Annotated in this window: 43 protein-coding genes and 7 pseudogenes (2 of these 50 running past the window's edge); 25 read left to right on the top strand and 25 right to left on the bottom strand. The window is 46.7% G+C overall.

The window, feature by feature from the left end:
- From ACNFVB_RS06130 to ACNFVB_RS06150, 5 genes are all read right to left on the bottom strand, one after another.
- A protein-coding gene (locus ACNFVB_RS06130) for a tRNA nucleotidyltransferase (protein ID WP_334222479.1) crosses the window boundary here: on the bottom strand, positions 1-537 show its 5' end (the start). The gene continues 651 nt to the left of window position 1, outside the view; 537 of the gene's 1,188 nt are visible here — the first part of the coding sequence; the start codon lies at positions 535-537; the stop codon falls past the left edge of the window.
- A gap of 212 nt (positions 538-749) precedes the next feature.
- Complete coding sequence (locus ACNFVB_RS06135; RefSeq protein WP_430738432.1) at positions 750-3,071, bottom strand: NADP-dependent malic enzyme; 2,322 nt, start codon at positions 3,069-3,071, stop codon at positions 750-752.
- A gap of 381 nt (positions 3,072-3,452) precedes the next feature.
- The gene (locus tag ACNFVB_RS06140) at positions 3,453-4,919 is read right to left on the bottom strand and encodes a protein adenylyltransferase SelO (RefSeq protein WP_430738433.1); all 1,467 of its coding nucleotides are present in this window, start codon (positions 4,917-4,919) and stop codon (positions 3,453-3,455) included.
- Between the two features lie 120 nt (positions 4,920-5,039).
- Positions 5,040-6,437 (bottom strand): fatty acid desaturase, encoded by a 1,398-nt coding sequence (locus ACNFVB_RS06145; RefSeq protein WP_430738434.1) that lies wholly within the window; start codon positions 6,435-6,437, stop codon positions 5,040-5,042.
- Positions 6,438-6,696: 259 nt separating this feature from the next.
- Positions 6,697-7,431 (bottom strand): glycerophosphodiester phosphodiesterase, encoded by a 735-nt coding sequence (locus tag ACNFVB_RS06150; protein ID WP_430738435.1) that lies wholly within the window; start codon positions 7,429-7,431, stop codon positions 6,697-6,699.
- Between the two features lie 374 nt (positions 7,432-7,805).
- Here ACNFVB_RS06150 and ACNFVB_RS06155 point away from each other — a divergent pair, with 374 nt between their 5' ends.
- Positions 7,806-8,771: a hypothetical protein gene (locus ACNFVB_RS06155; RefSeq protein WP_430738436.1), complete on the top strand. Its 966-nt coding sequence runs from the start codon at positions 7,806-7,808 to the stop codon at positions 8,769-8,771.
- A 106-nt stretch (positions 8,772-8,877) separates the two neighbouring features.
- On the opposite strand, the gene ACNFVB_RS06160 is transcribed toward ACNFVB_RS06155, so the two are convergent.
- On the bottom strand, positions 8,878-9,489 hold the full coding sequence (locus ACNFVB_RS06160; protein ID WP_430738437.1) for a cob(I)yrinic acid a,c-diamide adenosyltransferase: 612 nt from the start codon (positions 9,487-9,489) through the stop codon (positions 8,878-8,880).
- A 197-nt stretch (positions 9,490-9,686) separates the two neighbouring features.
- Between ACNFVB_RS06160 and cysS the strand changes: the two genes are divergently transcribed.
- The 7 genes from cysS (at position 9,687) to ACNFVB_RS06195 (ending at position 20,662) form a co-directional block, all read left to right on the top strand.
- On the top strand, positions 9,687-11,147 hold the full coding sequence (gene cysS / locus ACNFVB_RS06165) for a cysteine--tRNA ligase (protein ID WP_430738438.1): 1,461 nt from the start codon (positions 9,687-9,689) through the stop codon (positions 11,145-11,147).
- A gap of 319 nt (positions 11,148-11,466) precedes the next feature.
- Entirely contained in the window at positions 11,467-13,428 is a 1,962-nt protein-coding gene (locus tag ACNFVB_RS06170; RefSeq protein WP_430738439.1) for a mechanosensitive ion channel family protein, read from the top strand.
- 438 nt (positions 13,429-13,866) lie between these two features.
- Complete coding sequence (gene guaB, locus ACNFVB_RS06175; RefSeq protein ID WP_430738440.1) at positions 13,867-15,339, top strand: IMP dehydrogenase; 1,473 nt, start codon at positions 13,867-13,869, stop codon at positions 15,337-15,339.
- 238 nt (positions 15,340-15,577) lie between these two features.
- Complete coding sequence (gene glmM / locus ACNFVB_RS06180) at positions 15,578-16,948, top strand: phosphoglucosamine mutase (protein WP_430738441.1); 1,371 nt, start codon at positions 15,578-15,580, stop codon at positions 16,946-16,948.
- 79 nt (positions 16,949-17,027) lie between these two features.
- Entirely contained in the window at positions 17,028-17,672 is a 645-nt protein-coding gene (pdxH, locus tag ACNFVB_RS06185) for a pyridoxamine 5'-phosphate oxidase (protein WP_199774522.1), read from the top strand.
- Between the two features lie 414 nt (positions 17,673-18,086).
- Complete coding sequence (locus ACNFVB_RS06190; protein WP_430738442.1) at positions 18,087-19,334, top strand: alanine racemase; 1,248 nt, start codon at positions 18,087-18,089, stop codon at positions 19,332-19,334.
- Positions 19,322-20,662: a D-arabinono-1,4-lactone oxidase gene (locus tag ACNFVB_RS06195; RefSeq protein ID WP_430738443.1), complete on the top strand. Its 1,341-nt coding sequence runs from the start codon at positions 19,322-19,324 to the stop codon at positions 20,660-20,662. Before ACNFVB_RS06190 ends, ACNFVB_RS06195 begins: the two co-directional genes overlap by 13 nt.
- Before the next feature lie 131 nt (positions 20,663-20,793).
- Here the strand turns inward: ACNFVB_RS06195 and ACNFVB_RS06200 are convergent, their stop codons facing one another.
- From ACNFVB_RS06200 to ACNFVB_RS06230, 7 genes and pseudogenes are all read right to left on the bottom strand, one after another.
- Entirely contained in the window at positions 20,794-21,426 is a 633-nt protein-coding gene (locus tag ACNFVB_RS06200; protein ID WP_430738444.1) for a glutathione S-transferase family protein, read from the bottom strand.
- A gap of 71 nt (positions 21,427-21,497) precedes the next feature.
- Positions 21,498-22,175, bottom strand: a complete 678-nt coding sequence (locus ACNFVB_RS06205; protein ID WP_430736895.1) for a type 1 glutamine amidotransferase domain-containing protein — start codon at positions 22,173-22,175, stop codon at positions 21,498-21,500.
- A gap of 163 nt (positions 22,176-22,338) precedes the next feature.
- Positions 22,339-23,387 (bottom strand): annotated as a pseudogene (locus ACNFVB_RS06210) (NADP-dependent oxidoreductase).
- Positions 23,388-23,683: 296 nt separating this feature from the next.
- The gene (locus ACNFVB_RS06215; RefSeq protein WP_430736896.1) at positions 23,684-23,980 is read right to left on the bottom strand and encodes a hypothetical protein; all 297 of its coding nucleotides are present in this window, start codon (positions 23,978-23,980) and stop codon (positions 23,684-23,686) included.
- A gap of 289 nt (positions 23,981-24,269) precedes the next feature.
- Complete coding sequence (locus ACNFVB_RS06220) at positions 24,270-24,422, bottom strand: hypothetical protein (RefSeq protein WP_430736897.1); 153 nt, start codon at positions 24,420-24,422, stop codon at positions 24,270-24,272.
- 120 nt (positions 24,423-24,542) lie between these two features.
- Positions 24,543-24,689, bottom strand: coding sequence for a hypothetical protein (locus tag ACNFVB_RS06225; RefSeq protein ID WP_430736898.1), 147 nt, complete (start codon positions 24,687-24,689; stop codon positions 24,543-24,545).
- A gap of 367 nt (positions 24,690-25,056) precedes the next feature.
- Positions 25,057-25,698, bottom strand: a complete 642-nt coding sequence (locus ACNFVB_RS06230; protein WP_430736899.1) for a TetR/AcrR family transcriptional regulator — start codon at positions 25,696-25,698, stop codon at positions 25,057-25,059.
- A gap of 686 nt (positions 25,699-26,384) precedes the next feature.
- Between ACNFVB_RS06230 and ACNFVB_RS06235 the strand changes: the two are divergent.
- Positions 26,385-27,869 (top strand): annotated as a pseudogene (locus ACNFVB_RS06235) (aldehyde dehydrogenase family protein).
- A 124-nt stretch (positions 27,870-27,993) separates the two neighbouring features.
- On the opposite strand, the gene ACNFVB_RS06240 reads toward ACNFVB_RS06235, so the two are convergent.
- Together ACNFVB_RS06240 and tnpA are read right to left on the bottom strand one after the other, a co-directional pair.
- Positions 27,994-28,224 carry a hypothetical protein gene (locus ACNFVB_RS06240; RefSeq protein ID WP_025645627.1) on the bottom strand — a complete coding sequence of 77 codons (231 nt, stop codon included), beginning with the start codon at positions 28,222-28,224 and terminating at the stop codon, positions 27,994-27,996.
- Positions 28,225-28,389: 165 nt separating this feature from the next.
- A pseudogene (gene tnpA, locus ACNFVB_RS06245) lies at positions 28,390-28,617 on the bottom strand (IS200/IS605 family transposase); the annotation flags it as partial.
- Between the two features lie 95 nt (positions 28,618-28,712).
- On the opposite strand from tnpA, the pseudogene ACNFVB_RS06250 reads away from it, so the two are divergent.
- The 6 genes and pseudogenes from ACNFVB_RS06250 (at position 28,713) to ACNFVB_RS06275 (ending at position 33,191) form a co-directional block, all read left to right on the top strand.
- Positions 28,713-29,818 (top strand): annotated as a pseudogene (locus tag ACNFVB_RS06250) (RNA-guided endonuclease InsQ/TnpB family protein).
- Positions 29,754-30,209, top strand: a complete 456-nt coding sequence (locus ACNFVB_RS06255) for an FAD-binding domain-containing protein (protein ID WP_430736900.1) — start codon at positions 29,754-29,756, stop codon at positions 30,207-30,209. The pseudogene ACNFVB_RS06250 and the gene ACNFVB_RS06255 overlap by 65 nt, the downstream one beginning before the upstream one ends.
- Positions 30,210-30,867: 658 nt before the next feature.
- Complete coding sequence (locus tag ACNFVB_RS06260) at positions 30,868-31,563, top strand: NnrS family protein (RefSeq protein WP_430736901.1); 696 nt, start codon at positions 30,868-30,870, stop codon at positions 31,561-31,563.
- Positions 31,547-32,095 (top strand): NnrS family protein, encoded by a 549-nt coding sequence (locus ACNFVB_RS06265; protein WP_430736902.1) that lies wholly within the window; start codon positions 31,547-31,549, stop codon positions 32,093-32,095. Before ACNFVB_RS06260 ends, ACNFVB_RS06265 begins: the two co-directional genes overlap by 17 nt.
- 27 nt (positions 32,096-32,122) lie before the next feature.
- Complete coding sequence (locus tag ACNFVB_RS06270) at positions 32,123-32,653, top strand: Rrf2 family transcriptional regulator (RefSeq protein WP_430736903.1); 531 nt, start codon at positions 32,123-32,125, stop codon at positions 32,651-32,653.
- A 178-nt stretch (positions 32,654-32,831) separates the two neighbouring features.
- The gene (locus ACNFVB_RS06275; RefSeq protein WP_430736904.1) at positions 32,832-33,191 is read left to right on the top strand and encodes an SRPBCC family protein; all 360 of its coding nucleotides are present in this window, start codon (positions 32,832-32,834) and stop codon (positions 33,189-33,191) included.
- Positions 33,192-33,320: 129 nt separating this feature from the next.
- Here ACNFVB_RS06275 and ACNFVB_RS06280 read toward each other — a convergent pair whose 3' ends face one another.
- The 4 genes and pseudogenes from ACNFVB_RS06280 to ACNFVB_RS06295 all read right to left on the bottom strand — a co-directional run bounded on the left by ACNFVB_RS06280 (position 33,321) and on the right by ACNFVB_RS06295 (position 36,089).
- Complete coding sequence (locus tag ACNFVB_RS06280) at positions 33,321-33,632, bottom strand: DUF1244 domain-containing protein (protein ID WP_025646541.1); 312 nt, start codon at positions 33,630-33,632, stop codon at positions 33,321-33,323.
- Positions 33,633-33,693: 61 nt separating this feature from the next.
- Positions 33,694-34,436: pseudogene (locus tag ACNFVB_RS06285) on the bottom strand (hypothetical protein).
- Positions 34,437-34,615: 179 nt separating this feature from the next.
- Positions 34,616-35,389 (bottom strand): hypothetical protein, encoded by a 774-nt coding sequence (locus tag ACNFVB_RS06290; protein ID WP_430736905.1) that lies wholly within the window; start codon positions 35,387-35,389, stop codon positions 34,616-34,618.
- Positions 35,390-35,561: 172 nt separating this feature from the next.
- On the bottom strand, positions 35,562-36,089 hold the full coding sequence (locus ACNFVB_RS06295; protein ID WP_430736906.1) for a hypothetical protein: 528 nt from the start codon (positions 36,087-36,089) through the stop codon (positions 35,562-35,564).
- Positions 36,090-36,893: 804 nt separating this feature from the next.
- Here ACNFVB_RS06295 and ACNFVB_RS06300 point away from each other — a divergent pair.
- From ACNFVB_RS06300 to mmsB, 8 genes and pseudogenes are all read left to right on the top strand, one after another.
- The gene (locus tag ACNFVB_RS06300) at positions 36,894-38,111 is read left to right on the top strand and encodes an MFS transporter (protein WP_299038035.1); all 1,218 of its coding nucleotides are present in this window, start codon (positions 36,894-36,896) and stop codon (positions 38,109-38,111) included.
- A gap of 192 nt (positions 38,112-38,303) precedes the next feature.
- A pseudogene (locus tag ACNFVB_RS06305) lies at positions 38,304-39,973 on the top strand (fatty acid--CoA ligase).
- A 230-nt stretch (positions 39,974-40,203) separates the two neighbouring features.
- The gene (locus tag ACNFVB_RS06310; protein WP_201586119.1) at positions 40,204-42,243 is read left to right on the top strand and encodes a propionate--CoA ligase; all 2,040 of its coding nucleotides are present in this window, start codon (positions 40,204-40,206) and stop codon (positions 42,241-42,243) included.
- A 313-nt stretch (positions 42,244-42,556) separates the two neighbouring features.
- On the top strand, positions 42,557-44,041 hold the full coding sequence (locus ACNFVB_RS06315; protein WP_430736907.1) for a CoA-acylating methylmalonate-semialdehyde dehydrogenase: 1,485 nt from the start codon (positions 42,557-42,559) through the stop codon (positions 44,039-44,041).
- 384 nt (positions 44,042-44,425) lie between these two features.
- Positions 44,426-45,586 (top strand): acyl-CoA dehydrogenase family protein, encoded by a 1,161-nt coding sequence (locus tag ACNFVB_RS06320; protein WP_198336889.1) that lies wholly within the window; start codon positions 44,426-44,428, stop codon positions 45,584-45,586.
- Positions 45,587-45,652: 66 nt separating this feature from the next.
- A complete protein-coding gene (locus tag ACNFVB_RS06325; protein WP_274632703.1) occupies positions 45,653-46,435 on the top strand; it encodes an enoyl-CoA hydratase in 783 nt (260 codons plus the stop codon).
- Positions 46,436-46,495: 60 nt separating this feature from the next.
- Positions 46,496-47,754 (top strand): annotated as a pseudogene (locus ACNFVB_RS06330) (enoyl-CoA hydratase/isomerase family protein).
- 92 nt (positions 47,755-47,846) lie between these two features.
- Positions 47,847-48,809, top strand: coding sequence for a 3-hydroxyisobutyrate dehydrogenase (gene mmsB / locus ACNFVB_RS06335; RefSeq protein WP_430736908.1), 963 nt, complete (start codon positions 47,847-47,849; stop codon positions 48,807-48,809).
- Between the two features lie 152 nt (positions 48,810-48,961).
- Here the strand turns inward: mmsB and ACNFVB_RS06340 are convergent, their stop codons facing one another.
- The gene (locus tag ACNFVB_RS06340; protein ID WP_288998863.1) at positions 48,962-49,720 is read right to left on the bottom strand and encodes an IclR family transcriptional regulator; all 759 of its coding nucleotides are present in this window, start codon (positions 49,718-49,720) and stop codon (positions 48,962-48,964) included.
- Positions 49,721-50,315: 595 nt separating this feature from the next.
- On the opposite strand from ACNFVB_RS06340, the gene ACNFVB_RS06345 reads away from it, so the two are divergent.
- Complete coding sequence (locus ACNFVB_RS06345) at positions 50,316-51,221, top strand: hypothetical protein (protein ID WP_430736909.1); 906 nt, start codon at positions 50,316-50,318, stop codon at positions 51,219-51,221.
- 164 nt (positions 51,222-51,385) lie between these two features.
- Here ACNFVB_RS06345 and ACNFVB_RS06350 read toward each other — a convergent pair whose 3' ends face one another.
- From ACNFVB_RS06350 to ACNFVB_RS06365, 4 genes are all read right to left on the bottom strand, one after another.
- Positions 51,386-52,141: a 4'-phosphopantetheinyl transferase family protein gene (locus tag ACNFVB_RS06350; RefSeq protein WP_430736910.1), complete on the bottom strand. Its 756-nt coding sequence runs from the start codon at positions 52,139-52,141 to the stop codon at positions 51,386-51,388.
- Between the two features lie 127 nt (positions 52,142-52,268).
- Positions 52,269-52,787, bottom strand: coding sequence for a peptidoglycan-associated lipoprotein Pal (gene pal / locus ACNFVB_RS06355; RefSeq protein WP_201586134.1), 519 nt, complete (start codon positions 52,785-52,787; stop codon positions 52,269-52,271).
- 205 nt (positions 52,788-52,992) lie between these two features.
- Complete coding sequence (locus ACNFVB_RS06360; protein WP_430736911.1) at positions 52,993-53,496, bottom strand: DUF6231 family protein; 504 nt, start codon at positions 53,494-53,496, stop codon at positions 52,993-52,995.
- The gene (locus ACNFVB_RS06365) at positions 53,469-53,672 is read right to left on the bottom strand and encodes a hypothetical protein (protein ID WP_430736912.1); all 204 of its coding nucleotides are present in this window, start codon (positions 53,670-53,672) and stop codon (positions 53,469-53,471) included. Before ACNFVB_RS06365 ends, ACNFVB_RS06360 begins: the two co-directional genes overlap by 28 nt.
- Before the next feature lie 515 nt (positions 53,673-54,187).
- Here ACNFVB_RS06365 and pepN point away from each other — a divergent pair.
- Entirely contained in the window at positions 54,188-56,830 is a 2,643-nt protein-coding gene (gene pepN, locus ACNFVB_RS06370) for an aminopeptidase N (RefSeq protein WP_430736913.1), read from the top strand.
- 174 nt (positions 56,831-57,004) lie between these two features.
- Here the strand turns inward: pepN and ACNFVB_RS06375 are convergent, their stop codons facing one another.
- Positions 57,005-57,671, bottom strand: partial view of a 3-deoxy-7-phosphoheptulonate synthase gene (locus ACNFVB_RS06375; RefSeq protein WP_430736914.1) — the 3' portion only. The gene runs 416 nt beyond the window's last position; 667 of the gene's 1,083 nt are visible here — the last part of the coding sequence; its start codon lies beyond the right edge, outside the window; its stop codon occupies positions 57,005-57,007.

Raw genomic sequence — 57,671 nt, forward strand, 5'->3', positions numbered from 1 at the left:
AGCAAGCTCTCCTGAGTGGACCAGTTGGCGCATCAATGCCAGTGTCTCCTCAGCGATGGTAAAGCCCAAGTCATAATAACGCCCATAAAATCGTGCGGTGCGCAGTACCCGTAAAGGGTCTTCACTAAACGCAGGTGAGACATGACGCAAGGTCTTATTCGCAAGATCATCCAATCCGCCGTAGTAGTCGAGCACCTCGCCTGTCAGCGGCGTGTCATCGGTTAGGCTAGTGACTTCTATCGCCATTGCATTGATGGTCAGATCACGGCGCTGCAAGTCTTCTTGCAAAGTAACATCGATGCTGGCATGGATACTAAAGCCTTGATAGCCGACGCCTTGTTTGCGCTCAGTACGCGCTAGCGCATACTCTTCATGCGTTTTTGGATGCAAAAACACCGGAAAGTCTGCGCCTACTTGTACAAACCCAGCACTGAGCATCTGTGCTACTGTCGCGCCCACGACGACGTAGTCTTTGTCCTTGATAGGTCGTCCTAGTAGCTGGTCGCGGACGGCTCCGCCAACAAGATAAATCTGCATGATAGCCTCGTATTATCGCGCAAGTTAGGACTGATATGTGCCATCAGTCAATGACAATAAAAAACCAGCCATCGCACTGAAATGGCGATGGCTGGCTTTAGTATAACAGAGGAGCGCTATCCATAGAGGTTAGCGTCCTTTACGTTGGTACAATATTTGAAATTTGAAGTAACGAGTGAAGGGATGTCGATGCGACAAACATCATCAGCCCGTTATTGGTTTTCGCTTTCCAAATCCTGAGCTTCCGTCACGGCAAGTGCTGTCATGTTGACCACACGGCGCGCGGTTGCTGATGGTGTTAGGATATGGATAGGCTTACTGCTACCCAACAAGATAGGGCCGATAGACGCGCTATTTGTCGCGGTTTTTAGTAAGTTGAAGGCGATGTTTGCGGCATCTAGCGTTGGCAATATCAGCAGGTTCGCCGCGCCTTTTAGTGGGCTTGATGGCATGTCTTCTAGGCGAATGTTTTCGTTCAACGCCGCATCACCTTGCATCTCACCTTCAAATTCAAAATCGACGTTCATGTCGGTCAAGATTTGATAGACTTTGCGCATTTTCACCGCGCTGTCACGGTTTGAGGTACCGAAGTTTGAGTGTGATACGAGGGCGACACGAGGCGTAATACCGAAGCGACGTAGCTGCTCAACGGCCAAGATGGTCATCTCAGCCAATTGCTCTGCTGTTGGGTCTTCGTGGATATAAGTATCCGCGATAAAGATGTTGCGATTTTGCATCAGTACCGCATTCATCGCATAAAAGTCGCTAACACCTTCTTTTTTGTCAATGACACTTTGGACATAGTCTAAGTGCAATTGATAATGACTAAACGTACCACAAATCATGCCATCTGCATCGCCATTGTCTACCAGTAGCGAGCCAATTAGCGTGGTCTTGCGACGCACATCACGGCGGGCAAGCTCGATACTGACGCCGCGGCGTTTGTTTTTCTCGTAGTATCCTTGCCAGTAGTCTTTGTAGCGTGGATCGTCGTCTTGATTGACGATAGTGATGTTTTCACCATCTTTTAAGCGCAGACCGAGTCTTTTGATATGATCTTCGATGACAGCTGGGCGACCGACCAAGATAGGGTGGGCAAGCGCTTCGTCGACCACAACTTGCACTGCCAGTAGGACGTTGTTGTCTTCACCCTCACAGTAGACGATACGCTTTGGTGCTGCTTTGGCACGCGCAAAGACAGGCTTCATCACAAACGCTGAGTTATAGACAAACTCAGATAGGCTCTGACGATAGGCGTTCATGTCAGCGATAGGCAAGGTGGCAACGCCTGAGTCCATGGCGGCTTTGGCAACGGCAGAGGCAATCTCGATGATGAGGTTTGGCTCTAGTGGGCCTGGAATTAAGTAATCACGGCCAAAGCTCTTCATCTGCTCGATGTTTTTAACGTTGCTGGTTGGGGTGGCTTCGACATGTGCCATAGCAGCGATTGCTTTTACACAAGCGATTTTCATCTCTTCGTTGACTGCGGTTGCGCCTACATCTAGAGCGCCGCGGAAGATGTACGGGAAGCAAAGGGCGTTGTTTACTTGGTTTGGATAGTCTGAGCGACCAGTCGCCATGATGACGTCAGGGCGGACAGCATGCGCAAGCTCAGGCATGATTTCAGGGGTTGGGTTGGCAAGGGCAAAGACGATTGGGTCTTTTGCCATACGGCGAACCATATCTTCGGTCAAGGTGCCGGGCATTGATAAGCCCAAGAACATATCGACATCGTCCATGACTTCTTCGATAGACGTCGCGGTGATGTCACGAGCATAGCGCTGTTTGGTTTCGTCTAGATTTTCACGGCTGGTGCTGATGATACCGCGAGAGTCGGATACGATGATGTTGTTTTTATCGACGCCAAGCGCGCAGATGATATCTAGACAAGAGATGGCAGCGGCACCTGCGCCTGAGCACACCACTTTGATTTCTTCGATTTTTTTGCCAGTAAGTAATAAAGCATTGAGCATGGCGGCCGCGACGATGATAGACGTGCCGTGCTGATCGTCATGGAACACCGGAATGTTCATACGCTCGCGCAATTCGCGCTCGATTTTGAAGCATTCTGGGGCTTTGATGTCTTCTAGGTTGATACCACCAAAGGTTGGCTCAAGAGAGGCAACCGCTTCGATAAATTTGTCTGGATCGTTTTGGGCAATCTCGATATCAAAAACATCAATGCCAGCAAACTTTTTGAATAGTACCCCTTTACCTTCCATCACAGGCTTAGACGCCAAAGGCCCGATGTTACCCAGACCTAGGACGGCAGTACCGTTGGTGATGACGCCGACTAAGTTGTTGCGAGCTGTATATTTGGCAGCAAGCTTTGGATCTTTTTCGATTTCAAGACAAGGTACTGCTACCCCTGGCGAATAAGCCAAGGCCAAGTCACGCTGGTTTGCCAGCTGTTTGATAGGGGTGACTGAGATTTTACCTGGGCGCGGAAACTCATGATAGTGCAAGGCAGCTTGTTCAAACTGCTCTTTTTCTGAACTGTGGGTATCCGTATTCAAAGTGGTATCGTCATTCATAATAATTGCCATGGTTGGAATAAATTGGAATAAAGTAAATGGAGATAAAAAAATAACGCCGCCGTCTCAACGCTTATTGAATGATAATAATCAAAGAGAACATCGGCATTAAAAGGGTTATGATCGGCAGTTTAATATCAGGCCAAAAAAGCAATCGAGCGAAAACCGTTATTCTAGCACTATTGGCAATTCACTGCCTAGTCAACTCGGCCCGATTGTGCGAATAATATAATAAAATGATATTCGTTATTTCGCTGGTTGATAATGCCAAAAAACCCCATGACATATCAACCTTAATTTCATAATGTCTCAAAATATTACAGTCTATAAAGGCCAAAGACACTGTTTTGTGTGGCCTGAGGTGTTAAATGGCTAAACCAATTATGAAGAACAGCTAATCGGCATTTGCGGCGCATGAGGATCGGGTGGCAGGGTATCGAGCTCTGTTGCGATATCCTGTACCTGATAGGGATGCGCAAGCAAGGTGAAGACGCGATCCACTTCCTCAAACTGACCTTGTTCTGCAGCCGTAATGGCTCTTTGTGCCATGCTATTACGCAGCACATAGACAGGGTTGTGCGCTTGCATGGTCGCCTGTACCTCTGCGAGTTTTAAAGACTCGATGAGGCTAATATAACGCGCTGACCAATCTTGCCACACTTGCTGCGCCTCAGGGCTTAACTCAGCAGTCATGGTGGTCAATAATTGATGCTCATATGGATAATCCTCTGGCGCCAGCAGGCCAAGCAGCGCCCGAAAGCTGTTGGTGTAGTCGAGTAAGTTGTCTTCTAATAGAGTCAACCACTCAAAAGCCACACTGAGGCTCTCGCTTCGATGCGGCAGTCCAAGCTTTTGACACAGTCCTTGCTGATAGTGCTGCATAAACGTCGCTTCATAAGGCGCTAAGCAATCAGAAAGCGTCTCACGAGTCACGCCGTCCAAACGCATAAAGTGAGGCAACCAAACGTTTAGGTTCCAATAACCAATAGCGGGCTGGTTCTGATAAGCGTAACGTCCTGTATGATCAGAGTGGTTATTAATCCAAGCCGGATTAAAGCGCTCCATAAAGCCAAAAGGCCCAAAGTCTAAGGTGCTGCCTGTAATCGATAGATTGTCAGTATTCATTACCCCATGAGCAAAGCCGATCAACTGCCAATCGGCAATCATACGTGCCGTCCGCGCAACGACGGCTTGCAAAAATGCGAGCACAGGTATCTCGCTCTCGCGGCACTCTGGATAATAAGTATCAATCATATAGTCGGTAAACTCACCGAGCAAATCAGGGGCAAAGCTTGCAATCCACTCGACATGGCCGAGGCGAATATGGCTGTCTGCCACCCGCATCAGTGCAGCGCCAGCCTCCATGCGTTCGCGGCGCACACGTGTATCAGAAACGACAAAGCCCAAAGCATTTGAGGAAGGGATGCCAAGCTGGGTAAGTGCGTGACCGCATAAATACTCGCGAATGGTACTACGAAGGACCGCGCGCCCATCTCCCATACGCGAGTAGGGCGTCAGACCGATACCTTTGAGATGTAAGTCTTGTCGCTGCTCATTATGATCAATGACTTGCGCCATAAGCAACCCGCGCCCATCGCCCAGTTGTCCCGCCCATTGCCCAAACTGATGACCGGCATAAGCCATCGCCAGCGGCTCAAAACCCTCAGGCACATATTCTCCGCCGATGATTTCGACCCAGCGCTCCATTAACTCTTGATCAGTTGACCAGCCTAATTGCTCAGCGACTTGTGAGTTGAAGTGGCCGGCACGCGGGTTGTTAAGAGCGCTTGGTGGCTGCTTATGATATAGACGCGGATCTAATTGGGCATAGCTATTTTGGTAGCGCATAACGGCTTCCTATTTTTTATCGATAAATTGAGCAAAAAAATCCCCCTAACTATAACAGTTAGAGGGTAGGAGAAAAGTAGCAATTTTTAAATACTAGTTTTAATACTAACTTAGTAAAAACTAAGCGGCTTTTTTGCTAAGACCGATTGAGCGAAAAGCAGTTTTTAGGTTGCTATTGTGCTCAAGGATTTTTTGTTCAATCTTTGCATAATCGTGTTTTAGCTTCTCATCTACTTCATGCAAACGATCAGCACATTCAATCTTTTTTAGTTCAATGGCTTTGGCTTTTAGCGCTTGCCACTCTTCAACGGTCTTCATAAAGGCATCGTATTCAGACTTGATGCGATCTTGAAAGTTTTTCATCGCATGAGGAATGTCGATGCCACCTGCCGTCGCCGTCTCGATCTGCTGCTGGGCTTTTTTAAACTGCATTTGCACTTCAGCATGCTTGATGGTCGTGTCATCGACCGTACGCAGCTCACTGGTCAGACCGATCTTTGATAGCCCTGCGATCAGCCATTTGGTTGGGTCATACTGCCACCATTTGACACCATTACGATAGTCGTATTGGAAGAAGTGATGGTAGTTATGATAGCCTTCACCCCATGTAAATATCGCCAAAAAGAAGTTATCACGGGCACTGTTGGTATCGGTATACGGGCGCGTACCAAACATATGACACAAGGAGTTGATAAAGAAGGTAAAGTGATGCGTCAGCACTAGACGTAGCAGGCCTGCTAACACCAGCGTACCCCAAACGTCACCGATCAACCAACCAACTGCAGCAACCATAGCCACGTTAGTCGCGAGCACCCAAAGACCATAGTATTTATGCTGAATTTGTAACACTTTATCTTTAGTCAAATCAGGGATATTTTTGTAATCAAAACGGCCGCTAGGGTAGTTACGTAGCATCCAACCAATGTGACTAAAGAAAAACCCACGCTGCGCTGAATACGGGTCTTCCATACGATCATCGACATGACGATGATGGCTACGGTGCCCAGATACCCAGTCAAATGCTGATCCTTGTACCGCTAGGGTTGCGCCAAGCAATAAAAAGTTTTTGACAATAGGATGGGCTTTATACGCACGGTGCGACAGCAGACGGTGATAGCCTGCGGTAATACTAAGGCCAGTCCAGACCATAAAGGCGCCAAACACACCCCAGACTGGCGCACTGACTTCATGAGTCAATAAATACCAAGGGGTAATAACTGCCGCTGCAATAGGCGTTGCTATCAAAAAGATAGCAGGTACTAAATTAATGGGCGACTTTTGGAATTCAAGCTCAAGAGGGTCAACACCTTCATAGTTGGCTACAGAGTTTGCATTCTTGTAGACGCTTGTAGCCGCAGATTGAGTTTCTGCTGCTGTATTGGTGTTGCTCTTGTTATTATCAAACCATGTCTTAACACGTAGCGCTTGAGTGCCAGCGTTTTGTATAAGCGTATCACCAGACTTCATAGCGAGACGTAAGCCTTTAAGTGGTAAACCTATGACTTTTTTAGCAATCATGTAATATCCCTAACGGTATTAATTTCAGCGTCCATATTACCCTAAAAAAACAATAAAGTGAACATTTATACACTATAAAAATATTGCTAAATAACAATAACTTGTATGGATTATAGAATGGATAGGTCAAAATAGCGATAGACTTATCAGACATGAGGGAGAAGTGTAAGTGTTACAGCAGATATGTACAAAAACCCATGTCTCAGAATTGAGGGAGAGTCAGAAACTATAAATAAGAAGTTAACAGCGCAACCGTAACCTATTGTCGGCCCAATACCTGACTGGGGAAGTCGGTGATGATGACATCAACCTGCCAGTCGACCAGCTGCTGTATGGCGTCGATATCATTGACCGTCCACGCACTCATAGGCAAGTCGTAACGGTGGCTATGAGCGATGATGGCTCGACTCAGCAGCGGATAATGCACGCCCAGCTGTACACAGCCCAACTGCAAAGCAGTATTGGTCGCGGTAGCCAGTGCTTCGGCGGTGCGAATGAGTAAACCTCGCGGTAGGCGTTTTAGCTGCTGATGCCGCTGCAGACGCACATGCAACTCGGTGTCAAAGCTGGTTAGTACAAGCGGTAAATGAATCAGCGGCGTGTCAATCAGATCGCGCGCCAGCGCTTGGATAAGGGCGGTATAATCGGTGCGCTCATGGGTCTTGATCTCAAGCTCAATGACAGAAAATTCGTGCAACGTCTGGGCGATACTCGCTAGGGTGATAATAGGATGACCAAGCTGTAGGTGTCGTCTGATCTCCGCTAGAGTCAGCTGAGCAATACGCGATTGCTGGCCACACATCCGTGCCAAATCCTCATCGTGAAAAATCACTAAATGACCATCAGCGCTTAGCTGGACATCGAGCTCTACACCAGCCAAACCATGATTTTTTAGACGCCCGATATGCTGAAATCCAAGTAAGGTGTTTTCTAAGGCTTCACCGCGCGCGCCGCGATGACCGAGTAACAGCGTGTTTTTAAAGTTTATCATCATATACAGTAATGAGTGTTTTAGGCTCATCATATCGCCTGAGATAGGCGAGGTCTAACAACATTTACGACTGCTATCTGAGCAAATGCCGAACCAAAATGAATCAAAATGGTGGGCGCTCAATTTGACCTTTGATGAATCAAAATGTTCGACACGCCCTATATAAATATGTCATTGTTATGTTTTTGCAACCAAACGCAGGTTTTGTGGCGAATGAAGGACGTTATTTGTATATCCATGGCAGACACTAATGACCATTTCATCTAAACACCGTATAATAATCTGGTTTTAACCGCTGGCAGCTAGGGTTTTGGTTTGAACATCAATCACTGTCCGTCAGTGACGGTACGAATTAGTAAATTGGGAGCAAAATACATATGAGCGTAGCAAATAAGAGTGTGAGCAAGTGGCAAAAAGTGGCTGGTATTGGCATGGTATGTGGTTTAGCGCTTGTCGGCTGTGATCGCTCAGAAAAAGAAGGGACGACAGAGACCGCTGAGCTGACAGAGCAAGAGGCTGCCGCAGAAAACGCTGCTGCTACTGCGGTCAGCTGTGATGATCCCATGGTGCAAGATCGCCTCAAAACGACACTAAAAAATACGCTCAATCAACAAGCACAGACGCTCGCTGCCAATTATGCAAATGACGCCGAGATCAGCCTTGCAGGCGCTAGCATTGCTGATAAGACCAATGGTGTTGTGATTGATGTACAAAACGCAGCAGTACTACAAGCAGCCAACAGCAATGGCATGACGACGTGTCAGGCGAGCGTCAGTATGACGCTCCCAAGTGAGGATTTGTATCAAGCCAGTCAAGTGCAAGCGGCCAACAATCAGCCAAGCCTGCAATCTCGTCTTGCGCAAAATAACATTCGTATCAATAACAACATGCTCGTGGATGACGCTTTTACCTATGTTGTTGGCGCTCAAGGCGGGCAAGTAAGTACGCGAATCGCAGGTCGGCCCGCGCTTCTCACTGTCGTGGCTGATGTCATGGCAGGCTCTGTGTTTAAGTCGGCGATGGATGCCGCCCGCGCCGAGCGTGAAGCAGAACGCCGCGCTACTGCACAAGATAATGAGCGTCAGTCAGCACCTGTGCGTCAGCCGCGCGCTGCCACACCAGTCGAGCCGATTCGTCCGATCCAGCCTACTACGCCGCCGACCATCGAGGTGCCAAGTACCAATAACCAAAATGAAAGCGCTGGTACTAGCTCGCCAAGCAGTACAGCAGCCAACAGTGCTGCGACTCCCAGTGAGCCTGCCGCACCTGCGACGCCAAAAGCAGTGCCAGAAGATGACAGCATCGATATGGTCATTATCGAAGATGAAAGCGCTACTTATTAATCCATAAAAATCAGTAATGATAGTGGTTTTTAGAAGAAAAGAACCCGTAACGTCTTTACGTTACGGGTTCTTTTTTTGCTTGTATATATCAGATGTCTCGGGCCCGCTACTTATCACTGGCGAAGTTCTGTAACACCTGACTGTCCCAAAGTACCTCAGAGACCTGCTCAGGGTCTGTGCAAAAACGTGCCGCGACAAACAACCAATCAGACAAACGGTTGATTAAGCTGATGGCCGTTGCACGGATTGCTTGCGGGCGCGCTTGCTGTAATAGGACCGCTTGGCGCTCAGCACGGCGACACACACTACGTGCGACATGCAGCTGACTAACCAGCAACGACCCAGTGGGTAAGATAAAGTCTTTTAGTGGCGCTAAGGTGGCGTTCATTGCATCGATTTGCTGCTCTAGCCATTCAATGTGCGTGCTGTTCACGCCTTCATATTCTGGCATGGCAAGCTCACCACCGATATTAAACAAAAGATGCTGAATAATCGCCAACGCCTCAGAAAGCTCGGACTCGTCCGTCTGCGTCTTAAATGCTGATAGAGCGCCTTGCTGCAAGTACGCGCGTACCATACCGAGGTGTGAGTTTAGCTCATCAATATCACCCATCACGCCAAACAAGATATCAGCTTTGCTCACGCGGCTACCATCTGCCATGCCGGTGCTACCATCATCGCCGGTACGTGTATATATTTTACTCAAACGGTTGCCCATCTTGATATCCTTAGCGGTTTTTATCGTTCAGTGGTGTTAGTTATGTGCTCATTGTAGTATTTTATGGCGGTTTTCGCTAAGATAATGGGTTAAGTTTTATCGCGCTGCAGAGTTTATGAGTGTCCATGGATCGCTGCGCGTGATTTTTTGTCTGTTTTGTTTGTATTCCACTTATTTATATCAAAGGCTTTTTAACTATGACCACACCACTTGCCGATGCGATGTCTCAGCTGGCCATTTATGATTCACTGACAGGTAGCAAGCGTCAGTTTGTACCACTCAAAGCAGGACAGGTCGGCATGTATGTGTGCGGGATGACCGTTTATGATTATTGTCATATTGGTCATGCGCGTGTGATGGTGGCCTTTGATATGGCGGTGCGCTGGCTTGCGCAGCTAGGTTATGATGTCAATTATGTCCGTAATATCACCGATATCGATGACAAAATCATCGCTCGCGCGAGTGAAAATGGCGAAGAGATTGGTGCATTGACCCAGCGTTTTATCGATGCAATGCACGAAGATGCGAGCGCTCTAGGCTGCCAGATGCCAAATGCTGAGCCACGCGCGACCGATCATATCGACGAGATGCAGCAGATGATTGGCAACTTGGTCAACAATGACTATGCGTATGCAGGGGATCATGGTGACGTCTATTATGCGGTCGATAGCTTTGCTGATTATGGCAAATTATCTAAGCGTAACTTGGATGATATGCAGGCAGGTTCTCGTGTTGAGGTCGAGACTGACAAGCGCAATCCATTCGACTTTGTCTTATGGAAAGCGGCCAAACCCGGTGAGCCGCAGTGGGCGTCGCCTTGGGGACAGGGGCGTCCTGGCTGGCATATAGAATGCTCAGCGATGTCGACCAAATGCCTAGGTGATACCTTTGATATTCATGGCGGTGGTCACGACCTACAGTTCCCGCATCACGAAAACGAAATCGCCCAGTCAGAAGCCGCGACAGGCTGCGAGTACGCGCGTAATTGGATGCATGTTGGCTTTATCAATGTCGATGGCGAAAAGATGTCGAAGTCACTGGGCAACTTCTTTACCATTCGTGATGTGATCGCGAAATACTTACCTGAGACGGTGCGTTTTTTCTTATTATCGAGCCATTATCGTAGTCAAGTAAATTTCTCAGACAGCGCTTTGGATGAAGCGCATAATAGCCTAAGCAGATTATACAACGCGCTAAAATTGGCTGAGCAACAAAAAGGTCAGTCAATCGTAGTCAATGCAGAGCTAGTGGCTAAAGCTTACGATAGTGCTGCTGGACAAGACTTTATCAAAGCCATGAATGATGATTTTAATAGCTCAACGGCGGTAAGTGTGTTGTTTGGCTTGGCTCGAGATATCAATAAAGCCGTTAAAGCTGAAGATGTGACGGCGGCATGGCAGTCAGCCCAGCAGCTCAAGGCCTTGGCACAAGTCCTAAATCTCTTGCAGCAGCCTGTACAGCAGTTTTTGCAAGCGGTGACCGGAGAGCAGGCGGATAATGGGCTAGATGATGCTGCTATCGATGCACTTATCACTGAGCGTCATGATGCCAAAGCCAGCAAAAACTTTGCCCGCGCCGATGAGATACGCGAGCAGTTAAAACAGGCAGGTATCGAGCTTGAAGACAGCCGCGCTGGTACCACATGGCGCCGCGCGTAAGCGGATTTGAGCGGACTTATACGATCATACTTGTTTTTTTACATATAAAGTCAGCTTGATGCTGGCTTTTTTTGTACTCAAAATAAATTTAGTCGAGCCTAAATAAAGTTGGCATGCAAGATACTATGTGCCACGTGCTAAAGGTGTTTATTGTGCGCGGCGTTGGGACAGCACGCAAGGTATTAAATAAAATATCTATACGCCTTGTACCAAGACCAAACGGTTTTGATATCGCATTTACGGTATTCTTACGCTTGTAAGATACGCTTATTTTTTATACAAATTCATACAACTTACGCAACTTACTGGCCGTCGATATATGAATACTTCTCACACGGATGCTGCTGAACATCATCAGACTGACACGGATAGAGTCATACCCTTTATTTGCCATCGCACTATTGGCCATCGGCTGATCAATGACAAGTCGACGAAGAGCCGGCGCGCTATGATATGGCAAATACTGGTGATGTTTTTTGTACTGACGTTCGGCGCGGCGATAGAGGCTGTTGCCCAGCCAGATAGTTTTGGCGAATACGCCGAGCAGCAGCTAGACTCGATGAGTGATGGCAGCGTCAGTGTTTCTGCGATTGCAGAAGAGGTATTTGACCCCACTGAGCGTAGCGCGGTAGAGCAGGCAGGTGAGTTGCAGGGTGATGCGGGTCTAACGGGCGAATATCATGAAAGCTATTATCTTTTGGATAGACTCAATACCGGCTTGCCGCCGTTATCTCAGCCGCCAAACCTGACCACGCCGCTTGCCACGTTAGAGTTTTTTCAGTCGGCAGTGATGAAACAGCAGTATGACTTGGCCGCTTACGCGCTGAATATGAACCTGATCGACCAAAGCATGCAGCGCAGCCGCGCGCTTGAGCTCTCTAAGCGTTTGGATTTTTTATTGTCCGAAAGAGAGCTGTATGTGTTTGATGATTTGCCAGATCGTCCGGATGGGCTTATTGAGCCGCCGCTGGGTAACAACAGCAGCGTGATGGGCATCGCCAGACGCTCCATTCAGCTTGGCTATATCGACTACCGCGAGCGCCGCGTACCTATCTATTTGCAGCGCGTGAGAGTTGGGGAGGAGGCACCTGTTTGGGTATTTTCCGCACAAACAGTAGGCAACATCGATAACCTATACGCGCAGTACCATCCGGCAGAGTTTGAGCGCTATCTGCCTGCCTGGTTGAAAATACAGTTTTTTAGTATTGCTTTGTGGGAGTTTTTAGCACTCGTTTTGTTTTTTTTGTTGACCATGGGGGCGGGCTGGCTACTGAGTAAGGGCACTGAAAAGCTCATCAGTCGCTACATCGATGATGAAAAGTACAGCAACTACGTCGGCAGTAGTCATGGTGTGGCAGACCTTGTCAGCAAATTGACGGTACCTTTGACCTTTACCATCAGTTTTTCATTGGTGTTTACCTTAGTGTCAGGGGGCTTTCCTTATCTAGATGCGGTGGCCTCATCGACCCGCCCGCTGATTTGGATTGGACTGGTATTTAGCACTTCATGGCTTGGTATTCGGATTATTAACTTTTTTGCCAATCGCTATCAAAACATGCAGATCGAAAATCTGGCCGAAGAGCATTTTGATAAAGAGCGTCGTCGCCGCACCTATGTATCGATATTTCGCCGCGTCTTTATTTTTGTCATGATTTTGGGCAGTATCTGGATTGGGCTTAGCGAATTTACCAATATGGAGGGTCTGGGCAAGACACTATTGACCTCAGCTGGTATCGCGGGGGTGGTCATCGGTATTGCTGCGCAGCCTATCTTGGGCAATATCATCGCAGGGGTGCAGGTGGCGGTGACTCAGCCTGTGCGTATTGGCGATACGGTGATGATGGAGGGGGATTGGACGACGATTGAAGATTTGCGTTATACCTATGCGGTGCTAAAGACGTGGGATGAGCGCCGATTGATCGTGCCGATGCGCCGCCTGATTACCGAGGTTGTAGAAAACTGGTCTCATACCGAGGTGCATCAGACTTGTGTGGTCTATCTTTACGTGGATTATGGTGCTGATATCGAGGCCATTCGCGAAAAATTTATCTCACTGGTCAAAGATAACGACTTATGGGATGGTGAGACTGAGCCTGAGATGGTCACGGTATCGCTGAGCGAAAACACCATCAAATTAAGAGGGAGCCTAGCCTCTGACGGCCCGATGAATGCCTTTTATCTTGAGTGTCAAGTACGTGAACAGATGCTACATTATCTCTATCGTGAGCAAAAATCATATCTACCCGCTGAGCGTTTTATCATGAAGCAACACGAAGCGTGAGGTGCGCCATCTGTGCTCGATACGCCGGTTAATCCTGTGCCGCTATCTGAGTGATAGAGCAAATGCGCGCCTGTTTGTATGATATTGATCAATTCTACAAAATAAGCTGATAAATAAGCATGCGAGGTGCCTGCGTATTTGTTATAATATGGCGTTATTTTTACGGGATAAATGAGCGATTAAGAGATGAGTCTGCACTGTATTTTTGCAAATTTATCACTCATAAATCAATGGCAATTTTCAAGTACTGGTGTTTGTTTAGTGATAGAGGGTTTTTAGACAAACAACAACTGGCTCATTGTCTATTATCGAAAGCTCTATGATAAAAAGCCTGAAATACATAAGGCTTTGACTATCGTAAAGTCATACTGGTGATCTTGGTTGATTGTCTTATCGCGAAAATCCCACCCATCAAAATAACCACCACTAGGGGTCTGTATGTTGCGAATTGTCGATGAAGCCTTAACCTTTGATGACGTTTTATTATTGCCAGCCTATTCTGAAGTCCTACCAAAAACTGCTGATCTGACCACCCGTTTGACCAAAAACATCACGTTGAATTTACCGTTGGTTTCTGCCGCTATGGATACGGTGACTGAGTCTGAAATGGCCATCACTATGGCGCAACTAGGTGGAATGGGTATCTTGCATAAGAGTATGGATATCGCCAAACAAGCCACGCAAGTACGCCGTGTGAAAAAGTTTGAAGCAGGGACAGTGGTTGACCCTATCACGGTACATCCAGAGATGACCATTGGTGAGCTGTTGCAGTTGACCGAAGACAACAACATCTCAGGCGTGCCTGTCGTCGAAAAAGGCACAGATAGTGTGGTCGGTATCGTCACTCACAGAGACTGGCGCTTTGAAACCAACTTATCACTGCCTGTCAGCAAAATCATGACACCGAAAGACCAGTTGGTCACCGTAAACGAAGGCGAGAGCAACGAAAACATCAAGCGTTTACTCCATGAGCATCGCATCGAAAAAGTCATCGTTATCGATGATAACTATCGCCTAAAAGGTCTGATCACAGTCAATGACTTTGCCAAGGCCGAAAACAACCCAAATGCGTGTAAAGATGAGCAAGGTCGTCTACGGGTTGGTGCCGCTGTCGGCACCGGCGCAGATACGCAAGCACGTGTCGAAGCTTTGATCGCAGCAGACGTCGATGTTATCGTGGTAGATACTGCGCACGGCCACTCAAAAGGCGTGATCGAAAAAGTCTCATGGATCAAAAAGCACTATCCTGATGTTCAAGTGATTGGCGGTAATATCGCCACCGGTGACGCAGCCCTTGCATTACGTGATGCAGGTGCAGACGCAGTAAAAGTCGGCATCGGCCCTGGCTCTATCTGTACCACGCGTATCATCGCTGGTATCGGTGTGCCTCAAATCTCAGCAATCGACAATGTCGCAAGCGCCCTACAAGACAGCATTCCTTTGATTGCTGATGGGGGTATCCGCTACTCAGGTGATATGGCAAAAGCCATCGCTGCTGGTGCATCGTGCATCATGGTCGGCTCGCTTATGGCAGGTACCGAGGAGGCACCAGGTGAGGTTGAGTTGTTCCAAGGTCGCTACTACAAAGCCTATCGCGGCATGGGTAGCTTGGGTGCAATGTCAGGCTCAAATGGTTCATCAGACCGTTATTTCCAAGATGCCAAAGACGGCGTAGAAAAACTGGTGCCAGAGGGTATCGAAGGCCGCGTTCCTTATAAAGGCCCAGTAGCTGGCATCGTCAATCAGTTGGTCGGCGGCTTGCGCTCATCAATGGGTTACACAGGCTCTGCGACTATCGAAGATATGCGTAGCAAACCACAGTTTATCAAGGTGACGTCTGCTGGTATGAAAGAGTCGCACGTCCACGATGTGCAAATTACCAAAGAAGCACCAAACTACCGTGTGAACTAATTTGTTGTCCTACCTACTGTAGGTGCTGCGTTTTTGCTAGATTGCACGACTACAGAGACGTTAAGATACAAACAGCCAACAATGCCTCGTTATTGTTGGCTGTTTTTTTTGTAAAATACCAAAATGGATTATAGCCATCGTAATTACAACAACAGTGATTATAATGACAGTAACAATAATAACAGTAGTGCCGATCCCTGAAACGGCCTTTTACTTTTATATGTGAGGAAGATAGATAATGAGCTACTTTGGCACCGATGGTATTCGTGGAAAGTTTGGTGAATCCCCAATCACACCGGATTTTATTTTAAAATTGGGTTATGTGACAGGCAGGGTGCTAATAGAGAATAATACCAATCCATCGCGCAAGCCCAGTGTGGTCATCGGTAAAGACACTCGCCTGTCAGGTTATGTGATAGAAGGGGCGCTACAGTCGGGTTTTAATGCCGCAGGGGTGGATGTCCATATGCTCGGCCCATTGCCGACGCCTGCCATTGCGCATTTGACTCGCAGTTTTAATGCGGATGCCGGTGTGGTCATCTCCGCCTCGCACAATCCTTATTTTGATAATGGCATCAAGTTTTTTTCGGGCGATGGTAAAAAGTTGACCGATGAGATGCAAACGGCCATTAACGATAAGCTCACCGCCATCATGAGTGCCTCTGAAGCAGACAATAACACCATCATGCCTATTGTGGATCCTGCCAAACTTGGCAAAAACAATCGTATCAACGATGCCAAAGGTCGCTATATAGAATTCTGTAAAGGCAGCTTCCCTTATCAGTATGACTTAAGCCATCTCACCGTCGTCGTCGACTGCGCCAACGGAGCGGGTTATAGCGTGGCACCGAGAGTCATGCGCGAGCTGGGTGCCAATGTCATCGCCATCAATCATGCGCCTGATGGTATCAATATCAATGCTGACTGCGGCTCGACCCATCCAGCAGGCTTGCAAAAAGCGGTCGTTGAGCATGGTGCTGATGTCGGAATCGCGCTAGATGGCGATGGTGACCGTATTGTGATGGTCGATGAAACCGGAGCCTTAGTCGATGGTGATGGGATCTTATACGTGCTCGCCACCCAAGGCGCAGACAAAGCTAAGGGCGTGGTCGGTACGTTGATGAGTAATATGGGGCTGGAGCTGGCGCTCAAAACCGCTGAGATTGACTTTGTCCGTGCAAAAGTAGGCGATCGCTACGTGATGCAAGCGCTTGAGGCCAATGGTTGGATACTGGGCGGTGAGCCGTCTGGTCATATTTTATGTTTGGATAAAAGCCGTACAGGTGATGCGATTATCGCAGGTTTGCAGGTGCTGGCTGTCATGCAAGCACGTGGCCGTGCGCTTAGTGACTTGGTCGAAGGGTTTGACGTCCTACCACAAAAACTGGTCAACGTGCGCTTGTCTGAGATGAAAGACCCGTTTGAGTATCCTGAGCTGGTGGCCGCCTTTGATAAAGCGCGTGCGGCGCTGGCAGGTCGTGGTCGTTTACTCATTCGTCAATCAGGTACAGAGCCGATGATTCGAGTCATGGTGGAGTCTGACGACGAGATAGAATGTGATGTGCTGGCCAATGATCTGGCGGATCAGATCAAGGCAGTATTGGGCTAATTGATTGACGTTAAAGGTTATGATAATCAATCATGATCAGCAGTCACACTGTATATTATATAAAGGAGTTGCCATGAGTATGGATTTTACCGATCAGCGTTTGTCATACGAAAAAGGCGTTTTAGATCAACAGTCAGTTCCCACCTCTCCATTTGAGCTACTCGGTGCATGGATGACTGAGGCGATTGAGCAAAAAGTACAAGAGCCTTATGCCATGAGTCTGGCCACTTGCGGCGCGGATCTTAAACCCAGCGTCCGTATCGTACTGCTGCGTGAGATTACTGAGACAGGGGTGGTGTTTTATACCAATTACGACAGCGCTAAAGGGCAAGATATCAGTGAAAACCCCAATGCTGAAGTGTTGTTTTTTTGGCATGAGCTAGAGCGTCAGATTCGCATCAGTGGCCGTATTGCCAAAATAGACGCGGACAAGTCAGCGGCTTATTTTCAAAAGCGTCCTCACGACAGTCAAGTTGGCGCATGGGTGAGCGAGCCACAAAGCGGAGAAGTGGCTGATCGGGAAGTGATGGAACAAAAATTTGCGCAGTTACAAAACCGCTATCCCAGTGACAGTCCGGTGCCAACGCCGACGTTTTGGGGCGGTTATGAGATTACTGCTGAACACATCGAGTTTTGGCAGGGGCGCGCCAGCCGTATGCACGACCGTATCGTCTATAGCAAAGACGATAACAACAACTGGCAGACCAAACGGCTATTACCATAGCCAAGCACGCTTTTTGCAACCACCGACTTCGTCCTTTTGGGGCGCCATTTATTGCTTAATATTCATCATTACCGAAAAAGACCCAAGTTTCGCTTGGGTCTTTTTTTGTCGGTGTAATCGGTACCATGGCGATACTATTGAGGGTGATGGTACAGTTGAGAGAAAAAAAATAACTGACAAGTGTTTATTTTATCGCTGAGATGCTTGACGGCGCTATATTCTCGGTTCACACTATGATGCGGATTGATAGAGGTTTGCCTCGGTAATTATAGCTCTGTAATGAATAGGGCGAGTACCACTGAGTAGGTGAGTACCATTACATATTCTGCCGTGTCCTCAGTTTAACCATCAATCTAAATTTGGACCTATAAAAGACATAGGATAGTGTCTGCTCGTTGTGACAAGGAAGGCAAAATGGATTTTGTACACATCATTCCACCCAAAAGTCCACAGGCATGGCTCGACATGGATGCGCTCGATCACAATATCGCGCTGGTCAATCAAAAAACCCAAGCCGTCAATCTGCGTCTGGCCACCAAGTCCATACGCTCCATCGATGTTTTGCATTATATAAAAGACAGATCACCTCATTTTATCGGGCTTATGTCCTATGCGGCCGATGAGTCCGTCTATCTGCTCGAAAACGGCTTTGACAATATTCTCTGCGCTTATCCGACCTTAGATACCATCAGCGTGGCAAACACCCTTAAATACACCCAGCAGGGAGCGGTGATGGTCTGGATGGTCGATCGTCCGGAGCATGTGGCGGTATTGGAGCGCGTTGGTATCGAGCACGGCGTCAAAATCGATGTCTGCTTGGATGTCAATATGTCGATGCCACTGCCAAAACTATATTTTGGCACCAAACGCTCGGCACTGATGCACAAAAAAGATATCAAAGCGCTGCTTAAGCACATAAAAAAGTCAGATCATATCAATCTCGTCGCTGCGATGGGTTACGAGGCACAAATTGCAGGCTTGCCCGAGCATTTACCAGGTAAGGCGCTGTTAACACCTGCCATCAAACTGCTCAAACACCGCTCCCAAAAGCAAGTCAGTCAGCGCCGCGGTGCCATGGTGAATTGGCTAAAAAAACAAGGTTATGCGTTGCAGATGGTCAATGGCGGCGGCAGCGGCAGTATGGATTTTACCGCATGTCAGCCTGAGATTACCGAGGTGACAGTGGGCTCAGCCTATTATAAGCCTGCTTACTTTGATTATATGGAGAGCATGCAGGACTTTCGAGCGGCAGCAGGGTTTGTGTTACCGGTGACGCGCCAGCCTGAAAAAGACGTGATCACGTGTCATGGCGGCGGCTTTATCGCTTCAGGCGCCGTAGGCATCGACAAAGCTCCCGTGGTGCATTATCCCGCTGGCCTCACCATACTCAATGACGAGGGATTTGGTGAGGTGCAAACGCCCATGAAAATGGATAAACGTACCGTGTCAGAGACAAGCCTAAAGATTGGCGATGCGGTTTGGTGTCGTCATGCCAAAGCTGGCGAGCTCTGCGAGCATTTCAATGAGCTGATCTGCTATGAAGGCGCTGCTCAGATGCCGCAGGGCACAGCTGAACAGGCTATAAACCATACCTCTATCCGCCGCAAGGATGCGGCGGCAACGATGACAACCTACCGAGGAGACGGCAGATGTTTTCATTGAAGCAGTGGCAAGCAAATAACGACTGGCAAAACTGGGTAGGTTATGAGCGCGCGCAGCCAGAGCAAAAACTGATGCCAGCCTCGGTAGCAGAGCTGCAAGATATCATCAAGCAGGCAAGAAAAGATAAAAAACGTGTGAGAGTCACGGGCGCGGCGCACTCTTTTAGTGGTTGCGCCAAACCTGAAGAGATTGCTATCAGCTTGCATCATATGCGCGGGCTTATCTCAGTGGATACCGAGGCTAAGCTGGCAACGCTACATGCAGGCACGTATTTACATGAGATTGGCGAAGCACTAAAAGCGCATGGCCTTGCGCTTGAAAACATGGGCGACGTCCAAGCGCAGACCATCGCAGGTGCGGCCAGCACGGCAACCCACGGCACAGGAGTGACTCTTGGTTCTATCGCCGATCAAGTGGTGGGCTGGGAGTGGGTAGATGGGTGCGGCGAGCTGCACCATCATCAGCGCGGCAACCCGCAGACAGACGATTTGGGCAATGCGCTGCATGTCAGCCTCGGCATGCTAGGCGTCTTTACCAAGCTGACGCTCAGAGTCGTCGATCTATATGGTTTACAAGAGCGCAATGAGGTCATGGATTTTGCCGATGGTTTGGCAAACTTTCATAAAAACGCCCAGTCGCATCGTCATTTAGAGTGGTTTTTATTTCCTGGCACCAACAAATTACAGCAAAAAACCCTCTCGGCCATTGAGCCAAAACCGATGAGCCACGCACAAAAGCTCAAAGATAAGTTTGACAGCGTGGTGACGCTCAATGGGGCTTTTTATGTACTGTGTGAGCTTGCGCGCATGAAACCTGAATGGAGCAAAAAAGTCAGTCAAATATCCGCTAACTCTATTCCCAACACTAGGCGAGAGGGCTACAGTTACGAAGTATTTCCGACCCCGCGCGGCGTAAAATTTAACGAGTCGGAGTATTTTATTAAGCTCTCAGATTTTGATGCTTGTATCACTGAGGTCAACCAAATCTTGCTCAAAGACAATAAACACTCACATTTTCCCATTGAGGTGCGCACCCACAAAGGCGAGACAGGAATGCTTAGTCCAACCCAAGGTGAGGACTGTGCGGTGTTGTCTTTTCACGTTTATAAAGGTATGGACTGTGAGCCACTGTTTAAATGGTTGTATGAGTATATGAAAAAATGGCAGGGTCGCCCGCATTGGGGCAAGGTCAATAAGCTCAGCCATATAGAGCTACAAAACCTTTATCCTAAGCTCAAGCGGTTTTTGCAAATACGCCGTGAGTACGACCCAGACAATGTATTTATGAATCGCTGGCTTGAAGATAAGTTTTTAAATCATCGCCTATAGCGTGCCTATTTGTGAATGTTCAACACGCACTAACCAGAACACAAAAAACAGCTCTCTGTAGAGCTGTTTTTTATTCGCTATCCCTATGCTAGGCCACAGCTAGCGTTAGCTAGTCGATAACCAGTAAAAAGCTAACCAATAGACTGATCGTAATTGACCTCTAAGCGCATGCTACGCTGATAGCTATCGAGGCTAGCCAGCTGCGACGCATATTGCTCGATATGCGGATAGTCTGCCAGAGCATGACGTTTGGCCAGCATAATCAAATCAAACGATAGCATGAAATCAGCACCGCTTAGCTTATTGCCAACGATAAAAGATTTATCTTTCACCTCATCGTTTAGGTAGCTGAGCAATCGATGCTTTTCGGTACCGATATAGCCATCTAAAAACGCATTGTCCTCCACGCCTGCTTTTTTGGTAAAAAGCTCGAGCAGCAGCGGTAGCATCAAAGAGCTTTCGGCAAAATGAATCCACTGCAGATAAGTGCCATAATCGCTACTATCGGTCGCAGGGCGCAGGCGCTTGGGCGCAAAACGCTCAATCAGCAGCTCAGTGATAGCGCCTGACTCTGCATATAACTGACCATCCATCTCGACAACCGGAGACTTACCCAGTGGATGGACTGCTTTTAGGCTGTCTGGGGCCAGATGCGTTGTCGCATCACGCTGATGGCTGACAATTTCGTAAGCGACGCCCAGCTCTTCTAATAGCCATAGCGTACGTAATGAGCGTGATTGATTGAGATGATGTAAGCGAATCATGATGCCAGCCTTCTTAGAGAGTTCATTTCCATTCTATAAAACACCGAAATATAAATCACCAAACGCTTAGCTTAGCCATTCAGTTTCGTCATTAAGCGTTTTGCTGTTTCTTCTGATGATGCTGGGTTTTGACCGGTGATAAGCAGGCCATCTTCAACGACATAAGATTCCCAGTCCGCCGCCTTTTTGTAGTGACCGCCATTGGCTTTTAGCATATCCTCTACTAAAAATGGCACCACATCAGTTAGGCCAACGGCGTCTTCTTCAGTATTGGTAAAACCTGTCACTGTCTTGCCTTTGACCAAATACTCATCATCGACTTTGACGTTTTTGAGGGCAGCAGGGGCATGGCAGACCAAGGCCACAGGCTTGTCTTGCTTGATAAAACTTTCAATCAAGTTGATAGAGTCCTGGTCGACAGCCAAATCCCATAATGGACCATGACCACCTGGATAGAATACGCTGTCGAAATCTTCAGCTTTCATATCCGCAAGTTTTTTGGTATTGGCAAGGTGCTTTTGCGCCTCGCTATCTTCTTTGAAGCGCTTAGTATCTTTGGTTTGAGCGTCTTCTGTATCGCTACTAGGATCAAGCGGCGGCTGACCACCAGCAGGCGAGGCGAGTGTGACTTCAACGCCAGCATCGATAAAAGCGTAATAAGGCGCAGCAAACTCTTCTAGCCAAAAGCCAGTCTTTTTACCGGTATCGCCTAATTCGTCATGTGAGGTTAGTACCATTAAAATCTTCATAGTTATCCTTATTGTTTGTTATTTTGCTAATCGTTTTAGAGTTAATAACATGCCACTCGGTACATCCTAAAAATTGAGCCGTACCGAGAAACAGCGCCATATCGTTTGTAAACTAAGTGATTTAACAAGTCAAGTTGAGTTATTTAATAAATTGAGCTATTGACTAAGCAACATCAGCGACTTTGACCACGGTTTTACCAAAGTTTTCACCATTGAGCATTTTGACAAAAGCATCAGGTGCATTGTTTAAGCCGTCAGTGATGTGCTCTTTGGTTTTTACCGCGCCTGATTCTACCCATTTACCCATAGTCTCTAAAAACTCTGGGAAATGATCGCCGTACTCTTCAAAGATAATAAAACCTTTGACCGTCATACGTTGTCTTAAGATCAGACCCATCAATACACTCAAACGATCTTTACCATCGGGTAGTTCAGTCGCGTTATATTGCGAGACAAGGCCGCAAACAGGAATACGCGCATGGGCGTTCAATAAAGGCATGACCGCATCAAAGACTTTACCGCCGACGTTTTCATAATAGATATCGATACCATTAGGGCAAGCGGCTTTTAGCTGCTCAGCGAAATCATCGGCATAGTGGTCGATACACACATCAAAGCCAAGCTCATTGACAGCAAACTCACACTTCTCTTTACCGCCTGCGACACCGACAGTGCGTGTGCCATAGATATTACCAACTTGTCCGACTGTCGCGCCAACTGGGCCTGTAGCGGCAGCAACGACTAGAGTCTCGCCTTTTTGCGGTTTACCGATGTCAGTCAAACCCATATAACCAGTAAAACCTGGCATACCTAGAACGCCTAAGCCATAAGAAGGATTGGCCATGTCTTTATCAAGTTTTAATACGCCTTCGCCATCACTGACGCTATAATCTTGCCAGCCTGAGTTAGAGACTACCAAATCGCCTTCGCTAAATTTATCGATATTGGACTCGACCACTTGCGCCACCGTCGCGCCCATAATGATATCACCGACTTCTAGCGGATCAGCATAGCTTTTGCATCGCTCATACGACCGCGCATATAAGGGTCAAGCGATAAATAGACCGTGCGTAGTAGCATCTCATTGCTACCTGCTTTTGGCATCTCACTCGTTGCCATCTCGAAGTTATCGGCGTTCGGCTCACCCGTAGGGCGACTGGCTAATTTGATTTGACGGTTCTGTTGTTTATTTTGTTGTTTGTCAAAACTCATGAATGATCTCCTATTCTATTTATTATTTATTAACTCTATATCAATAACACAAAACTCATAGTGGTAGACAAAGACTGGTCCCAATAACCCATATTAGCAATTCACAGCGTATTACTCCTATGGGCTATTGAGGGTAAAGCGTTACGAAGCTTTACTGGTTGTTGCCCGCTCTAGAATACGGCGTGAGACTGTTAAGTCATTCTTACCATGCTCACCTAATTTGACCATCTTATGCGCCTCTAACTGCTCAATGATAGGATCGATAGCAGAGTCATCAAGATCGGCGTCAGCTAGGCTTACGGGAGACCTAAATCACGGAAGAAATCTTCGGTACGCACAATAGCAGCTTCTATAACCTCATCATCGCTTTGGTTATTATTCGCTTCAATATTCCAGACATTACGCGCGTACTGTAGGAGCCTATCTTTTTTGCTGTCTTTAAGCTCGCGCATGACTGACGGCAATACAATCGTCAAGGTGCGGGCATGATCAATAGCGTGTAATGAGGTCAGCTCATGACCTATCATGTGCGTGGTCAATCTTGCGGCACGCCCGTACCAATCAAGCCGTTCAGCGCCATCGTCGCCGTCCACATGATATTTTTACGCGTTTCCATATTGTTAGGATCAGCTTTTACCGCATGACCTTCTTTCGATAAGTATTTTTAGCAGACTTCCTCAGCGTTAAAAAGCTGTCTTGTAGCCCTGGCGTTGACAGTGGTAGGTGAGATACTGCTCCATCACATGGACAAATGCATTCCTGCCACCCCATTCATCACTTCTGGCGCCTCAGGCAAGGTGAGTGCTTTTGGTCGGATCTAAAATAGAAAAATTCCTAGACAGGCAAGCGTTGTGGTTGCCAAATGGTAGCTTGGCCTGACGGTCACCGTGATTGACCCTTCACGCCGCCTGAGTTCATCTCTGAGCCAGTCGCAGGAATGGTCACATACCGCACCAAGCGTCCAACCGCTGAATCTAGTTTTTTGGTATAACCAATCAGGGCGTCCCATGCTTTTTCACGTGGAGACTGTACCATCGTCTTCTTTGGAGTGAAGATACTAAGGCGACAAAACTTACTTACCGTCGATGACTGAACCGCCGCCGACCGCTAAGATAAAGTCGATATTATGCCTCATTGACCATATCCGCCGCTTCTTTAGCAGAGTATTGAACTCTGGGTTTGGCTTCTCATGCCGCCAAACTCAAAGATATCGCGCTGACCGTTGGCTTTGAGCGCTGTTCTGACTTCATCCAAGGGTGCCCGTGCGCTCAGCCGAGCCGCCGCCATATGTGATAAGGACACGGAGCATCAGTCGGCACAAGCTCTGATAGTTTCTTTGATTTGCCCTTCACCAAAGACGATGCGTACGTGGGATTGGTAGTATTGAAAGTTATTCATAAAAATCCTAAATGATTAGCGTGATGATTTAATGTGAGCTGAGTAGTAATTAGCAGTGCTTTCTTAAAAGCTTTGACTAACCGCTATTTGATAAGTAGCGATAAGTAGCCATTAACTATCTTTTGATAAATAGCATTGTACAGAAATTAGACCAGTCGTCTAGTAAGTAAAGTAAAAAATAGGCCTCAGTTACAAAACACCGTAAGAAAGAGATGCCTATGAGATAGTTAGAGAATGCCAGTCGCCATAGTTAACGACTAACGACTAATGACTAACGACCTAATTGAACGGTTGTCATCTGCCACACCTCTGCTAACGAAGTGTTGGACTGACTGATTTTGGCAATCAAGCTGGCGCCAAGCCAGGCAAAATACCAACGCTTAGCGATACTTTCAGCGGAGACATTATCAAGCTTTGGGATAGATTGATCGCTCCATCCTGTCTTGATAAGCTCAGTTAACCAGTTGATCGTTTGTTGATAGCCGTTATGCAGAGCTTCTCGCATCGGCTCCGAGATATCAGCAACTTCAGCGCTGAGTTTAACGACTAAACACTTTCCATGGTCACAGCCGTTTTGTTGGGTGTCGTACCAGTTCTGAAAATAGTCATAGATCTTTTGCTGAGCGCTACTGTTTTTGTCTGCAATAAGCTCTAAGCGTCTTTTATAACGAGTAAAGTAGTGGATAATAATCTCTTCGCCAAAAGCTTCTTTCGAGGCGAAGTAATGATAAAAAGAGCCTTTAGGTACCCCTGCTGTGTCTAGTATTTGCTTGATACCTACGGCAGTAAAGCCTTTAGAGGCAATAAGCTGATAACCCGTATCTAGCAGATGGGTCTTAGTGTTCGATAACGTTGTATCAGAATGTCCACTATCTAAAGAAGGTAGTGAGTCAAAAGTAGCAGCGGTAGACATAAAAGTTATGTTCTCCTAATTTTATAATTTTGCTTATATTAGCGTTATATCTTTAATTTATAGTCATTGAATTTTACTGAACTTAGATACTCAAAGCACTGAAGGCAAAAAGAAAATAAAGAGGCGTCAGTTACGTTCAGTCAACAAACTTTAATGCAAAATAGTCTGAGTTTTAGAGTAGCTATGTTAGCATTAGACCAGTCGTCTAGCAAACTGACTTTAATGGTTGAGTAGTTATTAAGTGGTTGTTAAGTAGTTATTGAGCTAAGAGAAGTGAGTTTAAACTCGTCACAATACTACACAGTACTACGAGTACAGCTACTAACAATGGTAATAAAAAGAGCCACTAATAATTTATAAAGTTACTGAGCTGCTTACAGATACCATGTCATTAGGGCGTGTTGAACATTCAAATATTAGGACTGCTGATAGATAAAATCGCACCAAACTAGGCGTAAACCGACGATAATGCCGAGGCCTTAGCTAGGTTTACAACACCGTTTGGGGTGATTTTAGCATCAGTCCTTCGGGGCGGGGCCCTTTTTTGCCAATACATGGCGAAATTATCTATCCTAGAATGACTAGGCTTCGAAAATTTCACTGCGTATTGCCTGTAAAATAGCCGCCGCCAGTGCCACATTTGAATGTTCAACACGCCCTAACCTAATAAATAAAAAGGAAAAGTTATGTCAAATAATACTGAAAATAAAAAAAGCGCTTATAGTGACTTTGACTTGCAGTACATTGCAGGCGAGTGGCAACAAGGGCAGGATGATAGCGTCAATACGAATACTAACCCTTTTACTGGTGAGACTTTAGTTAATATTCAGCAAGCGACAGAAGATCAGCTTGATGAAGCCTTTAAGGCGGCGGCAAAAGCCCAGCAACAGTGGGCACAAACGATGCCTGCTGAGCGCTCAAGCCTACTATATAAGGTAGTTGAGATTTTAGATCAGCGCCAAGAGGAGATTGTCGATTGGCTGGTGAAAGAGTCGGGCAGTACTCGTATAAAGGCAATGGTGGAGTTTGGTAGTGCGCGCTATCACGGTAGAGGCAGCAACTTTTCCTAATCGTATGCATGGTGAGATTCGTCCGTCTAACATACCTGGTAAAGAAAACTTCGCTTATCGCGAGCCTATCGGCGTGATTGCGGTGATTAGTCCTTGGAATTTCCCACTGCACTTGACCCAGCGCTCTATTGCCCCTGCAATAGCCTTGGGTAATGCGGTGGTGCTAAAACCTGCTAGCGATACACCTATCACCGGCGGTCTGCTACTCGCCAAGATCTTTGAAGAGGCAGGCTTGCCAAAGGCTTGCTCAACGTGGTCGTCGGCGCAGGTAGCGAGATTGGCGATGCTATCGTCACGCACGACATTCCAAGCTTTGTCTCCTTCACTGGCTCCACTGCAGTTGGCAAACACATCGGCGAGCTTGCTAATGGCGGCGATACTATCAAACCTGTTGCATTAGAGCTTGGCGGTAACAATCCGTTTGTGGTGTTAGCAGATGCCGATTTGGATAATGCGGTAAAAGCGGCAGTCTTCGGTAAGTTCTTGCATCAAGGTCAAATCTGTATTGCTATCAACCGTATCATCGTTGAAGATGCTATCTATGATGAATTCGTTGAGCGTTTCGTTGAACATGTAAAAACCATCAAAGTCGGTGATCCTAATGATAAAGATACGGCTGTTGGTCCTATCATTAATCAAGATCAGCTCGACTCTTTAAAAGATAAAATCGCTAAAGCTCAAGAGGAGGGCGCTAAGACGTTACTCAGTGGTGAGATTGAAGGTCAAGTTGTGCCGCCTCATGTCTTCACTGAGGTAACGGCTGATATGGACTTATTCCGTAATGAGATCTTTGGGCCCTTAGTTGGCATTATTCGCGCACAAGATGAGGATGAGGCGTTGAAGCTTGCCAATGATACTGAGTATGGATTATCAAGCTCAGTATTTACCACGGATATGGAGAAGGGCTTACGTTTTGCCCGTGGTATCAGAGCTGGAATGACTCATGTCAATGATATTACCGTCAATGACGAGAGCGTAGTACCATTCGGTGGTGAGAAAAACTCAGGTATTGGCCGCTTTAATGGCGAGTGGGTGCTAGAGGAGATGACGCGTCTGCACTGGGTGTCTTATCAGCACAAACCGCGTGACTATTCGTTCTGATGCTTTCTAATGCGTTCTAATTCATTTTCATAAATATTTTAACTCGTAAAAAGACTGCTCTAGTAGCAGTCTTTTTTGTACTTAGGAGGGTTAATTTCACTCATAAACGAATGGGTTGGGTCTACTATTTTAGATTAAAGCCCAAAATAGATTGGATCTCCTCGACTGACATATTTCTGACTAACGCTTGCTCTTCGACATCTAAGCGGTTGCTGTGCTCTTTAATCAAAGTATAGATACTGCGGGAGATCTCAGCAGTAGAAGCATAGTACATTTGCGGTTCTTCACGGGTGAGCTGAGTCAAAAACCTATTGATGAGTTTACGTTTTTCTGCCGAAGCATTGTCTTCACTCACAGTTATCTCCTTTAATTATAGTTATCAAGATCTGTTTGATGATTGACCATTTAAGCAGGCTGCTTGTTTGTAGTCAATGTTTATCCAGCGTTGCCGTAAAACCACCCACTTCAGGGGGTGGATATAAGGCAACTTAAGTAGTTATGCTTACGCAAAGAAAGCTGTTTAGTGTGGCGTATTTTGCTGTTCGATATACTGGCGGATAATCTCAACTGGAGCACCCCTGCAGCTGCCTGCAAAGTAACTGGGTGACCACAACGCACTGCCCCATAACTGCTTAGAAATAGATGGATATTGCTTTTTGCGAATAAGCCGACTAGAAACGCCTTTTAAACTATTAACCAAGCTTGAGATAGCTACCTTAGGCGGATAATTCACCAGCAACTGCACATGCAAATTAAAGACAATGTATCTGCCACGTCTTAAGTCATTTTCTATTAAGTAGACCAATATGGAATAAAAAGAGAATATCAGTATAAACTAACCTTATGAAAACACTCAAGTTACGCATCAAAGACAAACACGTAAACCAGCTAAACAAAATAGCTGGGAGTGTTAACTATGCGTGGAACTATGTTAATGACCTGAGTTACAAACACCTAAAGCGAACAGGTAAATTCTTTAGTGCCTACGACCTAAACGAATACACCAAAGGCAGTGGTGAACTATTAGGCTTACACTCACAAACTCTGCAAGCCATAAACGAAACTCATGCCAAATCTCGTAAGCAATTTAAAAAGCCAAACTAAATTGGCGAACCAACCGACCCGATGCCAAGCGAAAAAGTTTAGGTTGGATTCCTTTTAAAAAGTCAGCAATCAAACATCTGCACACCAGACAAACAGGAAAGAAAACACTTAAATCAACCATACAGCTATCGCTCTCTAAGGGTCAAAAGCTCATCATAGATGTCTTTGATAGCTACAACCTAAGCCTGTATCAAATCAACACGCTTGAGATAGTGCAAGACAGCCGTAATCGTTGGTATGCCTGCATCACCGTTAAAGACTTTCCTAAGCAGATAAGCGGCAAAGGTAGTGTAGGCATAGATTTAGGCTTAAAAGAGTCTGCTACCACCTCAAACGGTGACAAGCTGACAACCAAACAAACGCAAAAGTGGGCTGAAAGGCTTGCAATAGCTCAACGAGCGAAAACAAACAGCGTGTCAAAGCAATACACGCCAAAATCAAAAATTCAAGACTAGATGCAATTCATAAATTCACAACCAAGCTTGTTAAAGACAATGCTTTGATTGTGGTTGGTGATGTTAAATCACGCTCATTCACAAGTAAGAAAAACCAACCTAGCTAAATCAACATACGATGCAGGATGGTTTGAACTCAAAAGACAACTGGAATATAAATGCAAGTATGCAGGTTGTCAGCTTGAGATAGTAAATGAGAGTTACACTACCCAAACCTGTTCGCACTGTCGCAAAATAAGCGATAGTAGTCCGAAAGGTAGAGCAGGTCTTGGAATCAGAGGATGGAGGTGTGCTGAGTGTGGCACATGGCATGATAGAGATATCAATGCCGCTAAGAACATCCTTGCGGTCGGGCTTGACCGTCTTGCAGAAGGAATCCCCTCACTTTAGGGAGGGGAGGAAGTCAATTAAAGGTATTGGCGATTATAGACCTTCGACGCGTCACGATGATCAGCGTTTAGCGCAGTGGCAAAATGGTGAAACTAAGTATCCAATTATTAATGCTTGTATGTGCCAGCTCAATCACACTGGTTATATGTCGAATCGTGGTCGGCAGCTGGTGGCGAGCTGTTTTATTCATGAGCTAGGTCTTGATTGGCGTTATGGCGCAGCCTACTTTGAGCAGCAGCTGATCGATTATGATGTTGGGAGCAATTGGGGCAACTGGCAATACTTAGCAGGAGTAGGGGCAGATCCTCGCGGCTCTAGGCAGTTCAATCTAAAAAAACAAACCCAGCAGCATGATCCTAATGGCGAGTTTATGGATAAATGGCTGTCATAATGAATTTTAATATGTAGTGTGAGTTGTCAATCATGAAAAAACTCAGTCCTTATCTAACCTTTGCCGGTAGCATTCCTTTATCGCTTTCGCCATCTTACTCATAGTAGGAGTCGATAGTGTTTTAGCTTTAGGAAAAACTAGCAATGTTCTAGCGACTTACGGCTTAGTGATTGCCACCTTTATGGCTGGGGCGCAGTGGGGTAATCATTTGGCTTTAGCGGACGATAACCCTTGGGCTGCAAGGTTGCCTATCTTGAGTAACCTGATAACTTTAGTATTATGGTTTGGCTTTTACTGTTATCGACAGCGGCTTTTATTTGGCTGTTAGTGATAGGGTTTATCAGCTTACTACTCATTGATTATGGACTTAATCAAGCGAGTATCATCACCACTAAATACTTTAGCGTTAGAAAGTATGTGACTTTAATTGTTGTTATCTCATTGATAATTTCTGTAGTACAAATATAAATAATTAAGAATATTTCATTGAGTGCTATATATGAGCTACCACTTAGGTGGCTTTTTTGTGATTTAAAAATTCTAGCTCGCTTCTCACATATTAAAAGAATGACAGACATTGAACAACTTATAACATTCATTTAAAATGAATCTTAAATAACTGTTATTTAAATGAATCACTAATCATAAGCTGAACGCTATGCAAGCAATCAAATTACCGACGCAGCCACCAAGCTCACCGCATCCTATTCTCAATCTTAGTTTTCGCGTTTTCTTTAGTGGGGCGGCAGTCTTTGCAGTACTTATCATGACTTTATGGGCGTTCGTTTTTACCGGTCATACTGATATCGCCGCGCAGACATTGAATCCGCTGTATTGGCATGGTCATGAGATGATTTATGGTTATGCTTTAGCCGTGGTCGCAGGTTTTTTATTGACCGCTGTGCAAACTTGGACTGGGGTAAAGATGCCTTATGGCTATAAGCTGCTAGCTATTTTTAGCTATTGGTTAATTGCGCGCTTGAGCTGGTTGACCTTTGGCTTAGGTCTAGATATTGGTGCGGGGCTACTACTATTAGCGGCTATATTTGATATGTTGTTTGTCGCTTCAATGGCGTGGGTAGTGTTTCGAGCAGTACTGCAAGTTAAGCAATACAAGCAAACGGGGATTTTGGCCAAACTTGCGTTACTCACCTTAGGCAACGGACTGTGCTATTGGGGCATTTTTGCTAATGATATGACTGTCACTAAGATAGGGGTGTATTTAGGGTTTTATCTAATTATCGGCTTAGTGTTGACGATTGGCCGGCGCGTGGTACCGTTTTTATTGAGCGCGGATTGGCCTATGATGGTATTGATGTCAAAGTACGCAATAGCAAATGGCAAGATGTCTTGAGTCTGGTTTTTTTCTTGACTTTTTTATCATTGATCTATTTTATTCCAATGAATATCTGCTCACTATCACTGCTCTTGGGGTGGCTATAGTCAATCTCATACGTTTAGCCGGTTGGTATCACCCAAAAATCTGGCAAAAGCCTTTACTTTGGTCATTGTATATAGCGTTTTTTGGCATGTGTTTGAGCTTTATCTTATACGCTTTGCAGCCTTGGCTTGGCTTTAGTCACAGTCTGGCGGTACACGCTTTATCTATCGCTGGCGTTGGTATGATGACACTGGCGATGATGGCGCGAGTATCACTAGGGCATACAGGGCGCAATATTCATCAGCCGCCAAAGATGGTCAATGTGATGTTTGCGCTCATGGTATTAGTATTTGTCAGCCGCGCATTTTTACCTATTATCGCTGTCGAACATTACTTATTATGGGTGATGATTGCGCAAGGCGCTTGGATTAGCTGCTTTGTACTATTTTGCATCAGCTATTTACCGATATTGTCCAAGCCCAGACCAGATGGTTTGTTTGGTTAAATTTGAATGGTTAAGGAGCATTTGCCCATGAAGTTGACGAACTATAGTGATTATGCGCTGCGCTCCTTAATCTATCTAGCCGTAAAGCCTGAGCCGCAGGCTTTAGCGAACATCAGTGATATTGCTAACAGCTATGATATCTCGAGAAGTCATCTGACAAAGATTATTCATCAATTAGGTCAGCTTGGCTATATAGAGACGATTCGCGGTAAAAATGGCGGTATCAGGCTTGCCCGTGCGCCTGAAAATATCAATTTAGGTATACTCATTAAGCAGATAGAGCCGGACTTTGCGTTGGTTGAGTGCTTTGCGGCAACTGTACCTAAGACTGATGCCACGACGCAACAAGGCTTACCGATAACCTTGATTGATGAAACGGCTGATGAGACAGCTAACAAGGCCTTATCAGTGACAAAGCAAGGCTGCGTCATCAGTCCTGTATGCCGATTAAAGGGGGTATTTTTTGAAGCCCTTACTGCTTTTGTGAGCGTTTTAGAGGGCTATACTTTAGCTGATATCATTAATAATAAGATTGAATTAAAGGTTTTGTTATCTTAATTCAGTATTTGTGCTAAACATCAGAAGCGATAAAACATCTAGCTTGGATGCATATAAGCAGCGATATCATGTAATAGCGTACTGCTTTGTAGTAAAAGTTGTGCTATAACAATATATAACTAGCCTAAAATATAACTAGCCTAAATAGCTTCTCATTTCCCATAAAAGAGATAATCCGATGTTTAAAATAAAAGTAGAGCGTACCATAAATAAACCGATTGATGAGGTGTTTGAAGCCATAAGCGATCATGCCAGTTATGGATTATTCAAAGCGGTAGGGACGGCTAAGCTACTAACAAAAGGCGATGACGAGCGTAACGGCGTTGGTGCTTTACGTGCCATTCAGACGGGGCCAGTCAAATTTTGGGAGCGAATTACGGCGTTTGAGCGTCCGACTCATATGCAGTACAAGATTGAAAAAGCCAGACCTGTTAAAGTGGATCACCGCAAAGGGAGCATAGATTTAAAAGATTTAGGCGATGGTACTACGCAGGTAACATGGATATCTGAAGGTCGATTAGTGATACCATTACCCTGATCGGCCGCTTGCTTGATCGCAAGATGCAAAAACAAGGTACGGTAGGATTTAGTAGTATACTCAAATCCATAGAAAGCCGCTAATTTAGCGGCTTCGTCTATTTTAAATTTTGAGCTGTATCTCGTAATCTTATTCTGCTTTGTTCTTAGCCGCTTCAAGCTCATTGAAGCGCGCTAACTGCTCAGGTGTGGCTGGCTGTTGATACTTCTGCTTCCACTCAGAGTAGGGCATACCATAGATCAGCTCACGAGCGTCTTCATAGTCGATGTCGATACCACGCTCCTCTCCAGCCGCTTTATACCACTTGGACAAGCAGTTGCGACAAAAGTCAGCAAGGTTCATCAGCTCGATATTTTGTACATCTTTACGCTCATCTAGATGAGCAAGTAAACGGCGAAATGCCGCAGCTTCTAATTCAATGTTAGATTCTAGTTTTGCCATAAAATTTTCCTAGTGGTTAATGCGTGGTAGCCGATATATCTTATTCAGAATCAACTATGGCTTAAGCATTCTCAAGCTTTGGACGGGCCTTATTGATAGCCTTTAAAAGTGCTTTTTCAAACTCACCTTCTTTAAATTTGACTAAGTAAGAGTGCGCGGCGCAGAAGTTACGTACGTCCCAGTCATGAGCAATTTGAGTCGCCCAGTCGCAGTACTCTTTACCTGCATTAGGCTCGTCTTTAAGCGCTTTTTTGGTTGTGGGATGCAGCATCACCTCAGGCAACATTTTTTCAAGCAATTTAGAAGGAGGGCTCATAAAGGTATCATCAACGTGCAAGCTTTTACTCGCAGGATGATAAGCCAATAACGAGCCGGCATGAATCATTTCATTAGCATGGATATAATCGATGCCTTGTGACATAGAGAACTCAAGCTCAGGATAGCGCTCAGCGACTGCCGTACTTTCAACCAAGTCTTCACTCCAGTCCACCTCTGGTACGTGTTTGGCATGGCGAGTACTGCCGTAAAGGTAGCTTGCGGGAAATCTTGTGCCATCTGTGCGCAGTGAACCGTGTGGAATGGATGTACGTTCAGTACTGCTTCGACGTCTTGACCGTTATTAGTCAACGCCATCACTTTATCGCGCACTTCACCTGTCAGCTTATAGCTGTCTAAGAAGATAAACTTGCCGGACTCTAATTTGATAAGCGAGCACTGCGTACCGATATTGATAACGCCGCCGATGCGAAACTCGCCGCGTATGTTCCAAAACCCAGACCCTAGATCATGTATCTTTTCTGCCATGGTTGTTCTCCTCCATGATGTTAATAATTTTAATTGTAAACTCTATGATAGTACATCATTTGATAAACAAGTCACTAGTAAATAGTAATGGATTCAAGCCGCTAGTATCGTTACACAACTTTTGTAACTTGTCCCAAGCTTTACAGTTGCCGTAACTGCATATCGATTAGGCCTTTCGATTAAGTCTGGCTAGAGGCCGCTTCTAAATCAGCGCGCGCGTTATCAATTCTCGATAGCAATGCAGCTTCAAACTCACCTTCTGCAAAGACGACTAGACCAGAATGGGCGCCGCAAAAGTTACGCACCTCTCGCCACTCTTGAGCAAGCTTTGTCGCCCAGTCGCAGTACGCTTTGCCAGCGTCAGGCTCATCTTTTAATGCTTTAAGTGTGGTCGCATGTAGGTTGATACCGGCTTGCACATCATTAAACTTCTTTGATGGCGGTATCTCAAAGGTATCGTCGACATAGAGGCTTTGACTGGCAGGGTGATAGACGAGAAGCGAGCCTGAATGTACGGAGTCGTCTGGGGCGATGTAATAGATACCTTTTGGTTGTGAAAACTGTAGCTCAGGGTAGCGCTGGGTTACAGCTTCGCTTTCTACGTAATCCTTGCTCCAGTTGACCTCGGGTACCTGCTTATGATGGCGAGCGCTACCATAAAAAGTAGCGTGCGGAAAATCCTTGGCAACGCGCGCACAGTGCACAGTGTGAAAAGGATGGACATTGAGCACGGCTTCAATATCTTTACCATTATTGGTCAGCGCCAGCACTTGCTCGCGCACCTCACCAGTTAAAGTATAGCTATCTAGCAAAATAAACTTCCCTGATGCTAGCTTAACGAGCGCTGATTGATTACCGATATCGACCATACCATTTCTGACAAAAGAGCCTCTAATGTTCCAAAACCCAGCGCCTAGGTCATGTATCTGATCTTTTTTAAATTCTTCTGACATATAAGCCTCTATAGTGAATGACGTTCACGAATGTATAAAAGTAGTCTTTTAAATGGTTTTTTGAATAATGCTTTTTATTCATTCGGGAACCATAATACGCTTAATTAGTTAGACTTATCCCTACGGTAACTTTTGTTGTACAGGGAACATACAAGCCAAGTATGTAAGTCAGTTACGGACAGTCAGCGTAATCATAATTCGATATACGCGGGCTTATGCTATAGTCTTCTCGACCACATAAGAACTGATCAAAGCGGGTATCGCCATTGATATGACGCTGCATCCACGCGATACTAGGCTTGCTTAGTAGCTTTTCATTCAAGCGGTAACTTGGACATAGATGGCTGGCGTTATTGACCTCAATCTTCATCTTAGGCCCTGTCGCTTGTTTATAAAACAAATTGGTATACTTGTTATTAGCCGCAATAACATCGTACTCACAGGAGATAATAAAAGTCGGCGTTGTTACTTCACCATAGCTTCTATCATAATAAGGGGCGAGTGGCATAATGGCGCGTACGTTGCTACGCGTAGATGCCAGTTTGAGCGCGCCGCCCCCGCCCATGGACCAACCTATTGCCCCTAAGCGATCAGGGTCTACTATATTGCCTACTGTATTATCGCTGATTACATAATCTAAAGCGTGGCTTAGCTGCTTAGCGCGGCTATCGGGTCTATCATAAATAGAGTTGGTATTCATTGTAATCACGACAAAGCCCCAAGCAGCTAGGCGGGGTCCCAACCATTTAATCGACGATTCATAAGAGACGTAGCCAGGTATCACAGCAATTGCGCCCAAACGTCCGCAGTTGCCAGCGTTAGTCGGATAGTAAATAGTGCCACCGCCAAAGCCGTCTACTAACTCACGTGGTACTTTTTGCTAGCAATGTTAAAGGGTCCGTTATTTTTTGTTTGACTTAAATTATCAGCGCTAATTGCACTGTCAGGAATACAAGTGACATCTTGGTTTAGCGATGCTACCGACGTTGAGGTTGGCGTTGGCACTGTCTGTGTCGTTTCTGTTAGTGTAATCTTAGCTGAAGCAGGCGCTGTAGACAGTAGCGCGTAGGTAGCTATTGTGATTGTAGCTATACTCAAACGCGTTAGGCAATTTATCATAGTAGTTGTCTTTTGATAGTTGTCTTTTAAAAAGTTCAGTGCATTGCTTAATAGTCAATCTTAACAAGAGAGTAAGCTGATAAAAGCCGATTTATAGTAGGTTTTAATAGTTAATATGTCAAAGGGAGCGATGTATAAGCTTAGGACTTGTTGGACGTTGTTTTTGCTGGACGTTTAAGAATGTCCATACTCAGATAGAACACCGAGCCACTTGAGAGCCTAGGTGATAAGTATCAATAACATTTTGTGCCCTTAAAACCGATATCGCTCGTGCTATAGTGCTTCATTAATTAATAAGCGCTAAGGGTTAGTAGGTAATTAAAATATCTAGAGCGCTACTTTCTTTTTACTTACGCTTTTTAGCGTCCAATATAGTCAGTACTTTGTGAATCATTCTCTTAATCAAATTCGAAATAGCTCGTCATCACTCAGCAACGCGCCCTCACTCATCCTAAAAATAACCATTGGTCTGATCGGAGTGTTTGCTTTTTTGCAAGTCTATTCTATCCAAGCGATTTTGCCTGTACTGATGGCAGATTTTTCGGCGACTGAAGTACAAGCAGGCATGGTTGTGGGCGCAACAATCTTAGCTATCGCTATTATGTCGCCTTTTTTGGGTATGTTGTCGGACGCAGTAGGGCGCAAGTCGTTTGTCGTTGGCGCTTTACTGTTTTTGACGCTACCTACTGCGCTGATTGCTCAGAGTACGACTATCGAGTGGATAGGGCTATGGCGTTTTGTCCAAGGCTTGTCGGTGCCAGGTATTACTGTGGTCATCATAGCTTATATCGGCGAGGAGTTTGAGGGTTCAAGTGTGACTGAGCTGATGTCTTTTTATGTCTCAGGCTCGGTGCTTGGCGGCTTTATGGGCCGGTTTTTATTAGGCCACTTGCATGAATTCTTTGGTTGGCGACAGGCGTATTATGTGTTAGCTATATTGACGTTGATTAGTGCCCTTTGGGTAGCAAAGACGCTACCAAGCTCGAAGCATTTTGTGGCCAATCCAAACTTTCGCTCCGCCATAAAAACGCTCAGCTCGCATCTTGTCAATCGCTACGTGGTCACCGCCTGCTTACTTGGCGCTTGCGTGCTATTTTCACTGGTGGGCTGTTTTACCTTTATTAATCTATATCTCGCTGATACACCATACAACTTAGGTACCGGCGCACTTGCGAATATTTTTGCCGTTTATCTGATAGGGGTGATCATTACGCCGCTATCGACTATTCTATTGCGCCGCTTTGGCTCAGCGCGCACGATTATAGTGGCGGTCATTATCTCGATGCTTGGAGTGCTGTTGACGCTAGCGACGCCTTTATGGCTGATCGTTATCGGCCTAGGGGTGATGTCCTCAGGGGTATTTGTTACTCAATCGGCGACCATCAGCTATATCGCGGTCAATGTCAAACAAGGCCGCTCGCTAGCCTCAGGGTTATATTATTTGTTCTATTACGCAGGCGGCACGGTAGGCGCTTGGCTTTGCGGTCTAGCTTATGCTTATGGGCAATGGCAATTTACGGTATGGCTGCTATTATTCGTACAAGTATTAGCGCTGCTGATTGCAAGTTTTGGCATGATAAAAACCAAGTCAAAAGCTGCTTAGCCTATACAGCTATGATCGCTTGTTAGCCTACCACTTACGCAAGCTCACTTTACAGCACATTTAAATTTTTTTAGTATTAAGCGTATCTTGATTTGAAATTATTAGTATTCAAATGGCCAAAACCTGCAAACTGAATTACTAAGCCATGTTAAAACACGAAAATAACGAACACCCTCAAAGGAAATGAGATTTATGTCAAATGCTTATCATAGCGCCCCCTCTGCTTATGACTATCCATTGCTTGTCAAACAGCTTCTTAATCGTGCTAAGACGGTTTCGCTCGAGCAAGAAATCGTGTATGCAGATAAACAGCGCTTTACTTATCAAGAGTTGTTTACGCGTATCAATCGCTTAGCCAATGTGCTGGCAGACCTTCACTTAGATGCCGGCGACGTGATTGCGGTCATGGACTGGGATAGCCACCGCTATCTTGAGTCTTATTTTGCGATTCCGATGTCAGAGTATATCTTACAAACGGTCAATATCCGCCTATCACCAGAAAAAATCCTCTATACCATCAACCACGCCAAGCCCAAAGTGCTGTTGCTCAACTCTGAGTTTGCGCCGTTGGTTAAAGACTATCAGTTTGAAAACTCCAGTATCGAGCATATTATTTGGCTAGATGATAATGGGGTGTCGCATGAGGGTGTGTTTGGCGGCAATCAAAACCGCGTCACAGGAGAGTATGAGGCACTGCTGGCAGCGGCTGATAGTGAATTTGATTTTCCAGATTTTGATGAAGATACCATCGCCACGACTTTTTATACCTCAGGTACGACAGGCGATCCAAAAGGTGTGTTTTTTAGCCATCGTCAACTGGTGCTGCATACGCTCACAGAAGCAGCGACTTTGGGTATGTTGCCCAACAAGCAAGGCGTCAGCTACGGCGACGTCTATATGCCCATGACGCCGATGTTCCATGTACATGCGTGGGGTTTTCCGTTTACCGCCACCATGGTCGGTCTAAAGCAAGTTTATCCAGGTCGTTATGCGCCTGATACTTTGCTCGATCTCATCATCAATGAAAAGGTCAGCATTACGCATTGTGTTCCGACGATACTACAAATGGTGCTAAAAGAAGCCCAAGATCGTGATAAGAGCTTTGATGGTCTAAAAATGATCATCGGCGGCTCAAGATTGACAGAGGGTCTGGCAAAGGCAGCGTTAGCACAAGGCATTGAGGTCTATACCGGCTACGGTATGTCAGAGACAGCGCCTTTGATTAGCCTAACGGAGTTTAGCCTTGATGAGCCTGAAATGAGCGAAGAAGAGGATGTTGCGCGCCGCTGTATGACCGGTAAGCCAGTACTGATGGTCGATGCGCAGATATGGGGCGAAAACAACCAGCCAGTAGGCACAGGCAAAGACAAGACAGGCGAACTGGTACTACGAGCGCCGTGGCTAACCCAAAGCTATCTAAAAATGACGATGCTGGCAAAGAGCTGTGGGAAAACGGCTATATGCACACTCAAGATATCGCATACATACGCCCTGATGGCTATATCCGTATCACTGATCGTCTAAAAGATGTGATCAAATCAGGCGGTGAGTGGATATCATCATTAGAGATTGAGACGATTTTGTCTCTACATCCAGCAGTGGCTGATGTCTCGGTGATAGGGGTGCGTGATAAGCAGTGGGGCGAGCGTCCGCTGGCGTTGGTTGTCCTAAAACCTGCCTGCCAAGATACTAAAGTCGAGGATATCAAAGCCATCGCAGAAAAAGCAGTCGAGCGTGGTATCATTCCCAAATATGGCGTCCCAAGTCAGTTTAAGTTTGTCGATGATTTGCCAAAGACCTCAGTCGGAAAACACGATAAAAAAGTCATGCGAGAGATGTACGCCGATCAAACAGAGGTTTGATAGACAAAAATGGGCACCCATGATGCACCTGCCTGTGCTAAAATATCGATGAGAATATAGGCATAATAGTTGACCTTTATCGATTGCTCTGCTACATTTTAAACCGATACATAACGTATCGGTTTTTTAGTTCTGGTAAGGATGACCAGTACCTCATTTAGACATGTTGTTATGATAATGTCTGATAAGGCCCTATTGCCCCACCTATCGTCACGCTAAGGACAGCTATTATGAGCGACACCATTCAAACTCCTATTGCCACTCAAGAGTCAGCCACCAATATGGCCGACAGCGCCTCTCAATTTGCAGATATCTACCACGCCTCAATTCACGATCGAGAGCAATTTTGGGCGGAGCAAGCAAAGCGTATCTATTGGCACAAAGAGCCTGAGCAAATCCTCGATGACAGCAATCTGCCCTTTGCCAAATGGTATGTCGGCGGCGAAACCAACCTATGCTATAACTGTGTCGATCGTCATCTAGCAGAGCGCGCCGAGCAAGATGCTTTTATTTGGCTGTCTTCTGAGATTAACCAAGAGCTGATAGAGACTTTTCCTGCTATTGTTGATGCGTTCAAGGACTTGGGTAACCATGTCGAGCTATATACCGATTATGCCAAGCGCCGCCTGACCTACAATGACCTTTATAAAGAAGTCAATTATTTTGCCGATGTGCTACAGCGTCATGGTATCGGCAAGGGTGACCGCGTCATCATCTATATGCCGATGATTTTAGAAGCGGCTTATGCCATGCTGGCCTGCGCTCGTATCGGTGCGGTGCACTCGGTGGTATTTGGTGGCTTTGCCGCGCACAACCTCGCCATTCGTATGGATGATGCCGAGGCAAAAATGGTCATCACTGTCGATGCAGGTCTACGCGGCGGTAAAGTGGTCAATTATAAGAGTTTGGTCAATCAAGGTGTGGCGCAAGCAACGGTCAAGCCCGAGCATGTATTGGTGGTCAATCGCGGGGTGCTACCATTTGAGCCGCAAGCCATCGATGTCGACTATGCTGAGCAGCGCCGCATTAGCTGCGAAGCCAATGCCATTGTTGAGCCGGTGTGGCTAGAGTCCAACACACCATCTTATTTGCTTTATACCTCAGGTACGACCGGTACGCCAAAGGGTGTGCAGCGCGATACCGGCGGTCATGCAGTCGCCCTGACCACCTCGATGGATTATATCTATGATGGCAAAGCCGGCGAGACCTTTTGGGCGATATCAGATATCGGCTGGGCGGTCGGGCACTCTTATACCATCTATGCGCCATTGCTCGCTGGTATGACCAGTGTGATGTATGAAGGTCTGCCGCATCGCCCAAACCCAGGTATCTGGTGGCGAATCGTCGAGGCCAATAAAGTCAATATCTTATTTACCGCACCGACGGGTGTGCGTATGCTCAAGAAGCAAGATGAGACATGGATGACGCGTTATGATGTCTCAAGCGTCAAGTCGTTTTTCTTAGCAGGCGAGCCACTTGATGAGTCAACAGCCAATTGGCTGACCAAGCATTTAGGCGTTCCGATCTTAGACCACTACTGGCAAACAGAGTCCGGCTGGCCAATTTTGAGCAACACGCCCAAGTTCAATCACAAACCGCACAAGCAAGGCTCACCTGGTTATCCCATGTATGGCTATGATGCTCGCGTTCTCAACGAAGAGACGGGCGAGCCATGCGCAGCAGGCGAAAAAGGATTGCTGGCGATCAGTGCACCACTACCGCCTGGCTGTCTCACCACGGTATGGCGCAACGATGAGCGCTTTATGAGTAGCTATTTTGGCTTGTTTGATGGTCAGCAGTACTCAACCTCAGACTATGCAGTCACTGATGAAGACGGCTATTTTTATATCTTAGGGCGTACCGATGATGTGATCAATGTCGCCGGTCATCGTATCGGTACCCAAGAGGTAGAAGAGGCCATCAGTACCCATCCTGAGATGGCGGAATGCGCGGTCGTCGGTATTGCAGATGAGTTAAAAGGCGAGCTGCCGATTGCTTTTTGTGTGTTAAAAGATCATGAGCAAGTGAAAACGACCGAAAACCGCTTTCGCATTGAGCAGCAGGTCATCGGTGCGGTGGTAAAATCGCTTGGCGGTATCGCAAGGCCGGCAGCTATTTATTTCCCGCAAGCACTGCCAAAGACCCGCTCTGGCAAAATCTTGCGCCGCGCTATTCGTGCCTTAGCAGAAAACAAACCCACGGGCGATATGTCGACACTCGATAACCCAACTGCAATCGATGCAGTCAAACAATCTATGCAGGATTACTAGGGCACGCCCGAATCTTCTCTTATGGCGGCTTTCCCAATAAGTCAAAATACAATCTAAATACTAAAAAGCTCATGCTCGCTCATGGGCTTTTTGGTTTTTGATGATAAGAAAATGCAGATAGCCAAAAATCTTAGATAAAAGTTTGATAAAGCCCTTGACCCTAAATTTGTTTTATTGCTATAGTCAATAACGATACAAAATAAATCATTTTAAATTAATTGTTAATCCAATAAAAACTTTTGGTTTTTTATCCCTTTTAAGTATAACTAGACACCTCGACAAGGTCGTCTCGCAGACAAGATAAGGATATCTTATGCACCACGTTCAGCAGCTCATCAATGGTCAGTTTGTAGACTCTACTACCAACGAGTGGATCGATATCACCGATCCTGCTAGCCAAGAGGTCATCGCCAAAGTGCCGCAGACCACGGATGATGAAATCAATCAAGCCGTCGCCGCGGCTCAAACAGCCTTTCAAACATGGCGCAAAACACCCATCACCACGCGCGCACGTATCTTTTTAAAATACCAGCAATTGATTCGCGAGCATATGGATGAGCTGGCAGAGACTTTGACAGCAGAGCAGGGCAAAACCATCGCTGATGCGCGCGGGGATGTGTTCCGCGGTTTAGAAGTGGTCGAGCATGCTGCAGGTATTGCCAACCTACAAATCGGTGATTTTGTCGAAAATGTCGCTTCAGGCGTTGACACTTATAGTATCTGGCAGCCGCTTGGGGTTTGCGCGGGTATCACGCCATTTAACTTCCCAGCGATGATTCCGCTATGGATGTTCCCGATGGCGATTGCCACGGGCAACACTTTTATCCTAAAGCCATCTGAGCAAGACCCGATGGTGACCATGCGTCTGGTAGAGCTGGCTATCGAAGCGGGTGTCCCTGAAGGCGTGCTAAACGTCGTACATGGTGGCAAAGCCACAGTTGATGCCATCTGTGATCATCCAGATATCAAAGCGGTATCGTTTGTCGGCTCTAGCGCTGTGGGTAAGCATGTCTATGAACGTGCTAGCCAATCAGGCAAGCGTGCTCAGTGTATGATGGGTGCAAAAAACCACGGCGTTATCTTGCCAGATGCCAATAAAGAGCAAACGCTCAATCAGCTAGCGGGCGCAGCCTTTGGGGCAGCAGGTCAACGCTGTATGGCGCTATCTGTCGTGGTGCTGGTCGGTGCGGCAGGCGAGTGGATCGATGATATAAAGGCTAAAGCTGAGAGCCTAGTGGTATCTGCTGGTAAAAACGATAAGGATTTGGGGCCACTGATTTCTCCTGCGGCAAAAGCACGCGTTGAGCATCTCATCGGTACAGGGGTAGAAGAAGGGGCGAGCTTGCTGCTTGATGGTCGTGGTATCACGGTTGAAGGGTTTGAAAAAGGCAACTTTGTAGGACCGACTATCTTTGATAATGTCACAAGCGGCATGCAAATCTATAAAGAAGAGATCTTTGGCCCTGTGCTGTGTATCATGCGCGCCGATAGCTTAGATGAGGCGATTGAGCTACTCAATGCCAACCCGCATGGCAACGGCACTGCTATCTTTACCCAATCAGGGGCCGCAGCACATAAGTTCCAGCAAGACGTGCAGGTCGGGCAGATCGGCATTAACTTGCCAATTCCTGTGCCACTACCGATGTTCTCATTCTCAGGCTCACGTGCCAGTAAACTCGGTGATTTGGGTCCTTATGGCAAACAAGCGGTGCAGTTTTATACCCAAACCAAGACGGTCACAGCGCGCTGGTTTGATGACGAGGCCAGCCGCGGGGTCAATACCACTATTTCGATATAATGCCTTAGTTTGTGTCATTGCGGTATAGTGTCTATAGTTAGCTGAATGTAAAACTGTTATGGATTTAAACGCGCTACTGGTATAAATGTTACTTGCGTGCTGCGTACCCAGAGGCTGCGCAACCTACATTTAAAAACAGCATCCCAGTAGCGCTATGACATTTTTAGAGTGTATCGACTATATCTTGCTGGTTGTCGCCATGTGTGTTTTTGCCATACAAGCATGTGTCGATGACGTTATACCGCTGTTATACTGTATAACCCGACACTTTATGACCGTTGCTTTATGACCGACACGGTATCAATCATACCGTTAACCGACGTTAAAACAGGCACGGCTGACCCATTTTTACTCTATTTGTAATGCATGCACAAGGATGACCCCATGGATTTTTCATTGACCGACGACCAGATCGCCTTTCGCCAAACCGCCAAACAGTTTGCTCAAAAAGAGCTCAAACCAAACGCCGCTGAGTGGGACCGCACCTCACATTTCCCAGTCGATGTCATCAAAAAAACCGGCGAGCTTGGTTTTTTGGGGCTGTATACCAATCCAGAGTATGACGGCCTTGGGTTACCGCGCTTAGACTCCGCCATGGTGTTTGAGGAGCTGGCATGGGGCGATACCGCGGTCGCCGCTTATATGAGTATTCATAATATGGCAGGCTGGATGATCGGTGAGTATGGCAGCGATACTCTGTGTAAAAAATATCTACCAAAGATGGTCAGTGGTGAGTGGCTGGGCAGTTATTGCTTGACCGAGCCCAATGCCGGCTCGGATGCGGCTTCACTACGCAGTAAAGCCGACAAGCAGGACGACTATTATGTGTTAAATGGCGAAAAGACCTTTATCTCGGGCGCAGGCGCGACCGATGTACTGGTCGTCATGGCACGAACAGGCGCCGCCGGACCCAAAGGTATATCAGCGTTTGTCGTCGATGCCCATAGCGATGGCATTGAGTACGGCAAAAACGAGCACAAAATGGGCTGGAAAGCACAGCCCACACGCACCATCAGCTTTAAAAATGTCAAAGTCCCAGCCGAAAATCTAATCGGCGAGGAAGGCCAAGGTTTTCGTATTGCGATGAAAGGCTTGGACGGTGGACGTATCAATATCGGTATCTGTGCGGTCGGTACAGCGCAGTCGGCGCTTGAGACCGCGACCAATTATGTGCAAGAGCGTAGCCAGTTTGGCAGTCCGATTGCCAGTCTGCAGTCGGTGCAATTCAAGCTTGCTGATATGTTGACCCAGACCATTACCGCACGGCAAATGCTGTATCTGGCGGCCAACAAAGTCGACAATCAAGACAGCCAAGCATCGACCTATTGTGCGATGGCAAAACGTCTGTCTACCGATCTTTGCTTTGATGTGGCCAACCAAGCACTACAACTGCATGGTGGCTATGGCTATCTCAATGAGTATCCGCTTGAGCGTCACGTGCGAGACTTGCGCGTCCATCAGATATTAGAAGGCACCAATGAGATCATGCGCGTGATCGTCTCGCGTCAGCTGATGCACGATGATGCGCTGAGCCAGCTACGCTAATCTTGGTATTCAGTGTTTATGGCGTGTCTTCATTTCAAAAATAGTGATAAAAATAAAGGATTACTTATGACGGATTACACCAATCTCAACCTAGCTATTGATGGTCACATCGCCACCGTGACACTAAATAATCCACCTGCTCATACGTGGACGATGGATAGTCTGCCCGCGCTCAAGCAGTTGGTGACGGATCTTAATGCCAATGATGAGGTATATGCCCTAATCATTCATGGCGATGGTGAAAAGTTCTTTTCAGCAGGGGCGGACCTAAATAATTTCTCAGACGGTGACAAAGGCCGAGCCATCAGCATGGCCATTGCTTTTGGCGAAGCGTTTGAAGCCTTATCTGCTTATCGCGGCGTTAGTATTGCAGTCATCAACGGCTACGCTATGGGCGGCGGGCTTGAGTGCGCGCTGGCCTGTGACATCCGTATCGCAGAAGCACACGCCCAGATGGCACTACCAGAGACAGGTGTGGGATTATTACCTTGTGCTGGTGGTACACAAAATCTGCCGATGCTGGTGGGTGAAGGCTGGGCCAAGCGTATGATATTGTGCGGCGAACGCGTCGATGCCGAGACGGCCTTGCGTATCGGCTTGGTTGAGGAAGTTGTGGACAAAGGCGCAGGACTACAAGCAGCACAAGCGTTGGCAAAAAAAGCCGCCAAACAGTCTCCTGTTGCCGTTAGTTATTCTAAAGCGCTTATCCAAGCAGCTAGACATAACCCGCCTGCGCAAAACCTCATCCATGAGCGCGAAGCATTTGTAAAGCTGTTTGATACCGAAGATCAGCGCGAAGGCGTGCAAGCATTTTTAGAAAAACGTCAGCCAACTTGGCAAAATAAATAAATACCCAAGACTGTCTTGATAAAACGCCCTAATATTCATTTTACTTTTTGTAGGTCTTTTATGACAACCTCAACAGATAACAATAATCAAAACGCTGCTACGCCTGCCGCGCCAGTATTGTTTGATACTGAACAGACAGACTGTGGTCATCTCATTGGCATTATGACGCTTAACACACCAAAATCTCTCAACGCCCTAAGTGTCGAGATGTGTCAATTGTTGGCTGCGCAATTAGAGCAGTGGGAGTGTGACGAGCAAGTAGTGGCGTTGGTGCTCAAGGGCGCAGGCGACAAGGCGTTTTGTGCAGGTGGTGATATTCGCAAGCTATATGACAGCATGTCAGAGTCTGCACCACTACCTAACCCTTATGCGACAGAGTTTTTTGGTCATGAGTACCGTCTCTATCGGCAGATGCATTTTTATTCCAAGCCGCTGATACTCTGGGGCGATGGCATCATTATGGGCGGCGGTATGGGGCTGATGGCAGGATGTAGCCACCGTGTGGTCACTGAGCGTACGCGCTTTGCCATGCCTGAGGTGACCATTGGGCTGTTCCCTGATGCCTCTGGTAGTTGGTTTTGCAGCGTATACCCGCCAAGATGGGATTGTTTTTAGGCCTGACTGGGGCGATGTGTAATGGCAACGATGCCATCTTGTCCAATCTAGCTGAGTATGCCGTGAGCAGCGGTGATTATGATGCCATCTTACAACGTCTCAAACAAAGCGATTGGCAGCAAGCCGCCGACCGTAGAGACACCAGTCATCAGCGCCAGCATGACAGCGCGCACGATATCGTCAGCCGTGCACTGGCGGCGCAGCCTGTCACTGAGTTGCCCGCTAGCAAACTGGCCACCTATTGGCATGCCATTGGACAGTTAATGAATAGCGGCGGATTGAGTGACATTGATGCCATCTTGCAAAGCGACGCGGCGTTGGAGAAGTTAGATGCCGACTTTGCGCAAGACAGCTGGACGCAGCGCGCTGTTGCTACTTATCGAGCAGGCTGCCCTGTGACGGTGGCGTTGACTTACGCACTGTATCATCAAGTTGCAGACCTATCGCTTGAGCAGGTCTTGTACCTAGAAACCAATGTCGCTGTACACTGCGCTGCCAACCCTGATTTCAAAGAAGGCGTACGGGCGCTGCTGATTGACAAAGACCGTAACCCTAATTGGTCGCGTTCATTGGCAGACTGTCTCAGCGCCGATGGACAGGCATACATTTATCAGCATTTCACCAATCCTTATGCGGCAGGCGAGCACCCACTGGAAGGCTGGCTGGGCAGTGAGGCTTTGGGGAGTCAGATTATCAATAACTAACAGTCTACTAAAAGTAAGAGCAGATATGCCTAGGCAGCCGAGCAGGCGCTACTGGCAATAACATAAAAAATCAATCATCAAGGAGTGATGAGATGGGTATGAAGGACACAAATACCAAAAATACAGCAAATACAGCAAAGAGTGCCGAGGCAAAACCAACGATTGCCTTTATTGGTCTTGGTAATATGGGCGCACCGATGGCAGAAAACCTATTAAAGGCAGGCTATCCGCTATCAGTATATGACTTATCTGCAGAAGCATGCGAGCGCCTGCAGCAAGCAGGTGCCAGCGTCGCTACCAGCCCAAAAGAGGCGGCGAGCAATGCGAATGTTGTGATTAGTATGTTGCCAGCGGGCAAGCACGTTCATTCTGTCTATCTAGGTGAGAATGGATCTGATGGCTTGCTAGCAGAGCTGCCCAAGGGCACACTGGTCATCGATAGTAGTACCATCGCTGCCGCTGACGCCAGATTGGTAGCAGACGCCGCAACTGGTCTTGGTATAGACTTTTTAGATGCGCCCGTCTCTGGCGGTACAGGCGGTGCTATCGCTGGTAGTTTGACTTTCATCGTTGGCGGTAATGCCGACGCATTTGCCAAAGCGGAGCCGATACTGGCGGTGATGGGCAAAAACATCTTTCATGCAGGCGAGCATGGAGCAGGACAGGTCGCCAAAATTTGTAATAATATGCTCTTAGGTATCTTGATGGCAGGGACGGCAGAGGCCATCAATCTAGGCGTAAAAAACGGCCTCGATGCCAAAGTATTGTCTGACATCATGCTACAAAGCTCTGGGCGAAACTGGACGCTGGAGGTTTATAACCCTTATCCTCAGGTGTTAGAAAACGTGCCTTCGAGCAAGGGCTACAAAGGCGGCTTTATGAGTAAGCTGATGCAAAAAGACCTCAATCTTGCCATGCAAACTGCCAAAGATACCGCGGTCGAGACACCGATGGGTGCCAAGGCGACAGAGCTCTACGACGATCACGCGCGCGAAAATGGCGATAAAGATTTTTCTAGTATCATGGGGCGTCATGACCATTCGGTGCTGTCTTAAAGTGCCTAATTCTTGAATTGCTTAGTCTTTGAAATATCTAGTCTTTGAAATATCTGTCTCGAACGCACAAAGCTACTAAAGGCACTCTTCTCAAAGCAAAAAAGGTCTGCGCTATCACAGATAGCGCAGACCTTTTGGTTATAAAATTCTGCTTAGTTTTGTAGCTCATAGACCAAAGTCTGAATATCCTGAGCGGCTGTCTGCAGGCGCGGCACATGCGTCATCAGATCGTCTAATGACACGCGTATAGTCGGCGCATGCAAGTACAAAGAGGCCAGATAACGTGACTTCTTATCTAATACAGGCACAGACACCGCCACCATCTCCGAGATAAACTCTTCGTTGTCGATACCGACCCCTGTCTCAGCGATTTTATCCAGCTCTTGATTGAGCGCATCGATATCTGTGATGGTGTTTTTGGTAAATTTATCCAAAGGCAAGCCTTTCAATATCTTGTTACGGCTGGTGGTAGAGAGCTGGCTCAGATACAGCTTACCTGTTGCTGTACACCACATCGGAGACTTGACGCCCACAGGCAGATAAATCTGCAAAGGTAGTGAGGTCTGCGCGCGGTTGGTATAGAGCATATTCATGTGATAAGGAATCGCAATCCCGCAAGTCTCTTCGATCTCCTCGACCAGCTTATGCAAAATCATCTGCCGCTCATTAAAAAACTGGCGCTGCTGCCACAGCTCAACGCTCAAATTGCGCACTCGCTTGCCAGGTATGATGCCGCCGCCGATATCAACAGTGACAAACCCCTCATCCACCAGATTTTGAATCAAACGATGGATGGTCGGTTTTGGAATGTCCAGCTCTTGCGATAGCTCAAGTGGAGAGAGCGGCTTAGAAGCATAAGACACCGCTTCTATAATCTCTAACACACGGGTAATCGACGATACTTTAGGCATATAAATGGCTCGATAATAATAAAAGAGGAGAAAGCGCAGTCGCTTGCAACGCGTTAATAATTATAACAAAAAATCATAAACCTGAGGCTTTGTAACTGGATTATTACTGTCTCTAATTTAGCACAATATAACGCTTAGACAAACGTTAGTCGTGGTATAACAAGACATTTATGTCGTTTATTTTCCTAACTGATTTTTTTGTCCAAAAACACCCCTAGATACGTCAACTCACAAAACACAACAATCTGTAGTAATAAGCTATATAACTGTTATTGAAGCTGAGACGTCAGTAAGCGATGATAATGACATATTTTGTAATATCCTTACATGAGTATTAAGTCACTTAAAAATCATGTCTACGCTGTTGAATCACTTTGAGAGCGTTGTGTAACAGAAAGTTGAAGTTTTGCCGGTTGATGTAGCAATTATTACAATACCTATGCAATCTTTACATAATGGCAAATAAAAAGCGCGTCTGTAGGGGTGACTTTTTGAGCCAAAATTGTTTTAATCTGCTCAACAAAATGATGGATTTAAAAAGAACTAAATTGTCATTTTTTTTGGGCGAGTTATTCCACACTTTAGGAGAGTATTTATGAAACTTATTAAACTAACAGCAATTTCTGCTGCCGTTTTGGCTTCAACTGCTGCACTAGCAGCTGAGCCAGTTGTCGTTGTTGATGACAACACAGCTGTCGCTTATGAAGCAGAGCCAGTTGCGGTGGCTTATGAAGCAGAGCCAGTCGCTGTCGCTGCAGAACCTGCTTATGCATACAATGCTGATGCTGGTGTGGTACGTAACACCACTGGCGCCGTCGTTGGTGGTACTAAGACTTTCTTCCAAACAGCTATCAACCCAGCTGCTGTCAGTGCTGAAGTTGGTACACTAGGTTATGGTGCCAATATCGCTTGGGGTTTGAATGAAAAAACTGAACTACAAGCTGGTTGGGCAGGTGGTGATGTTGCTGACCTATTTGGCGGCGACTTTGATGCAAACGATGTAAACTATGATGTAGACTCTGACTTTAGTAACCCATACCTAGGCGTACAATTACGTCCTACTGGCAATTGGTTCACTATGGGTGCTGGTATCATCGTACCGGATAACGATATCGATGTAACTGCGAATCCAGAAGGTGGCTTTTATAAAATCAACGATACAAAATATGATGCAGAATCTGTTGGAGCATTACAAGGTACTATGGAGCATCGTAACAAATTAGCGCCTTATGCGACTATTGGTTTCCGCCCAAATATTACCAATAACTTTGGTCTATTCGGTGAAATCGGTGCTGCATACATGGGTAAAACTGATGCAACTGTAACTGCAAGTAATACTAGCGGTGGCCCAATTTTTATCCAAGATGGTAACGGTGACAGAGTTGAAGTAGCGGGCGAAACTGCTCAGGGTGTTGCTAATATGGCAGAACAAGAGCTAGAAGATAAAGACTACTTAGAGTGGATGCCAATCGTAAAAGTTGGTGCAACTTACCGCTTCTAATTTAATCACAGTCTAATGGCTGTTATTAAATAAACAAAAAACGATCCTATTTATTAGGGTCGTTTTTTTGTGCGCTGAGTAATAACAAGTAGTAACAAGTAGTAAGATGACTAGCGATTAAATAGAGGACATGTTACGCCTTAGATGTTGGCTGGAGATCCTCATCAAAACACAATTACAATATGCTGCCTAGGAATGATGGCGATACGGCACCCTGTTTTTCTATCCATCACAGTCATCAGATGATGATCGTCTATCACGCTGTCTATCAAATCCTCAATCAGATAAGCGTAGTCGATACCCAGCCCTTGCGCGAGGGTGTATTGATATACCTTGATATAGCTTTCTTTTATTTGCCATAGCCGCTTTGCGATTGCGTCACGCTGCCATGCAGGTAGCCGTTGCAATACCGCCTTTTCTTTATCGGCATAAAAGCGCCGAACCACCTGCCAAGCTACCTCATTTGCTTCTATATCGATGCCAGCAGGACGATGCTGGCTGAGAATGACGGCCACCTGATTGTATAGACAGCTCGTTGGTTGAGTGTTGCTATTATCAGTATCGTCTGTATTTTTTGCGCCTGTATGGCTAAAGCATACGTAGTATTTGCTACGAGCAAGCTGATAAGGAAAGGCTGACTCATCTAAGGTGTCGTCTATCTGTAGCTTGGTGAGTAGCTGTTGTAACAACAGCCGTACGCCTTGCCGCTGTAGTTGGCGCTGCTGCTGCGCCCGATCAGGTGCTGATATGTCTGCAGACGCATGGCAATACTGCCATTGCTGGGTATCATCTATATGGGTGTTTAGGTCGTATCGGCTTAGATAGGGCGGTTTATTGATATGCTTATGGGCAAGGGTGTTGACATGCGCAGTGGCACACCATGTCGTAGGCCCAAGCCTCACAATATGAGTTTGTGTCAAGTATAAGGGCATAGGTGTAGCCGCAGGTTTTATGTAGGAGTAGGAAGTATAAAGCCCAGCAACGTGATATTGCTGGGCCTTTTAGTATTACGCTGACGATTGGTAATACGAGCGTACGGGATTTGTCTTAATAAGACAGCTCCGCGCGGCGGTTTTGCGCATAGGCGGCTTCGGTGGTGCCAGCGGCGGCAGGGCGCTCTTCACCGTAGCTGATGATGCGGATATTGTTGACCGCGACACCTTGAGCGGCCAGATAGTCACGCGCTGCTTGGGCGCGGCGCTCGCCTAGCGCCATGTTATACTCGCGGCTACCACGCTCATCGGTATGACCAGCAATCACTACGCCAGCGGTTGGGTTTGAGCGTAGCAAGCTTGCGTGTTGATTGAGGACATTGGCCGCTTGTGCGGTGATTTCACTGCTATCGAAGGCAAAGTAAACAACGGCTTGCAGGTTGTCTGCGCCAGTGACGACGGTGCTGGCGTTGTCTACGATGACGGCACCATTATAGCCCGTTTGACCGCCTGGGATACCTAGCGGGGCAACCACAACTTCAGAGGTGGCGCGTTTGGTCGCACAGCCTGTAGTGATTGCGATAGCGCTTGACAATACAGCGAGAACTGCAAGCTTAGAAAAACGAATTGACATGATGAGCTCCTAAAATTTTTAATTAACGTTGTTGTTGTAAACTGCTTCGATAAAACTCAGGCAATTACTACTTATCATATATTCAGTGTTACTTTATGTAAGTAGTATTACTGTAAATAACTCGAGAATTTACAATCAGATATGCTCTTTTGTTATATATATAGCCGTTTTGATAAATGCTCTGATATCGAGGCAGAAAAACAAACTACCAGCGGTGCTTGTCCCAGTTTTCAGGGTTTGCCCAGTAGTCGGCATTGAGCCAGTTAGGCAGCTGTTTGTAGTCATACAGATTAAATTGCCACAGTGTCGCTGACCCAAGAGCATGGGCGGCGGCAGGCATCTGGGTCATATCGGCACCTGATAGGTCGGTATCTTCTGTCAAAATAGAAGTCTGTAATATATCAAACGGGGTAAATCCGTAGGGTTGTAAGTCGATATTGTGCTCAAGGGCGATGAGTAGATGGGCGGCGTATAGGTCGCGATAGCGCATGAGTAATGGGATATACTGCTGTAGCTGCTCTGCTGATAGCGTCGGCAGCCAAAAACACACCAGCTCATACCGCTCAGATACTGGCTGTTGGTTGAGCGCCAGTAAGGTCGATGAGGCAAGTTTGTCAGCGGGCTGTGTGGTATCGCTGGCTTGAAAAACAGCATGGTTGGTAAGCGCGGTATTTAATAACGCTAGCGTGTTTTGTCTTCGGTTACCCACAGTAGATCGGGCAGTAGCTCGGGCTTATCGTCAACTTTATGTTTGGTACTTTTGCTGTCTGATTGAGTGTTTGTCTGCGCATCAGTTTCCTGTGCTAGAGTGGGCAATAGCGCATCGATATAAGCTATTAATAAAGGTAGCGTCACCTCTGCGCGACGCGTGGGTTGCTTTGTCATATGATAGGCCGTTTCTCAAATGGTAATCGTCAGTGCCTTTATTAAATCATTTTGGTATGCATTATCCAATGTAAAATTGAGGCCTGACGACTAAACTTACTATTTTTACCAAAGCCAGCTATCTGACTGACTTATTTAAATTTGACTATAAGCCACGGATTATCAGCGCCACAATCTAGGGAGCTGCTCTTGAAATTTGGTGATTTAGGCCAATGTAGCTAAAAAATAAACAGCTAAACCACGTAAAAAACCTAAAAAACTTAAAATCTAACACAGGGCTTTTAGGTGTTAAGGTTAGGGCGTGTCTTCAATTCACTCGATAGTTATCTAAATGGGCTAACAATGGCCAAATTTTGCCAAACACCGTCAAATAGCGGGTTTATATCCCGATATTAACGGCGCGATTTTCCTTGTTTGACCGCAATTTATCTCATTTTTATCACCATTTTTGAAATAAAGACACGCGCTAGGAATTTTAATCACACGTATTTTTATAAATAACAATAGGAACCTCCATGTCTACTGCTGAAACAGATACCCAAATTATCAACCCTGAAATGCCTGATGTGCCACCGCAAGTACCCAGCAAAATCAATCTAAAAGACTATCAAAAGCCAAGCTTTGCTGTCGAAACGGTCGATTTGGATATCAAGCTATATGAAGACCACGCGCAGGTAGCTAGCACGCTACAGATGGTGCGCCAAAGTGCAGGGGATCTTGTGCTATTTGGTGAGGATTTGGCGCTACTGGCAATCACTATGAACGGCGAGTCATTGCCCTCCGAGCGCTATCAACATAGGGCAGGCAAACTGACGATAGCAGATGCCCCTGATGACGTTACTTTAGAGATACAAGTGCGCATCTGTCCGCAGACCAACACAGCGCTTGAGGGGCTATATATGGCGGGCAGTGGCGACGATACCATGTTTGTCACTCAGTGCGAGCCTGAGGGGTTTCGTAAGATCACTTTTTATCCAGATCGTCCTGATGTGCTGGCGGTATTTACCACGCGCTTGGAGGCGGATAAACGTTATCCAACGCTGCTGGCCAATGGTAATTTGGTAGAGGCGGGCGACGTCAGTGGTACAGCAGACCGTCATTATGCCATCTGGCATGACCCGACCAACAAGCCAAGCTATTTGTTTGCTTGCGTCATCGCTGATTTGGATGTGCTGACGGATTCATATACCACCAGTGAAGGGCGCGAGGTGAGGCTTGAGCTTTATGCCAAGTCTGCCGATATCGATAAGTGTGATGTCGGTATGCAAGCGCTAAAAGACGCCATGCGCTGGGACGAGGTCAACTATGGCCGCGCTTATGATTTAGACCGTTATATGATCGTCGCTGTCAGTCAATTTAATATGGGCGCGATGGAAAACAAGGGCCTAAATATCTTTAATACCGCTTGTGTGCTATCTAGTCCTGAGACGACTACAGATGCGCGCAGTTTTAGTGTCAAATCTATCATCGCCCACGAGTATTTTCATAACTGGACGGGCAACCGCATTACCTGCCGTGATTGGTTTCAGCTGTGTCTAAAAGAAGGCCTTACAGTGTACCGTGATCAGTCGTTTTCTGCCGATCAGCAATCGAGCGCGGTACAGCGTATCGATGATGTGGCCACCTTACGCGCGCATCAGTTTGCTGAGGATGCAGGGCCGCTTGCGCATCCTGTGCGCCCTGAGAGTTTTGTTGAGATTAATAATTTTTATACGACGACTGTCTATGAAAAAGGCGCTGAAATCGTGCGTATGATTGCCAATACGCTAGGGCCAGTCAACTTCCGAAAAGGGACAGATGAGTATTTTCGCCGTTATGATGGGCAAGCGGTGACGGTGGAGGACTTCTTATCTGCGCTCAGTATTACCGATAGCAAAATTGAGGACTTTATCGACTGGTATCGCCAGCCTGGTACGCCTGTGGTGACAGGGCACCAAAGCTATGACAGCGACACGCAGACGTTGACCATTACGTTGAGTCAAAAAACTCGCCATGTCGCAGGTTTTGATGCGCCAAAGCCTCTGCCGATACCTGTAGCGACGGCACTGTTTGATCGAAATACTGGCAATATCGTCGCCGAGCGTATGTTGCTGCTTGATCAAGAAACACAAGCCTTCGTCTTTGAAAATGTGACCAGCGAGCCTGTGGTATCGCTATTACGTGACTTTAGTGCCCCTGTGCAGCTCAACTATGCTTATCAAGATGCTGATTTGGCGTTTTTACTTGAGCACGAGACCAATGGTTTTAACCGCTGGCAAGTGACGCAGATGCTGGTCAATCGTATCTTACTACAAAACAAAGGCGAGAAAAGTAGCCCAGATATTTATCTGCATGCACTGGCGCAGACATTGCCTGTGCTTGCCGCCGAGGATGCGATGCTGGCGGCACGCTTACTGGATATTCCATCCGCGCAGGAGCTGGCATCTGCCATTCCGCAGGACTATGACCCAGAGGCGATCAAAGCGCAGCGTGAAGGTTTATATCAACAGCTGGCTTTGGCATTAAAAGATGAGTGGGCAAAGCTTTATAAGCAGCTACCCATACAGGCGTATCAAGACAGTGCCGATGCTCGCGGCAGACGTGCGCTGCGTAATGTGGTACTCGATATGGCAGTGACCGCCAACGTTGATGGGGCTGCTGAATGGGCGCAGCAGCAATATGACAATGCCAGCTGTATGACAGAGCGTTTTGGCGCGTTAAAGGTCATGGTCAATTATCAATTGGCAAAAGCTGATGACTATCTAGCAGATTTTTATGAGCGCTTCCAAGACAATGATTTGGTCATTGACTTGTGGTTTAGTGTGCAGGCGTCTGCCGATACGGTCACCCCTGACGCCATCACTGCATTGCTTACCCACAAGGACTTTGATTGGAATACGCCCAACCGTGTCCGCTCGGTTGTCGGTGCTTTTGCCTCGCAGCCTACCGTACTCTGGACAGCTGATGGACTGGATATCTATACTGGTGTCATCAAAAAGCTGGATACTGCCAATCCAGTATTGGCATCGCGCTTATTACAAGTGCTGGCGCGCTGGAACACTTTGGCTGAGCCGCGCCGTCAGATGGCGTATGAACAGCTGCTTGATTTACAAAAGCAGGTATCGTCTAAGCATGTACTTGAGAGTTTAGAGAGTGTGCTTGGGTCTGCAGGTGAGTAGGATAGGATATAGTCGATGCACTCTAAAAAGCGCGTTTAAATTTATATAACAGTTTTATTTTCAACTGACTATCATAAAAAGCCCGCCCGATATGCGTATCGGGCGGGCTTTTTTAGCGTATCACAGTATCAATGCTGGGCGTGCTAGCTAGACGATAGCTCTTTGCATTGAGAGTTAGCGATTTGGCAAGACGTCTTTGACCATATCACGCAGCTTGTATAGAGCTGTGACCGTACTGTCCCAATCCAAGCAGCCGTCGGTGATAGATTTGCCATACTCAAGCTGGCTTAAGTCGGCGGTCAGCTTTTGATTGCCGCCTTTAAGGTGACTTTCGATCATCATACCGATGATGGATTTGTTGCCGTTTTGGATTTGTTCGGCGACGTTCGCGATGACCATTGGTTGTAGATATGGGTCTTTACCTGAATTGGCATGGCTTGAGTCAATCATGATTTTGCCATTGGCTTTGCCATTGGCCAGTGCGTTTTCGGCTTGTGCTACCGCCGTTTCATCATAATTTGGTTTGCCATTACCACCGCGCAATACCACGTGAGCGTAAGGGTTGCCTTTTGATTTGATGATAGAGACTTTGCCATCTGCTGATAGACCTAAGAAACTATGGCCTTCTTTGACCGCTTGCATGGCGTTGACCGCGACTGTCATTCCGCCGTCGGTGCCGTTTTTGAAGCCCACTGGACAAGACAAACCTGAGCTCATCTCACGGTGGGTCTGGCTTTCGGTGGTACGCGCACCAATGGCTGACCAGCTGATCAAATCCTGCATGTATTGCGGCGTATTTGGGTCCAAGGCCTCGGTAGCACACGGCAAGCCTTTTTCGTTG

It is taken from the genome of Psychrobacter sp. VH5 (assembly GCF_050572635.1).
In the GTDB taxonomy this organism is placed as follows: Bacteria; Pseudomonadota; Gammaproteobacteria; order Pseudomonadales; family Moraxellaceae; genus Psychrobacter; species Psychrobacter celer.

Bases quoted from the DNA above. Each gene is read 5' to 3' on its own strand.
- ACNFVB_RS06150 (WP_430738435.1), bottom strand. From the start codon at position 7,431: ATGATGATAAACTTTAAAAACACGCTGTTACTCGGTCATCGCGGCGCG.
- ACNFVB_RS06170 (WP_430738439.1), top strand. From the start codon at position 11,467: ATGAATACTTCTCACACGGATGCTGCTGAACATCATCAGACTGACACG.
- pdxH (WP_199774522.1), top strand. From the start codon at position 17,028: ATGGATTTTACCGATCAGCGTTTGTCATACGAAAAAGGCGTTTTAGAT.
- ACNFVB_RS06325 (WP_274632703.1), top strand. From the start codon at position 45,653: ATGACGGATTACACCAATCTCAACCTAGCTATTGATGGTCACATCGCC.
- ACNFVB_RS06270 (WP_430736903.1), top strand. From the start codon at position 32,123: ATGAAGTTGACGAACTATAGTGATTATGCGCTGCGCTCCTTAATCTAT.
- ACNFVB_RS06255 (WP_430736900.1), top strand. From the start codon at position 29,754: ATGCCGCTAAGAACATCCTTGCGGTCGGGCTTGACCGTCTTGCAGAAG.
- ACNFVB_RS06320 (WP_198336889.1), top strand. From the start codon at position 44,426: ATGGATTTTTCATTGACCGACGACCAGATCGCCTTTCGCCAAACCGCC.
- ACNFVB_RS06340 (WP_288998863.1), bottom strand. From the start codon at position 49,720: ATGCCTAAAGTATCGTCGATTACCCGTGTGTTAGAGATTATAGAAGCG.
- ACNFVB_RS06265 (WP_430736902.1), top strand. From the start codon at position 31,547: ATGGCAAGATGTCTTGAGTCTGGTTTTTTTCTTGACTTTTTTATCATT.
- ACNFVB_RS06205 (WP_430736895.1), bottom strand. From the start codon at position 22,175: ATGAAGATTTTAATGGTACTAACCTCACATGACGAATTAGGCGATACC.
- ACNFVB_RS06260 (WP_430736901.1), top strand. From the start codon at position 30,868: ATGCAAGCAATCAAATTACCGACGCAGCCACCAAGCTCACCGCATCCT.
- guaB (WP_430738440.1), top strand. From the start codon at position 13,867: ATGTTGCGAATTGTCGATGAAGCCTTAACCTTTGATGACGTTTTATTA.
- pepN (WP_430736913.1), top strand. From the start codon at position 54,188: ATGTCTACTGCTGAAACAGATACCCAAATTATCAACCCTGAAATGCCT.
- ACNFVB_RS06345 (WP_430736909.1), top strand. From the start codon at position 50,316: ATGAAACTTATTAAACTAACAGCAATTTCTGCTGCCGTTTTGGCTTCA.
- glmM (WP_430738441.1), top strand. From the start codon at position 15,578: ATGAGCTACTTTGGCACCGATGGTATTCGTGGAAAGTTTGGTGAATCC.
- ACNFVB_RS06220 (WP_430736897.1), bottom strand. From the start codon at position 24,422: ATGGTACAGTCTCCACGTGAAAAAGCATGGGACGCCCTGATTGGTTAT.
- mmsB (WP_430736908.1), top strand. From the start codon at position 47,847: ATGGGTATGAAGGACACAAATACCAAAAATACAGCAAATACAGCAAAG.
- ACNFVB_RS06135 (WP_430738432.1), bottom strand. From the start codon at position 3,071: ATGAATGACGATACCACTTTGAATACGGATACCCACAGTTCAGAAAAA.
- ACNFVB_RS06280 (WP_025646541.1), bottom strand. From the start codon at position 33,632: ATGGCAAAACTAGAATCTAACATTGAATTAGAAGCTGCGGCATTTCGC.
- pal (WP_201586134.1), bottom strand. From the start codon at position 52,787: ATGTCAATTCGTTTTTCTAAGCTTGCAGTTCTCGCTGTATTGTCAAGC.
- ACNFVB_RS06295 (WP_430736906.1), bottom strand. From the start codon at position 36,089: ATGAATACCAACTCTATTTATGATAGACCCGATAGCCGCGCTAAGCAG.
- ACNFVB_RS06190 (WP_430738442.1), top strand. From the start codon at position 18,087: ATGGATTTTGTACACATCATTCCACCCAAAAGTCCACAGGCATGGCTC.
- ACNFVB_RS06315 (WP_430736907.1), top strand. From the start codon at position 42,557: ATGCACCACGTTCAGCAGCTCATCAATGGTCAGTTTGTAGACTCTACT.
- ACNFVB_RS06365 (WP_430736912.1), bottom strand. From the start codon at position 53,672: ATGACAAAGCAACCCACGCGTCGCGCAGAGGTGACGCTACCTTTATTA.
- ACNFVB_RS06290 (WP_430736905.1), bottom strand. From the start codon at position 35,389: ATGTCAGAAGAATTTAAAAAAGATCAGATACATGACCTAGGCGCTGGG.
- ACNFVB_RS06200 (WP_430738444.1), bottom strand. From the start codon at position 21,426: ATGATTCGCTTACATCATCTCAATCAATCACGCTCATTACGTACGCTA.
- ACNFVB_RS06230 (WP_430736899.1), bottom strand. From the start codon at position 25,698: ATGTCTACCGCTGCTACTTTTGACTCACTACCTTCTTTAGATAGTGGA.
- ACNFVB_RS06140 (WP_430738433.1), bottom strand. From the start codon at position 4,919: ATGCGCTACCAAAATAGCTATGCCCAATTAGATCCGCGTCTATATCAT.
- ACNFVB_RS06310 (WP_201586119.1), top strand. From the start codon at position 40,204: ATGAGCGACACCATTCAAACTCCTATTGCCACTCAAGAGTCAGCCACC.
- ACNFVB_RS06155 (WP_430738436.1), top strand. From the start codon at position 7,806: ATGAGCGTAGCAAATAAGAGTGTGAGCAAGTGGCAAAAAGTGGCTGGT.
- ACNFVB_RS06160 (WP_430738437.1), bottom strand. From the start codon at position 9,489: ATGGGCAACCGTTTGAGTAAAATATATACACGTACCGGCGATGATGGT.
- ACNFVB_RS06195 (WP_430738443.1), top strand. From the start codon at position 19,322: ATGTTTTCATTGAAGCAGTGGCAAGCAAATAACGACTGGCAAAACTGG.
- cysS (WP_430738438.1), top strand. From the start codon at position 9,687: ATGACCACACCACTTGCCGATGCGATGTCTCAGCTGGCCATTTATGAT.
- ACNFVB_RS06145 (WP_430738434.1), bottom strand. From the start codon at position 6,437: ATGATTGCTAAAAAAGTCATAGGTTTACCACTTAAAGGCTTACGTCTC.
- ACNFVB_RS06275 (WP_430736904.1), top strand. From the start codon at position 32,832: ATGTTTAAAATAAAAGTAGAGCGTACCATAAATAAACCGATTGATGAG.